48 protein-coding genes, 1 tRNA gene and 1 CRISPR repeat array (2 of these 50 cut by a window edge) are annotated in these 57,671 nt (G+C 54.7%); of the genes, 29 read left to right on the top strand and 20 right to left on the bottom strand.

Annotated elements, in window-relative coordinates:
• Both malX and ACE1BR_RS13055 read left to right on the top strand, forming a co-directional pair.
• Positions 1–282, top strand: partial view of a maltose/glucose-specific PTS transporter subunit IIBC gene (gene malX / locus ACE1BR_RS13060; protein ID WP_374870912.1) — the final stretch only. Its footprint begins 1,290 nt before the window's first position; the window shows 282 of its 1,572 coding nt (coding positions 1,291–1,572); its start codon lies beyond the left edge, outside the window; it ends in the stop codon at positions 280–282.
• Between the two features lie 87 nt (positions 283–369).
• A complete protein-coding gene (locus ACE1BR_RS13055) occupies positions 370–1,581 on the top strand; it encodes a MalY/PatB family protein (protein WP_374870910.1) in 1,212 nt (403 codons plus the stop codon).
• A 136-nt stretch (positions 1,582–1,717) separates the two neighbouring features.
• Here the strand turns inward: ACE1BR_RS13055 and ACE1BR_RS13050 are convergent, their stop codons facing one another.
• A complete protein-coding gene (locus tag ACE1BR_RS13050; RefSeq protein WP_374870908.1) occupies positions 1,718–2,650 on the bottom strand; it encodes a LysR family transcriptional regulator in 933 nt (310 codons plus the stop codon).
• A gap of 519 nt (positions 2,651–3,169) precedes the next feature.
• On the opposite strand from ACE1BR_RS13050, the gene ACE1BR_RS13045 reads away from it, so the two are divergent.
• On the top strand, positions 3,170–6,271 hold the full coding sequence (locus ACE1BR_RS13045) for a hypothetical protein (protein ID WP_374871107.1): 3,102 nt from the start codon (positions 3,170–3,172) through the stop codon (positions 6,269–6,271).
• A 90-nt stretch (positions 6,272–6,361) separates the two neighbouring features.
• Here the strand turns inward: ACE1BR_RS13045 and ruvC are convergent, their stop codons facing one another.
• The 3 genes from ruvC to ACE1BR_RS13030 form a co-directional block, all read right to left on the bottom strand.
• Positions 6,362–6,883 carry a crossover junction endodeoxyribonuclease RuvC gene (gene ruvC, locus ACE1BR_RS13040; protein WP_005334512.1) on the bottom strand — a complete coding sequence of 174 codons (522 nt, stop codon included), beginning with the start codon at positions 6,881–6,883 and terminating at the stop codon, positions 6,362–6,364.
• Positions 6,884–7,029: 146 nt separating this feature from the next.
• Complete coding sequence (locus ACE1BR_RS13035) at positions 7,030–9,354, bottom strand: acyl-CoA dehydrogenase (protein WP_374870906.1); 2,325 nt, start codon at positions 9,352–9,354, stop codon at positions 7,030–7,032.
• 48 nt (positions 9,355–9,402) lie between these two features.
• Positions 9,403–10,056: a TetR/AcrR family transcriptional regulator gene (locus tag ACE1BR_RS13030; protein WP_374870904.1), complete on the bottom strand. Its 654-nt coding sequence runs from the start codon at positions 10,054–10,056 to the stop codon at positions 9,403–9,405.
• Between the two features lie 467 nt (positions 10,057–10,523).
• On the opposite strand from ACE1BR_RS13030, the gene ACE1BR_RS13025 reads away from it, so the two are divergent.
• Both ACE1BR_RS13025 and ACE1BR_RS13020 read left to right on the top strand, forming a co-directional pair.
• Positions 10,524–11,264: a phosphatase gene (locus ACE1BR_RS13025; protein ID WP_374870902.1), complete on the top strand. Its 741-nt coding sequence runs from the start codon at positions 10,524–10,526 to the stop codon at positions 11,262–11,264.
• 89 nt (positions 11,265–11,353) lie between these two features.
• Positions 11,354–11,429: transfer RNA gene (locus ACE1BR_RS13020), tRNA-Thr, on the top strand.
• A gap of 111 nt (positions 11,430–11,540) precedes the next feature.
• Here the strand turns inward: ACE1BR_RS13020 and umuC are convergent.
• Complete coding sequence (umuC, locus tag ACE1BR_RS13015; protein WP_374870900.1) at positions 11,541–12,800, bottom strand: translesion error-prone DNA polymerase V subunit UmuC; 1,260 nt, start codon at positions 12,798–12,800, stop codon at positions 11,541–11,543.
• Positions 12,781–13,224, bottom strand: a complete 444-nt coding sequence (umuD, locus tag ACE1BR_RS13010) for a translesion error-prone DNA polymerase V autoproteolytic subunit (RefSeq protein ID WP_374870898.1) — start codon at positions 13,222–13,224, stop codon at positions 12,781–12,783. Before umuD ends, umuC begins: the two co-directional genes overlap by 20 nt.
• A 116-nt stretch (positions 13,225–13,340) precedes the next feature.
• Here umuD and ACE1BR_RS13005 point away from each other — a divergent pair, with 116 nt between their 5' ends.
• A complete protein-coding gene (locus ACE1BR_RS13005; RefSeq protein WP_374870896.1) occupies positions 13,341–13,529 on the top strand; it encodes a DUF3283 family protein in 189 nt (62 codons plus the stop codon).
• A gap of 44 nt (positions 13,530–13,573) precedes the next feature.
• On the opposite strand, the gene ACE1BR_RS13000 is transcribed toward ACE1BR_RS13005, so the two are convergent.
• Positions 13,574–14,491: a WYL domain-containing protein gene (locus tag ACE1BR_RS13000; RefSeq protein WP_374870894.1), complete on the bottom strand. Its 918-nt coding sequence runs from the start codon at positions 14,489–14,491 to the stop codon at positions 13,574–13,576.
• 142 nt (positions 14,492–14,633) lie between these two features.
• Between ACE1BR_RS13000 and cas3 the strand changes: the two genes are divergently transcribed.
• Genes cas3 through cas2 form a run of 7 tightly spaced genes read left to right on the top strand, consistent with a single transcriptional unit; the run spans position 14,634 to position 22,671 of the window.
• Entirely contained in the window at positions 14,634–17,177 is a 2,544-nt protein-coding gene (gene cas3, locus ACE1BR_RS12995) for a CRISPR-associated helicase Cas3' (RefSeq protein WP_374870892.1), read from the top strand.
• A complete protein-coding gene (gene cas5c, locus ACE1BR_RS12990) occupies positions 17,167–17,895 on the top strand; it encodes a type I-C CRISPR-associated protein Cas5c (RefSeq protein ID WP_042081052.1) in 729 nt (242 codons plus the stop codon). Before cas3 ends, cas5c begins: the two co-directional genes overlap by 11 nt.
• Positions 17,892–19,808: a type I-C CRISPR-associated protein Cas8c/Csd1 gene (gene cas8c, locus ACE1BR_RS12985; RefSeq protein ID WP_374870890.1), complete on the top strand. Its 1,917-nt coding sequence runs from the start codon at positions 17,892–17,894 to the stop codon at positions 19,806–19,808. The genes cas5c and cas8c overlap by 4 nt, the downstream gene beginning before the upstream one ends.
• 10 nt (positions 19,809–19,818) lie before the next feature.
• The gene (gene cas7c / locus ACE1BR_RS12980; RefSeq protein WP_374870888.1) at positions 19,819–20,667 is read left to right on the top strand and encodes a type I-C CRISPR-associated protein Cas7/Csd2; all 849 of its coding nucleotides are present in this window, start codon (positions 19,819–19,821) and stop codon (positions 20,665–20,667) included.
• Positions 20,668–20,704: 37 nt separating this feature from the next.
• Positions 20,705–21,334, top strand: coding sequence for a CRISPR-associated protein Cas4 (gene cas4, locus ACE1BR_RS12975; protein WP_374870887.1), 630 nt, complete (start codon positions 20,705–20,707; stop codon positions 21,332–21,334).
• A complete protein-coding gene (gene cas1c / locus ACE1BR_RS12970) occupies positions 21,331–22,365 on the top strand; it encodes a type I-C CRISPR-associated endonuclease Cas1c (RefSeq protein ID WP_374870885.1) in 1,035 nt (344 codons plus the stop codon). Before cas4 ends, cas1c begins: the two co-directional genes overlap by 4 nt.
• A gap of 12 nt (positions 22,366–22,377) precedes the next feature.
• Positions 22,378–22,671 carry a CRISPR-associated endonuclease Cas2 gene (gene cas2, locus ACE1BR_RS12965; protein WP_101531518.1) on the top strand — a complete coding sequence of 98 codons (294 nt, stop codon included), beginning with the start codon at positions 22,378–22,380 and terminating at the stop codon, positions 22,669–22,671.
• A gap of 183 nt (positions 22,672–22,854) precedes the next feature.
• Positions 22,855–23,680: direct repeats of the CRISPR family, unit length 20 nt; unit sequence GCGGGCGCGTGGATTGAAAC.
• Positions 23,681–23,821: 141 nt separating this feature from the next.
• On the opposite strand, the gene radC is transcribed toward cas2, so the two are convergent.
• The 6 genes from radC to ACE1BR_RS12935 all read right to left on the bottom strand — a co-directional run bounded on the left by radC (position 23,822) and on the right by ACE1BR_RS12935 (position 27,337).
• Positions 23,822–24,322: a DNA repair protein RadC gene (radC, locus tag ACE1BR_RS12960; protein WP_374870883.1), complete on the bottom strand. Its 501-nt coding sequence runs from the start codon at positions 24,320–24,322 to the stop codon at positions 23,822–23,824.
• A gap of 88 nt (positions 24,323–24,410) precedes the next feature.
• Positions 24,411–24,713 carry a hypothetical protein gene (locus ACE1BR_RS12955; protein WP_374870881.1) on the bottom strand — a complete coding sequence of 101 codons (303 nt, stop codon included), beginning with the start codon at positions 24,711–24,713 and terminating at the stop codon, positions 24,411–24,413.
• Positions 24,688–25,116: a hypothetical protein gene (locus ACE1BR_RS12950; RefSeq protein ID WP_374870879.1), complete on the bottom strand. Its 429-nt coding sequence runs from the start codon at positions 25,114–25,116 to the stop codon at positions 24,688–24,690. Before ACE1BR_RS12950 ends, ACE1BR_RS12955 begins: the two co-directional genes overlap by 26 nt.
• A 10-nt stretch (positions 25,117–25,126) precedes the next feature.
• Entirely contained in the window at positions 25,127–25,552 is a 426-nt protein-coding gene (locus ACE1BR_RS12945; protein ID WP_259229570.1) for a DUF2787 domain-containing protein, read from the bottom strand.
• Between the two features lie 84 nt (positions 25,553–25,636).
• A complete protein-coding gene (locus ACE1BR_RS12940; protein WP_374870877.1) occupies positions 25,637–26,083 on the bottom strand; it encodes a hypothetical protein in 447 nt (148 codons plus the stop codon).
• A gap of 51 nt (positions 26,084–26,134) precedes the next feature.
• On the bottom strand, positions 26,135–27,337 hold the full coding sequence (locus tag ACE1BR_RS12935) for a hypothetical protein (RefSeq protein ID WP_374870875.1): 1,203 nt from the start codon (positions 27,335–27,337) through the stop codon (positions 26,135–26,137).
• Between the two features lie 148 nt (positions 27,338–27,485).
• Here ACE1BR_RS12935 and ACE1BR_RS12930 point away from each other — a divergent pair, with 148 nt between their 5' ends.
• Positions 27,486–27,830 carry a helix-turn-helix domain-containing protein gene (locus ACE1BR_RS12930; RefSeq protein ID WP_259241601.1) on the top strand — a complete coding sequence of 115 codons (345 nt, stop codon included), beginning with the start codon at positions 27,486–27,488 and terminating at the stop codon, positions 27,828–27,830.
• Here ACE1BR_RS12930 and ACE1BR_RS12925 read toward each other — a convergent pair.
• Positions 27,819–28,379, bottom strand: a complete 561-nt coding sequence (locus ACE1BR_RS12925) for a lecithin retinol acyltransferase family protein (RefSeq protein WP_374870872.1) — start codon at positions 28,377–28,379, stop codon at positions 27,819–27,821. The two genes, ACE1BR_RS12930 and ACE1BR_RS12925, sit on opposite strands and share 12 nt — an antisense overlap.
• A gap of 11 nt (positions 28,380–28,390) precedes the next feature.
• Positions 28,391–29,341, bottom strand: a complete 951-nt coding sequence (locus tag ACE1BR_RS12920) for a DUF932 domain-containing protein (protein WP_374870870.1) — start codon at positions 29,339–29,341, stop codon at positions 28,391–28,393.
• Between the two features lie 566 nt (positions 29,342–29,907).
• Between ACE1BR_RS12920 and ACE1BR_RS12915 the strand changes: the two genes are divergently transcribed.
• The 4 genes from ACE1BR_RS12915 (at position 29,908) to ACE1BR_RS12900 (ending at position 36,436) form a co-directional block, all read left to right on the top strand.
• Positions 29,908–30,318 (top strand): hypothetical protein, encoded by a 411-nt coding sequence (locus ACE1BR_RS12915; RefSeq protein ID WP_374870869.1) that lies wholly within the window; start codon positions 29,908–29,910, stop codon positions 30,316–30,318.
• A complete protein-coding gene (locus ACE1BR_RS12910; protein ID WP_374870867.1) occupies positions 30,315–33,122 on the top strand; it encodes a DEAD/DEAH box helicase in 2,808 nt (935 codons plus the stop codon). Before ACE1BR_RS12915 ends, ACE1BR_RS12910 begins: the two co-directional genes overlap by 4 nt.
• 294 nt (positions 33,123–33,416) lie before the next feature.
• Positions 33,417–34,400 carry a hypothetical protein gene (locus ACE1BR_RS12905; RefSeq protein ID WP_374870865.1) on the top strand — a complete coding sequence of 328 codons (984 nt, stop codon included), beginning with the start codon at positions 33,417–33,419 and terminating at the stop codon, positions 34,398–34,400.
• A complete protein-coding gene (locus tag ACE1BR_RS12900) occupies positions 34,397–36,436 on the top strand; it encodes an ATP-dependent helicase (protein ID WP_374870863.1) in 2,040 nt (679 codons plus the stop codon). The genes ACE1BR_RS12905 and ACE1BR_RS12900 overlap by 4 nt, the downstream gene beginning before the upstream one ends.
• A gap of 505 nt (positions 36,437–36,941) precedes the next feature.
• Here ACE1BR_RS12900 and ACE1BR_RS12895 read toward each other — a convergent pair.
• Entirely contained in the window at positions 36,942–37,805 is an 864-nt protein-coding gene (locus ACE1BR_RS12895) for an inovirus-type Gp2 protein (protein ID WP_374870861.1), read from the bottom strand.
• A gap of 316 nt (positions 37,806–38,121) precedes the next feature.
• Positions 38,122–38,334 carry an AlpA family phage regulatory protein gene (locus ACE1BR_RS12890; protein WP_374870859.1) on the bottom strand — a complete coding sequence of 71 codons (213 nt, stop codon included), beginning with the start codon at positions 38,332–38,334 and terminating at the stop codon, positions 38,122–38,124.
• Positions 38,335–38,703: 369 nt separating this feature from the next.
• Between ACE1BR_RS12890 and ACE1BR_RS12885 the strand changes: the two genes are divergently transcribed.
• The 7 genes from ACE1BR_RS12885 to ACE1BR_RS12855 all read left to right on the top strand — a co-directional run bounded on the left by ACE1BR_RS12885 (position 38,704) and on the right by ACE1BR_RS12855 (position 46,851).
• Entirely contained in the window at positions 38,704–40,452 is a 1,749-nt protein-coding gene (locus tag ACE1BR_RS12885) for a hypothetical protein (protein WP_374870857.1), read from the top strand.
• A gap of 284 nt (positions 40,453–40,736) precedes the next feature.
• Positions 40,737–41,255, top strand: a complete 519-nt coding sequence (hcp1, locus tag ACE1BR_RS12880) for a type VI secretion system effector Hcp1 (protein WP_100646930.1) — start codon at positions 40,737–40,739, stop codon at positions 41,253–41,255.
• Between the two features lie 199 nt (positions 41,256–41,454).
• On the top strand, positions 41,455–41,742 hold the full coding sequence (locus tag ACE1BR_RS12875; protein ID WP_374870855.1) for a type VI secretion system PAAR protein: 288 nt from the start codon (positions 41,455–41,457) through the stop codon (positions 41,740–41,742).
• Between the two features lie 11 nt (positions 41,743–41,753).
• Entirely contained in the window at positions 41,754–43,847 is a 2,094-nt protein-coding gene (locus ACE1BR_RS12870) for a type VI secretion system tip protein VgrG (protein ID WP_374870853.1), read from the top strand.
• Positions 43,847–44,596, top strand: a complete 750-nt coding sequence (locus tag ACE1BR_RS12865; protein WP_374870851.1) for a DUF4123 domain-containing protein — start codon at positions 43,847–43,849, stop codon at positions 44,594–44,596. The genes ACE1BR_RS12870 and ACE1BR_RS12865 overlap by 1 nt, the downstream gene beginning before the upstream one ends.
• The gene (locus ACE1BR_RS12860; RefSeq protein ID WP_374870849.1) at positions 44,597–45,094 is read left to right on the top strand and encodes a hypothetical protein; all 498 of its coding nucleotides are present in this window, start codon (positions 44,597–44,599) and stop codon (positions 45,092–45,094) included.
• Entirely contained in the window at positions 45,094–46,851 is a 1,758-nt protein-coding gene (locus tag ACE1BR_RS12855) for a hypothetical protein (RefSeq protein ID WP_374870847.1), read from the top strand. Before ACE1BR_RS12860 ends, ACE1BR_RS12855 begins: the two co-directional genes overlap by 1 nt.
• 313 nt (positions 46,852–47,164) lie before the next feature.
• Here ACE1BR_RS12855 and ACE1BR_RS12850 read toward each other — a convergent pair whose 3' ends face one another.
• Entirely contained in the window at positions 47,165–48,517 is a 1,353-nt protein-coding gene (locus ACE1BR_RS12850) for a tyrosine-type recombinase/integrase (protein ID WP_374870845.1), read from the bottom strand.
• 254 nt (positions 48,518–48,771) lie between these two features.
• The gene (locus ACE1BR_RS12845; protein WP_374870843.1) at positions 48,772–49,968 is read right to left on the bottom strand and encodes an ROK family protein; all 1,197 of its coding nucleotides are present in this window, start codon (positions 49,966–49,968) and stop codon (positions 48,772–48,774) included.
• A gap of 119 nt (positions 49,969–50,087) precedes the next feature.
• On the opposite strand from ACE1BR_RS12845, the gene ACE1BR_RS12840 reads away from it, so the two are divergent.
• The 3 genes from ACE1BR_RS12840 (at position 50,088) to ACE1BR_RS12830 (ending at position 55,753) form a co-directional block, all read left to right on the top strand.
• A complete protein-coding gene (locus ACE1BR_RS12840) occupies positions 50,088–53,366 on the top strand; it encodes a DUF5107 domain-containing protein (protein WP_374870841.1) in 3,279 nt (1,092 codons plus the stop codon).
• Between the two features lie 81 nt (positions 53,367–53,447).
• Complete coding sequence (locus ACE1BR_RS12835; protein ID WP_374870839.1) at positions 53,448–54,899, top strand: sugar porter family MFS transporter; 1,452 nt, start codon at positions 53,448–53,450, stop codon at positions 54,897–54,899.
• Complete coding sequence (locus ACE1BR_RS12830; RefSeq protein ID WP_374870837.1) at positions 54,896–55,753, top strand: aldose 1-epimerase; 858 nt, start codon at positions 54,896–54,898, stop codon at positions 55,751–55,753. Before ACE1BR_RS12835 ends, ACE1BR_RS12830 begins: the two co-directional genes overlap by 4 nt.
• A gap of 16 nt (positions 55,754–55,769) precedes the next feature.
• Here the strand turns inward: ACE1BR_RS12830 and ACE1BR_RS12825 are convergent, their stop codons facing one another.
• Positions 55,770–56,576 (bottom strand): DeoR family transcriptional regulator, encoded by an 807-nt coding sequence (locus tag ACE1BR_RS12825; RefSeq protein ID WP_374870835.1) that lies wholly within the window; start codon positions 56,574–56,576, stop codon positions 55,770–55,772.
• A 274-nt stretch (positions 56,577–56,850) separates the two neighbouring features.
• On the opposite strand from ACE1BR_RS12825, the gene kbaZ reads away from it, so the two are divergent.
• A protein-coding gene (kbaZ, locus tag ACE1BR_RS12820) for a tagatose-bisphosphate aldolase subunit KbaZ (RefSeq protein ID WP_374870833.1) crosses the window boundary here: on the top strand, positions 56,851–57,671 show its 5' portion. The gene runs 493 nt beyond the window's last position; 821 of the gene's 1,314 nt are visible here — the first part of the coding sequence; the start codon lies at positions 56,851–56,853; its stop codon lies beyond the right edge, outside the window.

Raw genomic sequence — 57,671 nt, 5'->3', positions numbered from 1 at the left:
AGCGAGGCTGCCCAGCCCGCAGGCAAGAAGGCCGGCAACAGCGGTTACAACGGTGAAATCATCCTTAACGCCCTGGGCGGCGCCGATAACATCCTGGCGCTCGATAACTGCATCACCCGCCTGCGGATGTCGGTGCAGGACATGAGCCGGGTCGATGACAAGGTATTGAAGGCAAACGGCGCCATCGGGGTGATCAAGCTCGATGAGCACAACCTGCAGGTGGTGATCGGCCCGCAGGTGCATCTGGTGAAAAACCAGCTGCAGAGTCTGATGGGGGCCTGAACCGGCCAATAAAATCCGAACGGGGGGCGCAAGCCCCCCTTGTTTGCCTCTCCCAATATGTCTCCTGTTTATGGAGGGAGAAACTTCATGCACGATATTTATGACTTCGACCATGTGGTCGACCGCCACGGCACCTACTGCACCCAGTGGGACTATGTGGCCGACCGTTTTGGCCATGCCGACCTGCTCCCCTTTACCATCTCCGACATGGATTTCGAGACCGCCCCCTGCATTCGCCAGACGTTGGCAACCCGCCTTGAGCACGGGGTCTTTGGCTACAGCCGCTGGAATCATGACGACTTCAAGGGAGCGGTAAGCAACTGGTTTGCCCACCGCTACGGGGCGAGCCTCGGCCCCGAGACGCTGGTCTACGGCCCTTCGGTCATCTACATCATCGCCCAGCTGGTGAGCCTCTGGTCGGCGCCGGGCGAAGGGGTGCTGGTGCATACCCCCGCCTACGACGCCTTCGGCAATATGCTGGCTGCCAACGACCGGGTGCTGCTGCCTTGCCCGCTTAAAAAAGAGCAGGGCAGTTACCAGATCGACTGGGCCGGCTTCGAGCAGCAAGCAGCCCGCCCCGATTGCCGGATTTTGCTGCTCTGCAGCCCCCACAACCCCACCGGCCGGGTCTGGACGCGGGATGAACTCGTCCGGATGGCCGCCATTTGCCAGCGCCACGGGGTCAAGGTCATCTCGGACGACATCCATATGGATGTGAGCTTTGCCCGCTATCTGCCGTGGAGCGAGGTGGCGCCGGACGATGGCTGGGCGCTGGTTAGCTCGGGCTCCAAATCCTTCAATATTCCCGCCCTTGGCGGCGCCTACGCCTTTATCGCCAACGCAGCGGCGCGCGCCGCCTATCTGCAACGGCTCAAGGCGGCCCATGGCCTCTCATCGCCGCCCATCCTCGGGGTGCTGGCCCATATCAGCGCCTATCGGGACGGCGCTGGCTGGCTCGATGCGTTGAAAAGCTATCTGCATGGCAACCTGACCCAGGTGGCGGCGCGGCTCAATGCAGCTTTCCCCGCCATCGACTATCGGGTGCCCGAGGGAACCTATCTCGCCTGGATTGACTTGAACGGTCTTGGCATCGACACCTCCGAACGGATGGATGCGCTGCAAGCCTTGCTGGTGGAGAAATACCGGGTCGCCATCATGCGCGGTGACACCTATGGCCCGGAAGGCACAGGCTATATCCGCCTCAACGTCGGCTGCCCGCGCTCGAAGGTAGATCAAGGGCTCGACGCCCTGATCGGCGCGCTGGGGGAGCTGGTGCAGGAGCAAGGCGCCGCCATTTAATCGGTGCGGGATGAGGCCTGGCCTTATCCCGCCCTATTTGATTTGCGACGTGCAGCGATGCGATGCTCTGTTGCTGTTGGCGATCCCTGAGATGGTCGATTGAGAGCCGGGCTTGGCGGTTTGGCGGGAGGTGGCGTCAGAAGGTGGCGATCAGCGCCTGATTGCAGGTAATTTGGGCCTGGATCTCCTGGCACACGCTTTTTATGTGGGGCTCATCCATCTTTTCTCGTGGCATATAGATGCCGATAATCCCTTTATTGTACTCCTCGCTCATGGCCAGCGGTCTGATGCCAAATTGAGCAAAATAGTGGCTCATGCTTCTGGGATAAGGCAATACGGCATTGCTGGTATTGGCAATATCAATGCTGACCAGCAGTGAATTACAGGTATAAATGATTTTGTCATTTAGCTTCATGGCTGCCCGCTCTTGCTTTTTTCTCGCCAAATCATCGACCAGATGAAGATATTTCTCCTCATCCGGGGTGATCAGCAGGCTGGGGTAATCGACCAGATCCTGTTTGCTGCATATTTTCCCCTGCAGGGGATGCTCCGCTCTGGCAAATACCGCATCGTTGGAGATAAATAGCGGGATGAAGATCAGGCTGTAATTTTTTGCCAGCCCGTGGATCTCGTGTCCGAGCAACAGATCAATATGATTGCCCAATAGCAGGTCGAGCAGGCGCAGATGGTTGCCGACTTCAATATGGAGGGTGCAGGATGGATTGGCTTGCTGATAGCGGACGGTGACGGGTTGCAATACCGGTTGCCACCACGCATGTCCGGTGCCCACTTTCAGCGGCCGGGCGGTGCGCTCGCGCAGGGTGGCCAACTGTCTGAGGGTGTCGTCGTAGATCCGCTGCATTACGCTCGCCTGCTCCAGCAGCAGCTCTCCGGCGGCCGTCAGCGTCACGCCGCTGGCATGTCTGACTAGCAAGGTCGTCCCCAGACTCTCCTCAAGTTTCTTCATATTGTGAGTCAGTGTCGGCTGGCTGAGGCCCATCTGCCGGGCTGCCAGACTGACATTTTTATGGGTGGCCACTGCAATAAATTGTCTTAGATGTTTATCCACAACATGGCGTCCGGTCATGGTCTGGTGGTGCGCCAAGCTAGTGTAATCACCATGGGCTGTCAATTAATCCCCTCGGTAGGCGGGTTGGCTTTATGTGTTTCCCTTCACGTTGTAATCAATTCATTTTTGCCGTGCGATGGCGGGTTTGGTGCGGGCGATCACGTAATTCTATCGAGTTATAGATGTTATCTATGTCGATGGCGCTGCGGTCTATTTTTCTGATGACTGTTGAACCCGTAGACTGGCAAAAATGGTTTTACTCAATGCCGTTTCAATAACAAAACAAAAAAGTAACGAAGGGAAAATATGAAAATTCGTCCATTAGCGTTGTCCGTGGCGTTATGCTGCGGCGGGGTTCTTTTGTCCGGTTGTAATGACAGCGCATCCAGCAGCAACGATGACATCGCCAAGCCTGAGGTGAAGGCGCCCTGGGATTTTGATCTCTATATGGTCGGTGAATTCAGCGGCTGGGGCCGCGAGGATAAATTCAAACTGACTTTCAAGGATGGGGTATACCGTCTGGATAACCTGAAGATGAATTCGGGTATGTCCCCTTTCAAAGTCGCTGGCCCCGAGTGGACCAAATATCCCGATTTTTCCGCGGACTCCCGCAAGGAGACCAGCATCTTCCCCGGCCAGGTCTATCCCATGTACTACCAGAACAACGGACAGAACAACCGTCTGGTGGTGACCGAAAAGGGGCTGATCGATATTCAGGTCAAGGTGACCAATGCCGATCTGGCGGCACCGGCCATCGAGTTCTCCATGGTGCGTGATGACCCCAATTACAGCGAGAGCCTCTATCTGAAAGGGATTGATGGCAATCTGGAGCCGGTCCTGCAGATGGTCTATCAGGGGGACAAGCGGTATGTGATGGTGGCCAAGCTGACGGCGGGTGAGCACAAGATAAAGATCGCCTCCGCACAGGAGGGGATTGGATTCGGGATTAATGGCGCCATTGCCTTGAACCACCCGGTCAAGATGCAGCGCTGTGATGCCCAGTGTCAGCTGGCATCAGTGCGGGTGGATCAGGAGGGGTATTACAAGTTCCTGCTGGATGCCAGCCAGGACGAGAACGCCCCCCTGTTGCAGGTTAGCATCGCCGGAGAGGGAGACCTTGGCATGATCAATCCCCATGAAGGGCATGAGCTGATCGAGAAGCGCGAGTATGAGACCTATAAGTCCGGAGTGACGGAAACGGCCACCTTCTCGGTCAAACAGGCCAGTGACGAGTATCGCAGCTATGCCCAATCGACCACTCAGGAGCTGCGTGACCCGGGTGATAGCTTTACTACCTATCAGGAGCAAGCTGATCTGCCCCGCTTGCGCTCCGGCAGCATGGTGTTTGATGCCCTGTTTGCGCTGGCTACCCACGAGATGCGCCAGAACAGCGTGGCGCAGGTCAAGGATGGCAGTTACAACGGGGGGCAGGCGATCCCTTGCGACTGTTTTGAAACTGGCGCCAAGTGGCATTACGTCTGGACGCGGGATCTCTCCTACGCCACCGATCTGGGGCTGGGGGCGCTTGATCCCATGCGTGCGCGCAACTCCCTGCGCTTCAAGCTCTCTGATTTCCGAGCCGAGCTGACAAGCGATCTGGACAGCTTGATCCCGCAAGGACGCCAGATCATTCAGGATACCGGTACCGGGGGCAGCTGGCCCATCAGTACCGATCGCATGAGCTGGGCCCTGGGGGCCGAGCGGGTGCTGGCAGCCCTGCCTGATGCCGAGCGCAGTGCGTTCTTGCCCGAGGTGTTTGAAGGGCTGAGCAACACCATAGAGAGTGATCGTCTGGCCGCCTTCGATAGTGCAGATGGCCTCTATGTCGGCGAGCAATCCTTCCTCGATTGGCGCGACCAGACCTATGCCAAGTGGATCACCGCCGATATCGCCCACATCGGTATGAGCAAATCCCTTTCCACCAACGTGACCCACTATCAGGGGTTGCTGCTGGCGGCGCGGGTGGCGGGTGAACTGGGGCGCGATGAGCTGGCGAGCCGCTATAGCCAGTGGGCGGGTGAGCTGAAACTGGCGATCAATCGCGCTTTCTGGCTGGCGGACGAGAAGATGTATGCCAGCCTGATCAACACCAGTACCGATCAGAGCCCGGCCTACAAGTTCGATCTGCTGGGGGAATCCCTCGCCATTCTGGCCGGTGTTGCCGATGAGGCGCAGGCCAAAGAGATCATCAGTCGCTATCCCATGGGCCCTTATGGCGCGCCGGTCTACTTCCCGCAGCAACCCGATATGCCGGTTTACCATAACCGCGCCATCTGGCCCTTCGTCTCCGCCTACGGGCTGAAGGCGGCGGCCATGGTGCAGAACGTTGCCGTGGTCGATCACCATATCGACTCCCTGATGCGCGGTGCCGCGCTGAACCTCTCCAACATGGAGAACCTCGAGTGGCTCTCCGGCCAGCCCTCCCTGATGGATCTGACCCATCCCGATTTGACCGGGCCGGTGATCAACTCCCAGCGTCAGCTCTGGTCTGTCGGGGGCTACCTTGGCATGGTGACCGACACCACCTTCGGCTACAAAGTGGAAGAGGGTGGGATCCGGATCAAGCCGTTTGTCACCGCTCACCTGCACAAGCTGATGGGGGCCAAGCCCGAGGCCGCGCTCAAGGGGCTCAACTACCGTGGCAAGCAGATCGATATCGTGCTGCACCTGCCGGAGCAGGGCGGGGAGGGCAGTTACTATCCGGTGCGCGGCATTACTCTCAATGGCGCCCCGGTGGGGGAGCAGATCAGTGAAGGGATGCTGGCCGCCAGCAACCGGATCGAAGTGACGCTCGGTGCCGCCGTGGCTGATGATCAGGGGATCCGCCTGATCAGGGATGTGGCGCCGCTGGATGTCGAGAACCGGCAGGTGTTTGCACCGACCGAGCCGACCCTGCTCGGGGTTAGCGAGCAGAGTGGCAAGCTGGTTGTTGCCCTGCAGGACAATGTCAACAAGGGGGCGCTCAGCTACAACATCTATCGGGATGGCAAACTGGTGGCTTCCGGGCTGGATCGTGCGACCAACTGGGTCGACGACATGGTGTTACAGCCGGACCAGGCCTATTGCTACAGTGCCGAGGCGGTCTATCCGGAGTCCGGCAACCGCTCCCATCATGCCAAGCCGGTTTGCTATCAGCCTGCGCTGCAACATATCGCCATCGATGCGGCCAACGTCTCCCATACCGGCAACGTGAGCGCCGCAGACGGGGCCATTCCCGTCCCTTACCTCAAGGATTGGGGCCGCCCCGACGACAGCTTGCTGGTGCAGGGGGTCAAGCTCGATGGCAAGCACGCTATTCGCCTGCAATACAGCAATGCCCAGCATGCCATCAATCTGGGGGTGACCAACGGGGTGAAACGGATCTCGGTGGTGCGTGGTGGCCAGGTGGTCGCCAGCGGTGTGGTGCAGATGCCCCATGTGATGAAAGAGGGTGACCTCAAACCGCTGCGTGACTCGACGCCGTTCGTGGTTGATCTGCCTGCCGGGGAGTATGAGATCCGGGTGAGCGATTTTTACAACATGAGTTATCTGAAGGCGAACGACACCTACAACGATGCAGGGGGTCAAAAGGGAGCGGTCAATCTGATCGATCTCGCCAGCATCACCGTCTCGGCCCGCTAAGCGGGCAAACAAAACGGCCAAGCAAAACCGCCCCGACGATCCGGGGCGGTTTTTATTTATCGACAGAACGGTGTTTTGGCCAGCAAGGGCTCAGCGATAGCGGCCGCGTACCGAGCTGCTGGCACGGCCTGCCATCTTGATCAGGCTCTGGCGGGTGTGCAGGTGGCAGAGTGCGACGCCGAGGGCATCTGCTGCATCCGCCTGCGGAGTGGCGGAGAGTTTCAGCAGATGGGTCACCATATGCTGCACCTGCTCCTTGGCGGCGCCGCCGGTGCCCACTACCGCTTGCTTGATCTGGGTTGCGGAGTACTCACTCACCGGCAGATAGGCGTTGACCGCGGCGACAATGGCACTGCCCCGGGCCTGCCCCAGCTTCAGCGCCGAGTCGGCGTTGCGGGCCATAAAAACTCGCTCGATGGCAAATTCGGTGGGTTTGAACTGGGTGATGATCTCGCACACCCCGTCATAGACCTGCTTGAGGCGCTCCGGCAGTTCGCCGCAATCGGTGCGGATGCAGCCAGAGCCCAGATATTCGGCCTTGCCGCCGACGACCCGGATAACCCCGTAGCCGGTGATCCGCGATCCCGGATCGATGCCCAAAATAATGCTCATGGGTTGGTGATTGCTCTAAACGCGAGTGATGGTCGCCAAGATAGCAAACTGTGGCCCGTTTGGCTGTACGCGGGATGTGCGAACGGTCAGCGCGTGGCCAATGCCATAAAAAAGGCCCCGAAAGGGGCCTTTTGTCTCAGCGTTTATCAGGCTGCATGATGGATGGGGTTGGCCTGCGCCATCCCTTCCAGCTCGCCAGGGGCGAAGTTGTCCACCTGAATAGCCTCGTAGCGCAAGGCATCGGCGGCCAGCAGCTTGTCCGCCTCGTCCTTGCTCAGGATGGATTTGGCCAGGGCGGCTTCGACCAGCTCCGGCAGGGTCAGCTTGCGGGGCAGTTTGCCCTCTTTCTGGGCCTGTACCAGCTTCTTCTCGTAGGGCTGCACTGAAACCATGGCCTGGAAGGCTCGTTCCATCAGACCGACCGGATCCGCGTCGTCCTTGCCCACATAGCAGAGGGCGGTCAGACGGTCGCGCAGCTCGCCCGGTTTCATCATGGCCAGACAGATGGCGTGGCAGCGATCGTCGGCTGGCATCTTGTAACCGACGCCGAACGGGAACACCACGCGCTTGAGTACGGCACCTACCACCTTGTTCGGGAAGTTCTGGAAGAAGCCCTCGAACGCCTTGCCAATCAGGTAGAGGTTGCGCTCCACCGCGTACTGCACGAACGGCAGATCGGAGACCATGCGGCCCTGATCCTCGTAGTGCTTGAGGGTAGCGGAGGCCAGATAGAGGTGGCTCAACACGTCACCCAGACGGGCGGAGATCATCTCCTTGCGCTTGAGATCGCCACCCAGCATCAGCATGGAGACGTCGGCGCACAGGGCCAGCCCTTTACTCATGCGGGACAGTTGCTTGTAGTAGCGGGCGGTTTCGCCTGCCACCGGAGAGCCGTTGAATTTACCCAACGTCAGCCCCTGGAACAGGGCGCCGAAGAAGTTGCTGGTGCCAAAAGCGATGTGCTTTATCAGTAGGGCGTCAAACTTCTCGAGACCGCGCTCCACGTCGGTGTCGGCGGCCGCTTCCAGCTCGGCAAACACGTAAGGATGGCAGCGGGTGGCACCCTGACCGAAGATCATCAGGTTGCGGGTCAGGATGTTGGCCCCTTCCACCGTGATGGCCACCGGAATGCCCATGTAGGCGTAGCCGGTGTAGTTTTTCGGGCCGAGCTGGATGGCACGACCGGCGTGGATGTCCATGGAGTCATCCATGATCTGGCGCGCCATTTCGGTCATGTGGTACTTGGAGATGGCGGTGACGATGGCCGGTGCCTGACCCAAGTCCAGGGAACCTGCGGTCATGCGACGGGCCCCTTCCAGCTGATAGGTGAGGCCGCCGATGCGGGCCAGTGCTTCCTGCACACCTTCAAACTTGCCGATGGACATGCCGAACTGCTTGCGCACGTAGGAGTAAGCACTCACGGTACGGCTCGCCATGTGACCACAAGCGGTGCCTAGGGCCGGCAGCGAGATGCCGCGACCGGCGGAGAGGCACTCCACCAGCATACGCCAGCCACGACCGGCGTAATCCGGACCACCGATGATCCAGTCGAGCGGAATGAACACATCCTTGCCGAAGGTCGGGCCGTTCAGGAACGCCAGACCCATGGGGTAGTGGCGATCGCCAACGCGCACACCCGGATGGCTGGTAGGGATGAGTGCGCAGGTGATGCCCAGCTCTTCCTTGTCTCCTAGCAGTTTTTCCGGGTCATAGAGTTTGAACGCCAAGCCCAGCACGGTGGCACGCGGCGCCAGGGTGATGTAGCGCTTGTTCCAGTTGAGGCGAATACCCAGCACCTCTTCACCCTTGTGCATCCCCTTGCAGACGATCCCCTTGTCAGGAATGGCACCTGCATCGGAGCCCGCTTCCGGCCCGGTCAGGGCGAAGCAGGGCACCTCTTTGCCATTGGCCAGTCCCGGCAGCCAGAAATCTTTCTGGGCTTGGGTGCCGTAGTGCATCAGCAGCTCGCCCGGGCCGAGGGAGTTGGGCACCATGACGGTGACCGCCACGCTCAGGCTCTTGGTGGCAATGCGGGTGACGATGGTGGAGTTGGCGATCGCCGAGAATTCACGGCCGCCGTAGGATTTCGGGATGATCAGGGAGAAGAAGCCTTCCTTCTTCAGATAGTCCCACACCGGTTCTGGCAGGTCTTTGGTTTCGTTGACGATCTTGAAATCGTCGACCATGGCGAGCAGGGTTTCGACCTGATTGTCGATAAAGGCCTGCTCTTCGGCGCTCAGTTCGGCTTTGCCGTAACCGTGAAGTTTTTTCCAGTCGGGATTGCCGCGGAACAGCTCGCCATCCCACCAGACGGAGCCGGCTTCCATGGCCTCCCGCTCGGTAGCTGACAAGGGCGGCAGTATCTTTTTGAAGATGCCGAACACCGGACGGGTTACCACCTTTTTACGGATGGAGGGCACGCCGAGCACAACGGCTATCGCCAGCACCAGCAGGACAAGCAATGTGATCATACCGAAGTTCCTTCTATTTCACTGTTTCCGTTGATTTATTGTTGGTTGTTACACGGCCAGGGAGAGCCTGGTCGACTCCACGGGCGCCCCGACTCCGGACGCCAGATAAGGAATAACGTTGCGCACCAGCCCTTCCACATCGAGCTGCTGGCCAAAGTCGGCCAGGGCGATGTCGCGTAGCGCATCGGCGGAGGCCATGGTGAATACGACGGTACCCAGGGTGAAGTGCAGGCGCCAGAAGAGATCCGCTGGCGAGAGGGCCGGATTGGCCTTGGAGATAGCCTGGGTGATCCGCATCAGAATGGGACCATAGTGAGCGGTAATGAAGCGGCGCAGGTGGCCCTGGCTGTCGATATAGCCACGCCCCAGCAACTGCATGAAGATGGCCGGGCCGTTGGTCCGTACCGCCGACAGCCTCATCAGTGGCTCGACAAAACTTTCAAAGAGTTGCAGCAGAGTCAGTTGATCCTGCTCCATCAGCACCCGCAGGCGGGCATCCAGATCGGGCATGAACAGACTTAAATAACGGTCGAGCACCGCCTGGATCAGCTCCTTCTTGGAACCGAAGTGATAGTTCACGGAGGCCAGGTTGACATCGGCCTCGCTGGTGATCAGACGCAAAGAGGTATCGGCAAACCCCCGCTCGGCAAACAGCACTTCAGCGGCATCGAGAATACGGTTTTTGGTATCGATTTTACTCACTGGACACCTCACTTAAACGAATGTTTAAAAAGTACGTTTCATAACGTGAAGTGTCAAGAGAATGTGAATGGGTGTTAGCGGAATGTTTTTTGATGAAAAGATCAAAGTGAGCGGAACTTAGTCAAAAAGCGGGACTCTATATCTATGCCACTGCAATTAAACATTAAGTCTCGCCCAACCTGCACCATGCTAGTTGGGCCTTTTTTTGTCCATCGTGTAGCGTTTCGGGAGCGGCAGGCAAAAAAAACCGCCGCAGGGTGCGACGGTGGGGAAAGTGAGTTTGCATCATCCTGATTCAAACTGTCGATGCGAGTTCAGGCAGGTATCGACGGGGGCAGTATGCCATTCATGGCGGCTCAGACTATGTCAGCTTCGCGGTATTTTGTGACAAAGTGTGGCAAGTGCTGGCGTGGCCCAATCTGCCGCTCTTTGTTATGCTGCCCCTTCAATATCTGAGGGGAGAGAAGATGAATTACCCGGTCGATACCCATACGCACACCATCGCCAGCACCCACGCTTACAGTACCATTCACGACTATCTGCCGATTGCCAGGGCCAAGGGGATCAAGCTGTTCGCCACCACGGATCACGGGCCCGAGATGGCTGATGCCCCTCATGTCTGGCATTTTGCCAACTTGCCAGTGTTGCCAAGAGTGGTTGATGGGGTAGGGATCCTGCGGGGTATCGAGGCCAACATCAAAAACCTCGACGGGGAGATCGATTTCCCCGAGCGCTATGAGTCGCGCCTCGACATGATCATGGCGGGTTTTCATGAGCAGGTATTCCCTCCCTGCGATCAGGCAACCCACACCCAGGCGATGATCAACGCCATCAAGAGTGGCCGGGTCGACATGATCAGCCACCCGGGCAATCCGGCATTTCCCATCGATATTCAAGCGGTGGTCAAGGCGGCAGCCGACTATCGGGTTGCGCTCGAGATCAACAACTCCTCCTTCATCCACTCGCGTCCGGGTAGCGAAGGCAACTGTCGCGCTATTGTGGAAGCCGCGCGGGATCTGGGGGCCTATCTCACCTTTGGCTCCGACTCTCACGTCGCCTTCAGCCTCGGCGATTTTGACCATTGTCACCGTCTGGTGACCGAAGCCGGTTTCCCGCAAGAGCGGATCCTGGTGCGTTCCCCCCGCGCCCTGCTCGAATTTCTCGAAAGCCGTGGTCGCGCCCATATTCCCGAGTTCGTCGATCTGTAAATCGTGCTCTAACACCATGAGCCAACTCATAAAATTGAGTTGGCTCGATTGACACACCGGCCATTTTTCGTGAATCTGAATGGCAACAAGCCGGTATAGCTCAGTTGGTAGAGCAGCGCATTCGTAATGCGAAGGTCAGGAGTTCGATTCCCCTTATCGGCACCATGTAAAACAAATGGTTAGCTTCTTGGCGAAGCTAGCCATTTGTACATTTTGGCTTGGGGTACCACGTGGGGTACCACATCTAACAAACGGTAGGCACATTACTGTATCCACTTACCTCGCCACCGGCAGATCCTCCCAACGTGTGGTGTAACAGGGGCTCAGGTGCTCTTGTCGCATCATCCACTCAGGCGACCCCGTGCCTTGGCTGGCAAAGCCTACGCGCCCCAATCCCTTGGCTTTGATCTGGTCCATCACTGCCATCAGCGCATCCGATTGAGCGGAAGACGGGGCAAACAGATCGGCCTGTTGTTGCTCCTTGGGAGTGAAATCACTCAGCATTACGCCCCCCTTCTGATAGCGGTAACCGTCGCGCCAAATCTGCGGTAGCAGCACGTTCACTTGCTGCAGCAACAACCGAGTGTCATCGCTAGGGCAGACCAGCCGGACGCCAGCCTGCTCACTGTAGTAAGGCGCTCGTTCGTCAAAGGGGTTGGTTCGCACGAACAGGTGCACCCGCTGGCAACACATCCCCTCGGCCCGCAGCTTCTCGGCTGCGCGAGCCATAAAGCCTGACAACGCTTGGGCCATTTCCCCACGGTCAGTCACACGCTCCCCGAAGGAACGGCTCGAGAGGATCTGCTGCTTCGCTGCCGGTTCAACGGTTAGCTCTGCGCAAGGCAGGCCACGCAGCTCCTGTACGATCCGCTCGACCACCACGCCGTATTGGGCGCGTAACCCTTTGGCATCGCTAGCCACCAAATCCGCAACGGTGTTCATGCCTTGTGCCACCAACTTGGCCCCCAAGCGCCGCCCTATGCCCCACACCTCATCCACCGGGGTGATAGCCATCAGCCGGGCGCGGCGCAGCTCGTCACGCAAGTCCACGACGCCGCCAGTGGCAGGCCATTTCTTGGCTGCATAGTTGGCCAGCTTAGCAAGGGTCTTGGTGGGGCCGATCCCAACCCCTACCGTTAGGCCGGTCCACTGCCACACTCGCTGCCGGATCTGTTGCCCATAGGCTGTCAGGTCCCCGGCAAACGACTCCGACAGTGACAGGAATGCTTCATCGATGGAGTAGACCTCCAGCTCGGGGGCCATGGTCTCCAACGTGCTCATCACCCTGCCAGACATGTCTCCATAGAGCGCGTAGTTGGAGCTGAATGCCACACCACCATGCGCCTCGAACTGCTCGCGGATCTTGAAGTAGGGCCCGGCCATCTTGATGCCCATCGCCTTGGCTTCGGGGCTGCGCGACACCACGCATCCATCGTTGTTGGAGAGCACCACGATCGGGCGGCCACGCAGCTCAGGGCGAAACAGCCGCTCACAGCTGGCGTAGAAGTTGTTTACATCAACGAGCGCTATAGCCATCACGCTGCCTCAGATTGCCAATCACATGGGTGACCACTCCGAACAACTCCAGGGAGAGGCTCATACAAGGGTCGATAGGCGCGAACGCCGGATTGGCTGGCAACAGCCGCAACCTCGGCTTGAGCTGCAAGGTCTTTACCGTGAAGCCGCCATCGAGTAGTGCAATCACCACATCACCATGGCGCGGGGTCAGGCTCTTATCGACCACCAGCAAGTCACCGGGAAAGATGCCGACCCCGGTCATGCTCTCCCCCTCGGCACGCAGATAGAAGGTTGCTGCAGGGTGCGCCACGCAGTGGGTGTTGAGGTCCAACTTCCCTTCCAGATAGTCGCTGGCTGGGCTGGGAAAGCCGCAAGAGGCGCGGTGCAAGAACAGCGGGATAGCCACCTCGGCGGGTGATGGGTCTGGGGTTAACAACTTCATGGCAACAATACCTGTATTTATATACAGGCATTATAGCGCACCACCTTTGAACCAGCGCAAGTCCCGCATGTCAGCGATGCCGTACCATGGCGCCAATAGATAACAAAAAAGTCACTATGAGTCACAATCTGTGTTCCCTACCGAAAGAGCAACAAGAACGGGTCGAGGTCGAGAAGGCCGCTGCATATGCGGTATGGAAGGAGCGCAACGGTCACTTGGCCAGCGCAAAAAGCGAAGCAAGCCAGCATAAGGGTGAGCTGGGCAGCTACTTTCTTGAGCAAGTAAGTAGGTACAAACGGGGCTAGCCTTCCTGTAGCCATGTTTTTATTCTGGGAACACCCTAAGTACCTTAACTCTCGCGCAAATCCGGGCTTTGGAGCTTGAAGATGCAGCCCTTGGCTACCAACTCGTCCCGGTTTGCCAGCACCAGCGGGTAGAGCAGCGGATGCTGTTCGTGATCGCCGTTATAGCTCACTTGCATGCGCTCCAGCGCGTAATGCATCAAAGGGATGCGCTGGTTGAGCAGCAGCTTGCCATCTGGCATGGCATAGTCACTGGCAATGATGGCCTGTTGTCCTGCGCTGAGGGTTGGGTTGGGTATGACCACCGCAGTGACCTGGGTGTTCCACTCAAGATCCTGATCCCGGCCGTGAGGGGAGGTATCCAGTAGCTCAGGTTCCCTACGAAACCGGCTCATCACAAAATCCAGATACACCCCTTTCTTCTCGCAGTAAGCGCGAACGTGCCAGCGGATCCCGTCATAGACCAAGGTATGGGGCACGATATTGCGGCCGCTCTGCTCCTCTGAGCTGAGGGATACGTAATCGACATCGACCCGCAACTGACCGCGAGCCGCTTGCACCAGACCCCGCACAATCTTGGGGTCGATATGGCGGTTGGGCACATCCAGGATCTCGATATGGCCGTAGCGCAAATCCATCAGCGGCAGGGTCAACAGCCCCGCCTCATGTTGGCGTTGGTGCTGCTTTTCACGGTGCAACAGCATCAGGTATTCGTCCACCTTGCCTTCACTAAAGCGGGGCACAAATTGCGCGGTAGGTTTGTACCCTTTCAGGCGTCGGTCATAGACCAGCCCTTCAGGGGCGTAGTCACTCATATAGCGATTGATGTCTCGCGAGGCTTGCTGGCGGCCGATATTGAAGGCGGTTGTCAGGTGATTGGTGGTCAGCCGTCCTTCCCATTGCAACACGATCTCCAACAGGCGAAAGCGCAGGGTTTGATCCCAGGTGAGTTCGTTGGCGGGCATATGTGCTCCAAAATGCGACATGTGCATTTATACACCCGTTTAGGATGTAATGAATACTCTGTATGATGGCCTCACTAGAAACTTGTTCTTTTTAATCAACAGCTTCAGCAACGAGTAGTTATTTGTAGATCATGAGGATCCCATGCATAGCGAGCAATCCCTTTTTAACAAGAGGCAGTCAATGGCTCCTCTGACTGTTAAACCAGCGATGGCTCATTACCGAAAGCGTGACAATACAACGCATTTGGTCGGTGAACATCTGCGGAGCGTGGGGTTACTAGCTGCCGGATTTGCCGGGAAGTTGAATATTGCTCTGGCAGGTGAGTTGATTGGGTTATTGCATGACATTGGCAAGTACAGCCAAGAGTTTCAGGATTATATCCAATCCGCACTTGGTCTAGTGAATTGTGACGAAGATGACTATGTGGATGCTGATGCCCAGCGTGGCAAAGTAGATCACTCTAGCGCAGGAGCGCAGTACATTTGGCGAGCTTTGTCCGAAAGGGGGGGGCTGGAGTCCCTCTTTGCTCAAGTACTTGCTCTTTGCGTGGCATCGCATCACTCCGGCCTGATTGATTGCTTGGATGTGGAAGGTGAAGACAACTTCTCCCGTCGAATGAACAAGGCTAAGGACAAGACACACCTGGATGAAGTGTGTCGCGCCGCTGATACCGAGATCATGGCGCGGATCGATGAACTGCTGGGTATGCCCGAACTGTTTACAGAACTGCGCAACAGCATCGGCAACATCTTTGCCAAAAACCGTGAGCCCCACAAAGGGAAGCTCCGAAACGCCCACCAACAAATCGGGCTGGCAGTGCGCTACCTGTTCAGTTGCCTGATCGACGCAGACCGGATAGACACCGCCGATTTCGAACACCAGCGAGTCAAAATGTTCCGTCCGAACGGCGACTACGCCAAATGGCCAGCGTTGATTACTCGGTTGGAACGCAAGCTCTCGGCCATGTTACCCACACGGCCAATCGACCATTTGCGCAGGGACATTTCGCAGCACTGCCTTGATGCCGCAACACGGCCCGGCGGTACCTATACGCTGACCGTTCCAACGGGTGGTGGCAAAACGCTAGCCAGCCTGCGTTTTGCGCTCCATCACGCACAACAGCGCAAGCTTGATCGGATCATCTATGTTATCCCCTTCACATCGATCATCGAGCAGAATGCGCAAGTCGTTCGTGACATCCTTGAACCTGCAGATGCACCGGAAGATCATGGGAAAATAGTGCTGGAACATCACAGCAGCGTCACGCCTGAGCAGCAGACTTGGCGCGAGAAGATCCTGTGTGAGAACTGGGACGCCCCCGTGGTTTACACCACCATGGTGCAACTTCTGGAGGCCTTGTTCGGGGCTGGAACCCGTGGCGCCCGGCGCATGCACCAGCTCGCCAATACGGTGCTGATCTTCGATGAAGTGCAGACCCTGCCCATCAAATGCACCCACCTATTCAATAACGCCATCAACTTTCTTACCGAACAGTGCAATAGCACCGTTGTACTTTGCACCGCCACGCAACCATTGCTTCACAAGGTGGCTGCGGAAAAAGGCGCGATCCGGCTGGCGGCACAGCACGAAATCATGCCGGATGTGCACAAGCTCTTTGCCGATCTGAAGCGCGTCGATGTGCGCGACCAACGTAAACCGGGTGGCTGGAGCGTGGTTGAGGTAGCACAGCTCGCGCTGGATGAGCTGAGGCGTGCAGGCAGCAGCCTTGTCATCGTTAATACCAAGCGTGCCGCGCAAGCAGTCTTCGAGCTCTGCCACACGCAGCTAGAGCAGGGACAGGCTTTCCATCTCAGCACCGATATGTGCCCGGCCCATCGTAAGGATGAGCTTGCCAACGTTCGGGCTCGTCTGGCGGAAGGCTTACCGACCCTGTGCGTCAGCACGCAACTGATCGAGGCGGGCGTGGATGTCGATTTTGGTGTGGTCATCCGCTATCTCGCAGGTCTGGATTCCATTGCGCAAGCGGCTGGCCGCTGCAATCGAAATGGTCGGCCAGAGCCAGGCATTGTCCATATCGTCAACCCTCGACCCGAAGACGAAAAACTGACCTGGTTGCCGGACATTGCCAAGGGGCGCGACGTCGCATTGCGGCTGCTGGATGACTATGCCGTTGTCCCCGCACGTTACGCCGACAACCTGTTCGGGCCTGTGGCACTGAGCGACTTCTATCAGTACTACTTTTTCGAGCGTCAGAAAGAAATGGACTACAGTGTCTCGGCCTCTGCACTGGGGCGTGATGACACCATCGCTAACCTGTTGGCTGAAAACTCGGGAGCCGATGCCGACTGCCGACGCAAATACGGAAAAACGCCTGAGCGTATGCTGAATCAGTCTTTCATGGCGGCAGCCAAAGCCTTTAAGGCCATCGACGCTCCAACGCAAGGAGTCGTTGTGCCCTATGGCCCGGAAGGCACAGATATCATCGCGAAGTTGCATGCCTCTTTTGACGTGGAATTGGATGTGCCGCTGCTACGCCGCGCTCAGCAATTTACGGTCAACGTCTTCCCCAACGTGTTTGAGCAACTCGTGAAGGTTGGGGCCGTTCATTCGGCCGACCCCAACAAACAGGCTCGTATCCTGACCCTCGATCCTCGTTATTACAGCCCACAGTTCGGGATCTCAACCGAACCCGTATCCACGATGGAGGCGCTCTATGTCGACTGAGCATCGCAACAGCATTGAATTCAGGGTGTGGGGGCGTTATGCCCTGTTCACCGATCCACTCACCAAGGTAGGTGGCGAGAAGTTTTCGTACCAGGTGCCGACGTATGAAGCACTGAAAGGCATCTGTAAATCCATCTACTGGAAGCCGACGCTGGTCTGGGTCATCGACGAAGTGCGCGTGATGAAGCGCATCCGCACCCAGACCAAGGGCACTAAGCCGCAGGAGTACAGTGGCGGGAATACGCTGGCGATCTACACCTTTTTGGCCGATGTGGAGTATCAAGTTCGCGCCCATTTCGAATGGAATACAGCGCGCCCTGAGCTCGAAGCCGACCGCAACGAGCACAAGCACCACAACATCGCCCGACGCATGCTGGAGCGCGGCGGTCGGCAGGATATTTTCCTCGGCACTCGTGACTGCCAGGGCTATGTCGAACCCTGTGAATTTGGATCGGGAGCCAGTGAACTAGATAGTGCTGGCGAGTTGGCACTGGGCCTGATGTTTCATGGTTTCGACTACCCCGACGAAGTCGGTGGTGATGCGCTCCATGCGCGCTTCGCCCGTATCGTGATGCGTGACGGCGTGATCCGCTTCGACCGGCCTGAGCAATGTTCCGTTAGAAAGCGCGTGCGGGCGATGAGCGTGAAGACTTTTGGGTTGAGTGAAACAGTGCGTGCGGCAGATGAGGAATGGGTTGAACTGGAGAAGCAGGCATGAGCTGGATTCAGAAGCTGTATGAAACTTACGATGCTTGCGTAGGTAGGGAGCCGGAGGGTGCTGAACCTTTGATGCCGATTTGTCATACCACACAACAGGTGCAAATCGAAGTTGTCCTGGATCAAGACGGCGTTTTCAGAAGGGCATCTGTTATAGACAAGGGATCTGCGACCACGATGATTCCTTGTACTGAGTCGTCTGGTGGGCGTGCTGGATCCAAGCCAGTCAATCACCCTTTCGCGGACAAACTGCAATATGTCGCCGGGGATTTTCTACGATTCGGCGGGAAGGTCACTTCCGGATTCGCGGCCAAACCGGATGAGCCACACGTATCGCTCTTAAAGGATTTGCGGGCATGGGCAGAATCGCCATATTCCCATCCCAAGCTAAAAGCAGTTCTTAAGTATTTGGAACGCGGAACCTTGGTTTCTGATCTGGTTTCAGCAGGAGTTCTTCCGATCCATTCTGATGGCATGCTGATGAAATCTTGGCAGGGTGACAAAGATGCTGCCCCTGCCATTTTTAAAGTGATCCAGGCGACGCAAACGCCTGAAGATGCTTTTGTTCGCTGGCGCGTCGAAGAAATCGGCAATCCTGTGTCGGCCACATGGGAAGATGCAGAACTGATCTCTGCTTGGGTCAAGCATTACCAAAGTACGCAGAGCATGCGGGGATACTGCATGGCAGCCGGTACTGAAATGGCACTGGCCGTTCAGCACCCCGCAAAACTCAGGCATGGCGGTGACAAGGCCAAGCTGATTTCATCAAACGACACGGCTGGCTACACATTTAGGGGCAGATTTCTCGGCGCTGATGAGGCCGTTTCGGTGGGATTTGAAGTCACACAAAAAGCACACAACGCGTTGCGCTGGCTGATCCCACGACAAGGTTCGCGCAATAGCGAGCAAGTGATTGTGAGCTGGGCCGTGACGGGGCAGCCTGTACCTGATCCTTTTGCCAGCACTCTGGATCTTTTCTGTATTGAGCCTGTCGAAACCTCAATGGCCACTGGCCATGCCGACACAGCCCAGTTGTTTGCTCTGCGGCTTAAACGCGCAATAGCAGGCTACGGCACCAAGCTTGATCCCAGTACCGATATCGTTGTCATGGGCATTGACTCAGCGACACCTGGACGCATGGGTATCACCTTCTACCGCGAGTTGAAAGGCTCTGAATTCCTGAATCGTATCGAGGCTTGGCATGCAAATAGCGCATGGCCACAGTATTTCGGTAAGGACAGGAAGTTCATAGGCGCGCCCGCGCCACGAGATATTGCCGAAGCGGCTTATGGTCGCAGGCTGGATGACAAGCTGAGCAAAGCCACTGTCGAGAGACTGTTACCTTGCATTATTGATGGTTCGCAACTGCCGCGGGATCTCGTTGAGACGACAACACGACGTGCCAGCAATCGGGTTGGTTTCAAAGAGCATTGGGAATGGGAAAAGTGCTTGGGTATCGCCTGTGCGCTTTTCAGGGGGCATAACAAACAAAGGAATTACCAAATGGCACTAGAGCAAGACCGAATAACCCGCGATTATCTCTATGGTCGCTTGTTGGCTGTGGCCGAAAATATTGAAAGCCGGGCGCTGTTCGTAGCTGGTGAAAAGCGTGACACCATGGCTGCGCGGTTGATGCAGCGCTTTGCTGACCGGCCCTATTCCACATGGAAAACGATAGAGCTGTCACTTTCATCCTACAAGACCCGTTTGCGCACCCAAAGGGCGGGTTTCTTGTATGCCATGGAAAAATTGCTGGATGAAGTAATGGGGCTTTTCCAGAGTGAGGACTTCACCAAAGACTCGCAACTTACTGGCGAATTTCTCCTGGGGTATCACTGCCAGCGGCAAGCGCTGCGCTCTGGTGATGCAGCCAGTGCCGAAGAACAATCCACCGAAGAAACCGTAGCCGGCTAAGGAGCCACCTATGAGCACATTACAAAACAAGATCGACTACGCCCTGGTTCTGCGCGTGAAGAATGCCAATCCCAATGGTGATCCGCTCAATGGCAATCGCCCGCGCACCGATTACGGTGGCTTTGGTGAGATCACCGATGTTTGTATCAAACGCAAGTTGCGTGATCGGCTGCAAGAGGCAGGTCAACCCATCTTTGTGCAATCGGATGATCGCAAAACGGATGACGAAACCAGTCTGCGTAATCGTGCCGAGTCCAATCTGAATGGCTTGGGTAAAGACAACTGGAACCCGAAGAAAACCAAGAAGGACGATGCAGCCAAGAAGGCTTGTGCCAAGTGGTTCGATGTCCGCGCCTTCGGTCAGGTTTTTGCCTTTGGCAAAGACGCTGACGCCAGCGGTGTTTCTATACCAGTCCGGGGCCCGGTGACGGTGCAGTCGGCTTTCAGCAAGGAGCCGGTCAGTATCACCAGCACCCAGATCACCAAGAGCGTGAATGGTGAAGGTGATGGCAGTAAGCGTGGTTCTGACACAATGGGGATGAAGCATCGCGTTGATGGCATGAGCATTTATGAGTGCTATGGCAGTATCAACCCTCAATTGGCCGAAAAAACCGGCTTCAGTGATGCGGATGCTGACATCTTCAAGTCTGTGCTGCCCCGGCTTTTCGAGAACGATGCATCATCTGCACGGCCAGAGGGCAGCATGGAAGTCGTCAAGGTGATTTGGTGGAAACACAATTGTAAAGCCGGTCAATACTCATCGGCTAAAGTACATCGATCTCTGGTTGTGAATGCAGATGGGACCATATCAGTCGAATCCCTTGACGGTTTGGTACCGGAAATTATCGAAGGCTTTTGATTGTCATTGCCTCAGATGATGCCATTTGGTGAAAACAATGGACGATCCCCGCCTGATCCCACTTTCTGCTTTGCAGCACTATGCGTTTTGCCCAAGGCAATGTGCCCTGATTCATAACGGTCAAGTCTGGGCCGAAAACTGGCTGACAGCGCAGGGGCTATTGCTGCATCAGCGTGTGGATCAGGGTGAGCCGGAGACGCGCAAGGGCGTGCGTTATGAGCGTGGGGTACTGGTCAGTGCCCCCCGTCTTGGTCTGACCGGCAAGCTTGATCTGCTGGAAAAGGATCTGGTCAGCGGGGAGCTGCTGCCTGTGGAATACAAGCGTGGCAAACCCAAGAGCCATGATGCCGATGCTATCCAGTTGTGTGCCCAGGCGCTGTGTCTGGAGGAGATGACCGGCCAGTTTATACAGCGGGGTGCGCTCTGGTACTGGCAGATACGGCATCGGACAGAAGTGGTGCTGGATGCGGCACTGCGGGAGCGGACGCATCAGGTCATCGCGCAGGTCGCCTTATTGCTGAAATCGGGTGAGATCCCACATGTGAAGCCGGGCAAGTATTGCCAGGCCTGTTCATTGTGGGAGTGGTGTCAGCCGGAATATCAGGCAAGGGATCGCTCAGTGGCTTACGTAGCGGATCTATTCTCAATGCAGGAGGGCGACGAGTGAAAAAATTGCAAAACAGCCTCTATATCACTCGCGATGGCGCCTATCTGCACAAGGAGCGGGAAACGCTGCTGGTGGAGCAGACGGTCGAGGGGCAACGCAAAAAATTGTTGCAGATACCCATTCATTCGGTGGGGAACATCTTTTGCTTTGGCAATGTGCTGGTGTCGCCGCAGTTGATGGGCTTTTGTGGTGAAAACGGCACACAGCTGGCGTTTTACGATGCCTTCGGCCGTTTTCAGGCACGGGTGGTGGGCAAACAAACCGGGAATGTCTTGCTGCGGCGCGCCCAGTTTCGCCGCGCGGATCGCGTGGATAGTCGTGAAAACCATATTGCCCGCAACATTGTCGTGGCAAAGGTGCACTCCTCGCGGGTAGTGCTGCAACGGCATCTTCGAACATATGGTTCAAATCCGGATGTCTCTGCAGCGGCGCATCGGTTACGGCAGATCGTGGCCGAGTTGAAAAGCCAGAGCGATACGGAGCGGATCCTTGGTTTTGAAGGGGAAGCGGCTCGTCATTATTTCGGGGTATTCAGTCAGCTGATCAACTCGCAAACGGGGTTCGTTTTTGATGGCCGGACTCGGCGTCCCCCCAAGGATCCCGTCAATGCCATGTTGTCATTTATGTATTCCGTGCTTTCGAAAGAGATCAGTGGCGCGCTGCAGGGCGTGGGTCTGGATCCACAAGTGGGGTTCTTGCACGAAGAACGGCCGGGAAGGGATAGCCTGGCGTTGGACTTGCTGGAGGAGTTTCGGGCGCCGATAGTGGATCGATTGGTGTTGACCCTGATCAATCGTCAGCAGGTCAAGATGGGTGATTTTACAACCGATATGCTGGGCGGAGTCGCCATGAAGGAAGATACCCGGCGGTTGTTGTTACAGAGCTGGCAAGCCAGAAAGCAGGAAGAAGTTACCCATCCGTTCTTGGGTGAAAAAGTAGCCGTCGGCCTGCTGCCGCATGTGCAGGCCATGTTGCTTGCGCAACATCTGCGCGGTGATTTGGCGGAATATCCGCCCTATGTACATCGGTGAGGTAGTACAGCCATGATGATATTGGTGACCTACGATGTTTCTCTGGAAGATCCTGACGGGCCTCGGCGTCTGCGCCATCTGGCAAAAATCTGTCTGGACTATGGTGTGCGCGTACAGTACTCGGTGTTTGAATGCGAAGTGGAGCCAGATCAGTGGGTGCGGTTTCGGGATCAACTGTTAAAGACCTATGATCCGGATGTCGATAGCCTGCGTTTTTATCGTCTCGGAAAGGAGTGGCGCAGCAAGGTGGAGCATCATGGCGCCAAACGCGCCCTAGATATCTTCAAGAGTGACCTGATTATCTGAACGCCAACCGCTAGTGCTCATTAAAAAACCGGAAGATTGGCATTTTTTTAACTAATTGATAAATAGCTATATATTGAAAGACCGCCTTTCGGGATCGTCTATCTGTGATCCAACTGACATGAGTTGGCGCAGAATACCGTTTTCCGATAGGCGGTTTCTGTCTTTGCAAGAAGACGGTCGCGCCCCCTGCGGGCGCGTGGATTGAAACTACGACTGGATAGCCGCCACGCAAGAGGCTTACGTCGCGCCCCCTGCGGGCGCGTGGATTGAAACCCCAAAATAAATCGCCTCGTGTAGCGTTGCTCCCCGTCGCGCCCCCTGCGGGCGCGTGGATTGAAACAAGCTGATCCCCATCAAGGGTGCCAACGTCTACGGCAGTCGCGCCCCCTGCGGGCGCGTGGATTGAAACAATCGTCTCCTGCCATATGAGAATGTTGAGGATGGTCGCGTCCCCTGCGGGCGCGTGGATTGAAACCATCTCGATCTTGCTGGCCAAATCGGTTCTGACGTCGCGTCCTCCGTGGGCGCGTGGATTGAAACCGCCTAAAAAATTGGCGGCAAGGTTGCCAAGTGGTCGCGCGCCCTGTGGGCTCGTGGATTGAAACTTTTCATCCGTGATCGGGGTCGTCGCCTCGATCGAGTCGCGTCCCCCGCGGGCGCGTGGATTGAAACTCTAGATTCCGAGCCGCACTTTAGGTTTTTAGCGTCGCGCCCCCTGTGGGCGCGTGGATTGAAACAAAGTGGTCTTCATCGACCCGCGCAAGGGTTCCGGTCGAACCCACCGCTGGCGCGTGGATTGAAACACTCAGGGAACGGAAAGGGGGTCTCTGTATGGATTCAGGAGTCGCGCTCCCCGTGGGCGCGTGGATTGAAACCAAATGATGGCTGTCGTCAACGCCCCTCACTCGGGTCGCGCCCCCTGCGGGCGCGTGGATTGAAACTCAATACCGGCGTCTCCGTAGTGGTACCGGCAACCCGTCGCGCCCCCTGTGGGCGCGTGGATTAATAATGGATGTGAGGCGGTGATGTGGTTAGATAGGATCTGGATATTCAAGGGGTCAATCTAGGATCATTGGTGCGCCTCACCTGAAAAAATAAAAAGAAAAGGGTTCAGCAAGGCCGAATGATAGCTTGGCTGAGCCCTTATTCGTTAGGCAAGTACTCCTCTCTCTGCCAGCGACACGATGCCTTCGCCGCCCACAACTAGATGATCCAGGGTGCGGATATCCACCAGTGCCAAGGCGCTTTGCAATCGTTGGGTGATCTCGATATCCGCTCTACTGGGTTCCGGGGGGCCGGAGGGGTGGTTATGCACCAGCATCAGAGCTGCTGCATTGAGCGCCAACGCACGTTTAACAACTTCCCGTGGGTAGACGGAGGCACTGCTGAGTGTGCCGCGAAATAGCTCCTCATATGCCAGGATCCGATGCTGGTTGTCCAAGAACAGTATGGCAAATACTTCATGCTCTCTGCTCTGCAACAGGGTTTGTAGTGCATGCTGTGCCAAGTGTTTGTCGGTAATAGCTTCTCCCTTGGCCAGTTTCTGACGGGCGATCTGGTTGGCGATACGCAGCAGGTCTTGCTCGGTCACCGGTTCGGTAACGACATAAGTGCCGGGGCATTCCCCGGCTTTGAGTTTGTGGTAATGCATGTGGGGTTCTCCAAATAAACAAAACCCCGGCATGCAGGAAGCATGTCGGGGTCAAAGGTAGAGAGGTTGTTGGCTCTCTTTGAGAGTATCAGCTGGCCGTCGTGATGGCTCCTGCCGTAGCTGTGGAGCCACTCTGTACCGGTATCAACGGTTCGGGGACCAACACGGTAAGCGGGATCGCCAGTGCGAGACTCAGCCGTTCCGCCAGTTGGTAAGCCGGACCAATGGTGTCGTAGTCAGCTACCCAGGTAGCTAGGGCAAGGCCACTGCTCTCTACCGCCCGCAGGTAGACGCTGTAGCCCTGCACGGTCAGGCCACTGTCCCGCACTACTTGCGTCTCTCCCTCTCGATTAATCGCCTCCAGCTCAACGGCTATCGGATGTTTGGGCATCGCGAACCTCCTCTTGGGGTAAGGGGTCACTCTCCACGGAAAAGCCGTAGTGGTTGCACGTTCTCAGCAGATTACTCATAAAACTGGCCAATATTCCTGCCCGTGCAGTGGGTGGGACAGGCCCTGCCTGACAGCGCCAAAAACAATGACGCTTGGGGTCCATGCAGATTTCATCCACGGGTTGGCTCATGGTGAGCCAGTCCTCGGCATTGGTGAGGGAAAGCAGTTGCCACTGCACCCCAGACCAGCGCAGGTGCAGCGTAACGGTACGGGCATGGGGGCTATCAGGGGTGAGGTGTAGCAACCAGCGCTGGCCACGGTGGCGCGGTTGTATCTTAGCCTTGGCGGCGACAAGCCCCAGCCACTGACGTGAATAGTGGGAAAGCGGCAGTTCGTTAGTCATCACACACCTCCTAATCCCCACTGACCGTGACGGTGAAGTACGCCATCCGGCAGTAGGCAACAAAGTTGGTCTGCCACAGACTGAATAACTCATGGGCCTCTGAGCGCTGGATAGGCCCCCATCCTTGCAGATAGTGTTCGTCATCCAGGAAGTTGAAATCGAGCTCCTTGCAGAGCTCGGCATCCTGACCGAGTCCCTGATAGCTGAAGTCGGTGACGTAATCGAACAGCCAGCCATCAAGGCCGCGTATCAGGCGTATCTCGACGGGGTGAGCTCCTCCTTGCTCGGGGCTGTAGGTGGGACTGCGAAAGTTGAAGGTGAGCTGGGTCAGGTGTTCGAGGTTGAGGCCGATATGGGTGACCTCCTGATTGAGTAATGCGAGCAGCGCTTGGGTAACGGGCAGGGCAAAGCCATCTCGGAAAAAGGGAATAGTCATAAGCGTTCCTTGTCGTATCCAATAAAACGAGGGAGGCATTAGCCTCCCTCTGGGTGTGGTTGTAATGGTGGGTGTAAGCCATCGTCACGGTGTGCCAAAGTCCTGTGATGACCCAGGCGCAATACAGGTGTTATCCGGGGTGCCGATGGCGGGCAGTACCTCTGCAAGGTGGCTGGTGGGCAAATCGATGGGCGGGTTTGACGGCAGCAATAGCGCCACCGAGGTTGCGCTACGAAGTGCCTCCCAGAACGTGGTGAAGTCTCCTTGCCGGTAAGGGGCATCGTAGCGTTGCCCATCCACCAGCAAGGCAAACTGACGTTTGCTGTCGCTGCCATAATCACGACCGTTCATCGTCGCCAACATGGTGAGCGGCGCATCATCCCGGCAGATGATGGTGAGCAGGGTGGTGCCTGCTAGGGTGACGGTGTAGTTCGCCTGCGTACCCGGCCCCCAACTGCGAGACCAACCATTTTCCTCTGCCCCGACACCACTGGTGGCAAGCGCCACCAGCAGCGCGATAAGTCGGTTCATTGTGGTTACCTTTTAAAAATAACAGGGAGGCTGTTGCCTCCCTGGGTTGGGTTATTGGTCAAACGACAGCGTCTGCTCGCCACCGAGTGTGGTCACAGTGATCTCAAGGGGGTTACAGTCTTCCGGCAGCAGAGAGAGCGTTACTTTGCCGCCAAAGCCCATCCGAAATGGCAGCTTGGCTTTCGGATCAATGGTGCAACTGCCCCGGTTGATCTTGAGGTCGGTGATCACCATCCGGTTACTGCGGCTGGTGATGTCGAGCAGGTACTTGTTCCAGGTCGTTTTGCGATAGTAGGGATTGATGCGCTTATGCAGGTGCACATCCCCATCCCCATCCTTCAACGGTTCGATGTTGGCGAGATCATCATCAAGCACCGCCGCGTTATGTTGCGCTGTGGTTAAACATGGGAAACCTGGCGTACCCAGTGCAGGTAAGGTTTTCGCTATCTCATTGGTTGGGAAAGAAAATTTTCGGCTATTTCTATCCCCCTGATAGACTCCCAGCTCTTTTGCATTTCTCAATGCTGTCCAAAGCTTTTCAAAACTTTGCTTGTCTTGAAGGGCACGGTGGCCAACGAAGATCTTGCCATCGACGTCAAAAACGAAGTCATTTTGATAGTCCTGAGAGCCATATTTTCCGACACTCATGATGTTCACATCAATGGTGGCTGGTTTGTTGGGGTGACATCGAATGGTGAATGAGTCAGCTCGGTTATAGACGGAATAGGTATATCCTTTGCTCGCATCGCCAAAACTGCCCCAGCTCCCTTTGGCTGGTTGCGGCTTCTCTGACTCGGGTTTCTCTTTGGCTCGGCAGAAATAGCCCGATGAACCGACGGCTGGCAACGCAGCAGCGAGCCCCGTGGTGGGCACAGGGACGATGCCTTGCTCTTCCTCGTCTTCAGTAAAAATCGCTAGTTGCTTGGCAGCGCGAAGCGCTTCCCAAAAGGCCGGGAAGTCCTCACCGAGACGACGAATACCATCGTATCGCTTTCCATCAATAATCAACCCGAATGCCTTGTCACCATAGTGGCCATACTGGATATAACCCACTTTCGCAATGAGTTCGGCGGTTGCGCTAGGGTCACAGGTGAGGGTCAGACTAACCTCCTCCTTCCCTGAGTTGTCCTCCACCCAGTAGTTGTATCCCGGAAAGGGTTTGCCCTTGCTGACTTGCCACACACCCTCTTGGGCTGGCTCGGCTTGCGCCTGAATGGCTGCCAGCATGGCAAGCAGTAACAGTGACTTTTTCATATTTGTTTCCTTGTTATTTGTTCCGTCTCGTTCGACTTAAAACGTCTACATTCGATCAATGTCAACCTAAAAAGATGATCATCATCTTTTTGGGTCCTTCATGTCAATGGGTCTAGCTATCAACCTTTAAAGTTGATTTGGAGGACTTATGACAAAGATCGATCAAGATGAGTTAGCCCGGCTGGTGGGTAAGGCGATTGCTCACCAACGCCAACAGCGTGGATTGACCCAGGAGGCGGTAGCTGAACGGCTAGAGGTAGGGATGGAGGCGGTATCGCGGATGGAGCGCGGGGTGGTGGTCCCCACCATTGTGCGATTGGCTGAACTGGCTCACATATTTGACTGTGAGTTGGTGGACTTGCTGCGTGAAACCAGCCCCCGCCCCCAGGAGCAGGCCATCATCCTCAGCCAGCAGTTGGCAACGCTGAGTAATGATGACCGGCAACTGGTGATGGAGATGATGACGACGCTGATTGGCCGGTTAGTCCGTTAACCAATCCCACAGTTTGTGAACACCGTAAGCCGCGACCACACCCACCGCTACTGGTGCCCAGGCAGGCGCGCTCCCAAGCGCAACCAGGGAGGCTGCAGTGGACGTCGCAGCGGTACTACTGACATAGGCTCCGGTCAGTCCGGCACCTGTTGTGGAGGCCAGCTTGCCGACCGAGGTTTTCACCACCTGGGAGGCGATCACCGTTTGGGCGGCACGGGTGACCTGAGGTGAGTGATGCCGGTCTTCAATACACCACAGCACAAAGTGCTCGCAGTTGTTGAACAGCAGATTGTAGCTGCGCTCTCCCAGATGACGGCGGGCACGATTAACCGCCTCTTCCCTGCTGAAGTGACGATAGGGGTGCGGCTTGACCCAAACGTCATTTCCCTGGGAAAACTGGCTGAGCCTGGAGCGGACAATCTGGCAAGCGTCGTGTCCCGAGAAGGGGCCCTGGTAGTGGATCACCATGTTGTTACCAACGTAGATCCCGTGGTGCTCATACCCGATACGCGGAGAGATAAGGTGGTCACCATAGTTCAATGCGGACATGTTGCGCTCTCCTACTGCAGCAAGATGATGGCTTGTGCCAGGGCACGGGATTTGAGCTGGGCGCCTTGACCAAACCAGGCCGAATCCAGCCGATGATCCTGGCTGCGGGTACGACGATGGTGGTCGACATACTCGGTCACCGCATTGACCAACCCCCACGCGGTGTTGTGCGAACTGGCCAACTCTGCTCCCATGCCCGCCCCTTGGTAGAGCTCATGCAAACGCTGCACAGGTCGAGTGAGTACAATGCTCTCTTCGTCCAGAGGCTGTGCCAACAGGTCACTGAAAAAGCGCAGTGCCTCTTGAGGGGCCACAGGCCGTTGGCTGAGCGCTTTGGCATGCAGGCCGAAATGATCCCACTGGCTTACCCCCAGCCCCAGCGCCTGTTTCACTGCTACAGCGTCAAACTGGGTTGAGTGGGGAACCTTGATGGCGGCGGATTGGTTACCTACTGCTACCTGAAGGGTGTTGTTGCAGACTACCCGCACCGAGGTGAATTGCGCCGTGGTGCAGAGTGTGCCATCACAGCTGGTTGCCAGCAGTAGATAGGACTTCACCAGATCACCGCCTTTGAGCATCAGGTCTTGGCCTGTCTTGGCCAGGGCCCAGAGTTTGCGGCCGCCTTTGAGTGAGCCTGCGGTCTCCAGCTCGAAACCACCGGCCTCCACCAAATCTTGATAGAAGTGCAGCACCTCATGGGGCTGTACCACGTTGTAGCGCTGTGAGACCACCGACAGCGGTGCCAGGGTATCGGAGCGGTAGAGCACTCTGCTGTCGGGGTAGGTGTGCAGGATGGGATTGTCAGGCGAGCCCTGATACAGCACATCGCTTTGCTCGATGGTCCAGTCCATCCCGGCAGCTTGCAGCCAGACATCCAGGGACTGTTGTGGGGGTAAGACATTGCCAAGGCCATGCCAAGGGGTTTGGCCGGTGTAGGCCATGGAATCAATCAAATGAGCCATAGAGATCTCCAATGAAAAAGGGACTGCCGAAGCAGTCCCTGAGGTAGGTTCATGGAGATAACATATGTCTGAGATTTGGTTCATCGAGACTCAATTTGTGGCCTAAACGGCGGATTAGGGACTGACCAAGTGATACAGTCGGCACTCATGACGGTGGGATGTCTTACTAATAAAAAATAACGACTACGCGTTAGAACGAGGAATAGATGCCAACAGCCTTCACTAAGTTACCCTCTCAGTCATCCAACGGGTGGATCGTCCAGCTAATACGGGGTAATCCCGATTGTGCGGCATTTTACGAATGGATACACACTGAACTCAAAAGAACGATCAAGAACTGGCCACCGAAGATTACGAAACTGACTACTGGCCGAAAGGGTAATCTTGGCGAGTTCCTGTCGTATCGAGTCGCCCGAGCAAGTGGACTACATGGGAGAGATTCTGGCTACACGGTAGCTCTTATGGGGGCTCTGACTCCGCTGCAAGATGGTGCACCAACAGGGTTGGATACCACGATTGTACATTTGGATCCTGGGGGGGACGTCAGTAAGGATTGCCTATATATCATGGAGGTTAAAACTACCGGCACTATAACGTTGACGTACGCGACAGCATTAGTTGCCGACTATGAAAAACTGTTAGGCAAAGCTGCGATTGCTGGCTCACTAGGTCAAAGATGTAATTGGCTTCAAGCATACTTGAGAGAAGTGCATGAGTTCTCTGATGATAAAATTGAACGAGTCGGCAATCTCTTTATGCCAGAAGCTAAGGACTGTAAAAATATCAAACTTTTACCTACGTTGGTGCACGACCGAAATGCAGGAGATACAAAAGCAGTTGAGGCATTAGACGATGTCGCAACGAAAATAGAAGAGCAGGGGTGGAATAAGCAAACAATTGAGCCTTGGAGCATTGCGATTAAGAAGCTTACCGAATGCCTTGTACATCTCTCGAATAACGGAAGTTCGATGCCATGATGAGAGACCTCCCAACGTCAGTTAGATTCCTTGATAGTGCCGCCTCATCCGCAGCAAAAGCTAGAGGAGTTGAACCCGTATGGCCCACTGCAGCTCCGCTCGATGTAGCCACTGCGCTTAAATGTGTCAATGCGTTCCAAGTCCACGTGAATGTCGAGGCGCTTGAGGCGCTTGATGATGAGAACAAAGCCAGCCCTCTTGTCGCTGCGGCCAGGATCTTACAGTCCACGGCACAACATCTGCGCCGCGCAGGAAATGCGCCAAACAACGCTGACCTTGATGATTTATCCTTTTATGCCGCCCTTGCTTTTGCCATGCATGGCAACTTTCCCAGCGCACGAGCTGTGCTTTCTGATGTGTCCCCAGATTATATTGAGAAAAGCTTGGTGCTCCGTATGGTCGCAGCTATATGTGTGCCTTGTGATAAGTCGGTTCGATTTCGTTCGGACGACAGTGAATTTGAGGCGTTTCGTCGATTATGGTATCGCGCCTTACGTCGGGGAAGTGCCGCAGCATTCGAAGCTGCGCTCAGGATTTTCACTGACGCAGCAATGGCTGGAACGATGGCGGAAGGGGCGCTCTTGCTGGGTGGGCGGATGGCGGCTTATCAAGCCAGAAGATTAGCAACTGCTAATCTTCTGGAAAATGCTCCCGAAATTCCAGAATGGTTCATCCGAAATTCCATCAAGTCGGGCATGGTAACTTTGCTACCGCCCCAGCACATACTGCTGAGCAAGAGACGAATTGCCCAACACGGACGCAATACCCTCCTAACACTGCCAACAAGCACAGGTAAGACATTTATCGCTGAAGCTTGCATAGCGTCAAGTTTGGTGGATGGCGGTCTGTGTGTTTACGTAGCTCCGTATGTCGCCGTTGGGGAACAGGTGAAGGACTCTCTTCGGAAACACCTCGGTGATGAGGGACGTGTTGTTTCGATGTTTGGTGGTTTCCAATCGGAGGCTTTAAACAGCTTTGCCGAGCATGAGGTTGTCGTTGCTACTCCTGAACGATTTGATGGTTGGCTTCGTATTGGTGAAGACCTTGACCGACTACGCACAGTCGTTTTTGACGAGATTCATATTCTCGAGAATGGGGTTCGGGGGGCCCGTCTTGAAGGCTTGGTTTCACGACTTCGGCTCCTTCAACGAAACAATCCAAAGCTACGTATCATCGGGCTATCAGCTGTGTTGACAGAGCCACAGCGTATTTGTACATGGCTGGACGTACAAGATATCGACCTTCATCAAATTGGCTGGCGACCTACCGCTCGTCGATTGGCTATGTGTCTTGCAAACGGAGTTATGTACTGGATTCACGGAAACGACGTGCTCCGTCCTACGGGCGAGAAACCCACTTCGGCCATGTCGGACCCTATCATCGTCAATCTTCCTGGAAAGATTAAAAAAGCAAAGTATCCGAATGCTAACGAGAAAAGTGCGGCTACTAATGTTGCTGCAATTGCGCGAGATCTTCTGACTAGATTAGGGTCACCTGGCCTGATCGTGTGTCCGCGAAAGCTAGATACCCGACTACTTGCTCGTGAATTATTGGAAGGCCGAGAGAACGTTGAGGACGAAGATGTTTTACAGACCGCAGCCAACATACTTGAACGCTATCCCTACTTGAACTTCTTAGCCGAGTGCCTTCGGTATGGAGTGTCATACCACAACGCATCTCTTCCCTTTGATGTGCGCCGCGACATAGAGCGACTTACCCGCGCACGTGCACTAGCTGTGGTCTGTGCGACCACCACACTCGCAGAGGGAGCAGATTTTCCGTTCCGGTGGACTATTGTTGCTCACTGGCTCAGCAGTATGCGTAACGATGGTAAGGCAATGAAGTCGATGACTTTTCGTAACATTGCGGGCCGCTGTGGTAGAGCTGGAGCCTTCTCCGAGGGTGATACGGTTCTCTTCGAGAACTTGATGGGCCCCCCGTCCATGGAGCGACAGCGAAACACTCGTCGCTTGGAGGAGGTAATGTTCTCGTCCTCGCCTCTCATGTCAACACTCGGCAGAGAGTGGGCCGAAACCCCAATGCATGAGCAGAAATTGCTGGAGGCCACTTTCAGTGCACAACTGCTCGCGTGTATCGGAGAACACCCTGATGCTGAAGACATTGTTTCAGAACTGACGGAGGCCTCTTACGCTGGGCAAACCGATGGTAAACGAAACGTACATCGAATCATGTCTGAGACTGTCAGCAGCATTTTGGACAATCATCTAGTAGGTGGCGCAATGGCTGTGATGAACAGTCCAATCAGGCTAACGGAATTTGGCCAGGCAGCAAATCGGAGCGGTTTTTCACCCGGAACGTGCCGACTGATGGTGGAGTTCTTATCTGAAGAGAGCTTCGAGACTGATGCTGCGCTCTACCGTGAGCTCCTAGAGCGGTTCAATAGTATCCCTGAGCAGCCTAACGAAACTCTTATAAAAATATTCTCTGGAGCTACGCACAAGAATGTGGTTAAGGCCGATAACTTGGAGGAAATGCTGGAAAATTTGCTTCTGCGAATGGACTTACGCCAGGTCTTTGAACTGCTACGTAGTAAGAAGTCCAAGGCTCAGCCAGATACCGTTGAAACGATGTTTGAGAACTTTGTATCATTCGTCAATGATGTCGTTGGGAATTTTTTGCCATGGAGCCTTAGAGGTCTAGGAAAACTCAGTCAGTTCGGGAGCGAAGAGGCTGCGGCCATTAACTGGTCAGACATAGCTAAGGAGCTCGAAGCTGTGCTGAGTGCTAAAGGTTGTGAAGCAGGGAGTGACAACCTGCAGGATTCAATTGATGAGCCATTCTAAATAAATCAACAAAACTGTGATGTGTTGGGCCCCTGATCAGGGGCCCACGTTATACCAATTAGTCGAAGTGGGACTTCTCGATAAAGCACGGTAGCTTTCTCGTACAATTTGATGGCGTATTATCGGCCGCTGAATACGGGTTTATGTGACAACTACTTTGAAAAACGTCGAGCGAGCGAATCTCTATTTACCAGACCGCTGCCTAATGTAGCGGCTGCAAGCAACTCTCATCGCTCGCTACATGCTTTAAAGGTCTGTTCTTGGCCGTGTTTTTCTGGGGGACGCAACGCAGTCATGACAAGTCAATCCAGCTCAGTACAGTACGCTTACGCCCTAGATAGCCAAGGCGCGCTCACGCACATTAGCGATGCTCTGCGCTCGCGTACCTACACCTGTCCAGGTTGTAAAAGCCTCCTCACGCCAGTATTAGGCGAGCACTATGCTAAGCACTTCCGTCATTCGGAAGAATGCTGCGCCCTTGAAACCTATCTTCACAAGTGCGGCAAAGAAGCATTCTTCTATCGCTACCAACAAGCTCTCTGCCATGATGTGCCTATTAGCCTTGAGCTAGAGCGCCGGGTTTCCTGCAATGGTTCTCGTTTAGCCTTAGTTAGAGACGAAACACGTCACTGCCTAAAATTCGTACCAGCACGCTATAACTTGACTCAATTCTTCGATCAGGCAGAGCTGGAAAAGTACGATAAGGTTACAGGACTGCGCCCAGACATAATGTTGTGTGATGCGGTTGGTAGGCGTTGTTATGTCGAGATTTGTGTTACGCACCCCTGCTCTCAAGAGAAGATCGAAACCGGCATCCCGATTCTTGAGTTTAAAGTTCAATCTGCCGCCGATATTCAGATGTTGCTTACCGGGTCATACTCAATCAAGGAGCAGTACCTGAGAGTATTTAACTGGGCTCCTCCCTCACAAACCGTTGATACGTGCACTGGCGTCTGCTCCGTAGGTAACGTGGTTATGTCTGTCTGGAGCTTAAGCGATTCCGGCCGACTCAACGAAAAAACGATGCAGCTCGCTGAAGTGGATCTAACAATCAACTCTGACGTGAACACATGGCCGAGATCGTTAGGAAGTGCCGAGCTGGCCGATAACTTGAGAGCCTTTATCTGTCACGCCGATCCTCATTCGCTATTTTCTAACTGCATTATGTGCGAGCAAGCAGAGCTGTGGGAGGATGGCTATCTGCAATGTCGAAGTAAGGCAAAAATAGTTCCTTACACCGAGGCCCGTCAGTGCGCCAGTTACAAGGTTAAGGCATGACAAAAAGACTGACTTGGGAGCAAAAAAGCATTGTTGGCCATGATACCGGACATGCGTTGGTAAAAGCCGTACCGGGTAGTGGAAAAACAACGACTCTCGTCAAGCGCATTGAAAGGTTAGTAAAAATGGGGACGGACCCTCGTTCCATCCTAATTTTGATGTACAACAAATCTGCCCAGATGAGCTTCACTGATAAATTGAAAACGGCACTGAAGTCTGGCGTGATGCCAGAAATCCGCACGTTCCACAGTTTAGCCTTGAAGATTGTTGGTTATGGGGAGAGCCGACAGCTAATCAAGAAGAAAGACCTCATCACGCCCGACGACTACCGCTATGAGCAACTGGTTAAGCAAGCCTACCGTCATGGATTTGACTGTGAGGCGAATTACCTCGACCCCAATGAAATTGAAGACTTCGAACTGTTTATCGCTCGTTGTCGGGCGGCGGCAGTAACTCCTGTTGATGCTGCTAATGATCCAACATTCAGAAGCATAAAGCGGGAATTTATTCGCGCTTATGGTCGCTATTGTGAGCTGTTGGAGAAAAACAGTCTGCGAACCTTTGATGACTGTTTGGTTGAGGCTGTCGAACTGTTGCGTAAAGACAGTAGCCTTGGCGCCCACTTCAAACACATCATTGTTGATGAATATCAGGATGTTAACCTGATACAGCATGACATGACTCGCTTGCTATCTAAGTCGGATACGTCCGTTATGGCTGTTGGTGATGTTAACCAGTGTATCTACGAGTGGCGTGGTGCTCGACCAGATTTTATCGGTGGCCTGTTTGAACAACATTACCGGAATACGAAGGTGTTTCAACTTTCATGTACGTTCAGGTTTGGCCATGAGCTTTCCTTGATGGCCAACTCGGTAATTCGGCGTAACTCCACAAAGCTGACCAGGCTTTGTGTCAGTCATCCTAGTACCCCGAAAACAGAGGTCAGATTGCACTTTGATAACTGCTTATCCAAGGTGCTATCAAACCTTTCGGTGAGCAGCGGAACACAAGCCATATTGTCCCGCACTAAGGCGAACCTTGCCGAGGCGGAAATTGCATTACGCCTGTGTGGGCTACCCTATCGCTACCTCAATGGTTCAAGCGCATTACATACCCGTACTGAAATCGGGATACTGGTAGTCGGCGTATTGCTGTCTGTGTACGGCGATCTGCGGCTACTTGAAAACCACCCCAATAAAAAAGCGATTGTCTACGGCTTTCTGAAGGAAGCTGGTTTTAATTGGCAGACAGGGCAATTAAAAGCAGCGCTCAGTGGATTGATGGCTCCCCACGCCGACCTATGGGCTGTTCTAGGTCAGTTATTCGACGGCGCACAATACCAAAAGGACCGGCTTGGAAGGCTTGCTACTATATGCCAAAAGGACGGAGAGGAAACGCCAGCTATTGATGTGTTACGCCGCCTTGGCATGGAGGGTTTTATTGATAGTGTTGGCTCAGACGGCGTGACACGCACTGGCTCAAACGATCGGCAACGAGGAGTCGTGAGGATCGTGGAACTACTTGACTCTAGTAAGATCGATTCCCGCACGTTTTTAAAACTTATCCTAAACCCGGAAGAGGCTGCGACTGACTGCGAGCCCTTCATCCTTTCCACACTGCATGGTTCCAAGGGGCTAGAGTGGGATAAAGTGATACTGATAGGCTTGAATGAGCAGGAATTTCCTGGCGGCAAAACCGATGATCTTTACAGCGTGCGCACATCGATGAGCACCCCTTCGACCAACGAGGACATCGAGGAAGAACGTCGGTTGTTTTATGTCGGTATCACTCGCACAAAACAACAGCTTAATCTGGTTGCCCCTCTTGATGAAGGGCTCACACTGTGGCTGAGAAACCACTGGGACAGCACCCCGAAGAAGTCACCGATAGCTACTCGTTTTGTCTATGAGGCTGGCCTGTCTGCTTGCGCTGTTACCAGTGATGCGATCTATAACAACACGGTAGAGAAACTGAAAACTGACCTCAGCAAATTTCACCAATGGTATCTAAGAGATCTTCAGCGACTAAAAGTCTAGGGAGCTTGGACAAGATATTTGTCGATTTCCACTAGGTGCTCATTATCAAGAACAATGGTGGCTCGTTGCTCAGAAGCAAGCTTCTGCGCTATCACTCGCATAGCAGTTCCTCTTCACTAGGGTACATCTGTACTGCTACATGAAAGATGCTGCGTACAGTTGGGACGACATTGCTGAAGGGTATCCTTGGGCTAAGCATGATCTCTGGACCACTCAGGATCAGGCTTATTCCGGAGTAGCCTGTTTGTTAAACGCTTCAGTCTGGAGACTGTCATTGCAACCCCCGGTGATATCCACGACTGGATCTCCAGTCAGTTGGCCCATCTCCCCAGTAAGATATAGCTTCAGACACCACAGAGTCTCCCTGACAGCAGTTCAGGGGGAAACTGGTGAAGAAGGGCAGACCAGTTAGGGTCTCGTAGTGCTGCTCAAAGACGCTGCGTGTGGATCTGGCAAGTTGCTCGATAGTCATTCGTGGATCCGGAATAGGGGAGCCAATAAGATACTACTTCAGATAGGCCCTGAGAACCCTCGGTCGTCCACCTTTCCTTCTCCTGCTCGGCACCTCCATCTTGCCCACGCTACGGGAACGTTCAAACATCGTAGCCAGTAACCTCTCATCCATTTTCAACAAATAGTTCAGGGCGTTATCTAATAGCTTTCCTCGCTTGCTAGAATCATCCCAATGCACCTCGCCAATACCGCATGTACCCCATTCCTCATACTTTTTCTTGTCAGCATTACAATTGTGATAACTACCAGCCTTCCAAGCTCTTCCTAATAAACGGCCTAACCGGATATCGTTCTGCACAATATTGCCATTGAAGAAGAAGGCGATGTGATAATGATATTCTCGGTGCTTGCCGAATTCTAATTTCCACACATAACCGACCAGTGATTTGTGCTCTCGCCTAACCGAGCGTAAATACCACTCGCGTTCCTCTTGAGCTTCTTCGATAGTCACTGAGTCTCTAAAGTGAAAATCTACTCGTACAACTAGTAGTTTGGCATACTGGGCAAATAGCTCATCTACATACGATTTTATACTTGCGCTATTACGCTTCTCAGAACGTCTCAGATTGCGCAGCCGCTTCTGGTGATGCGGTGACATCAGTTCACTCATGAAATCCTCTAGAACGTATTCTAGCTCAGTCAAAAGTTCACTGCGTGCTTCAGCAGATAAACACTCGTCAAATACATTCAGGTCTCGGTACTGATAGAAGAATTGCAGAAACAGCTCTACGGAGGGATGAGCTGCTTTAGCCTCTTGGTATTGATAGTAGTGTTTGGTTACTGCATCCATGGCTTTTTGGAAAGCATGGATGCTAAATGATGGATAGTTAATGAAGTCTAGGATATCTGTAGGCATGGGTAGTCCCTCAATGAAGAGTGGCAATAGGATTGGTGGATGCCAATCCTATTGGTATAGTTAACGCTGATTTAATTGAATGACCGATAGTGGGTTAGGTTAATTGAATGATATTGATTAAACTAAGTGGGAATGAATAATTGAATGTGAATGGTGTTAATTGGATTTGAATAACATAAACCCCTTAAATAGCATTCAGCTTGATTTCTCGAATGCTCGATAATTATTGGTAGTGGCATATATAGAAGAGAAAGCATTTTTACATGGATAACCACAAGGCTACGCCGATTAACTTATGGAGCGTTCCAGGCTTGAATTAAGCATCTCTCATCGATGCCTTTGCATATAACCAAGCGTCAATTTCATGCTCAAGCCAGCCGACAGCTGCCAAGCCTATCTTAAATTGCTTAGGGAAAGACGAATCATAGCGAGGGGATTTCTTGCTGATGCGGTCATAGATAGTCGAACGAGCGAGGCCGGTCTTTTGGGCAACATCATCGATACGAAGTACTTTGATTGCGGTGTTCATGGTGAGCTCCTGGTAGTTGAGGGTTTCGTTCACCAGAAGGAAAGCGAGGTTAGAAAAAACTGGCTTTAGAGGCTCTGCGTAGGAAGAAAGGAAGAGTAGAAGGGCGTGTGACGAGAAGGCCATTAGGGAATGACAACGGGGGATTGATGAGGCAGGTGGTCAAGTCGAGGCACCTTTAGGCTGTGAAGGCATCTGCAAAAACCAGGTTTTGATGAGACTATGATGCTTCACTTACTCAGGTTTTATAGCAAAAAGTGGATATAAATCACACCTAGGTAAACCATCACCTAGGTTGTGATTTTATTGTATTGTCTTTTATGGGAAAGTGTGGGCAGCATATTTTGTTGTATTTATATCTGGAGGTTTGCCATGAAATATGAACGAGCATTTAATTTTATATATAATGGATTCATTGGTGATCGAGAGGTGAAGTTACGGCCTGTGTCTCCGCTTAGTGAATTAAAATCGATTTTGAAATTGCTCGGTATAAAAGTAGATGGAAGGGAAGCGACAAGAACAAATCAATATAGGGCGTTGATGTCAATTGATTTGCTGCATCGATTCTCAGTTTATAGCGAAACTGATTATCCACAGTCAAAACCCTGGCCAATGCAGTACAACTATTTGTACTATATGGGGTGCAATAAAAAAACTGCATCACAAGAACTTTTGAAGCGTATGAGCTTTGATGTTGAGCAAATAAATGAAATATATTCTTACTACGCGCAACTCTACTCGTTGAATAGTGATGCTGTAGAGTCGGCAAGGTTTACAGATTATACTGATGAAATGTATAGTTCATGTGAAAATCCAGCACAAAAAAATAAATTATTCACAAAGTGCTTTGTCGATTTAATCCATGAGCAGATCCTCAACAAAAGTTTTGAACTTCCTAAAGCATTCAAATCACAGGAGCTTATTTATTTCAATCATGCAATTGCAATAAAATTAATGTCGTCAATTAATAATCAATCTTTCACTAAAGACTTTGGTGTTAACATAAACAAAAGACATGTTCTTTCTTATTATTTAAAATTAATTAAGAATGATTTGATGTCAAAAAATGTTAGCACCACATATGATAGATTGCAGGCATTCATTGATCTTTTTATATTCGGCGCATATAAGTACGATGATGAATTAAATGCGAGAAAGTCCTTTATTGAGGCTGTAGTTAAAAAAACCGTTGAGGAGTGCGCATGGGCGAAAGTAGAGGGGAAGCATAAAAAGATATGCAGCATTTCAAGTTATGGGGTTGAAGGTTTAGAGTATATGACGAAAATTCCATTCCGAAAGTATAATGGCACACAATGGTATAAAGATATGTATGAGGTCGCGGTGATGGAGCAACAGTACTCCTGTTTCATTGCGGCAATACTCTCTAGCATGCCAAAAAATACAGATTTAGATGTAATTTTAGAGAGAGCCATAAGTGCATTAAAAGAGAGGGTTAATAAAAGGGAGTACTCAGGAGATCGCCGAGTCCTTAATGTAAAGATTGATTCTGAAATGTTTGAAATGCTTGATGATATCGAGTCTGAATTTGGCTTAAACAGATTGGATGCAGTAATGAAAGCGATCCGAGAAACTCACTCATATTATTTCGGAAAGTCACGCCCGCAAGGTACAGGTGCTGGCGTATTGATAGAAAGTGGTTCAGAGATAACTAGCCATCGACGTAAGAGCTCATCAACTAGCAAGATGAATCATGTAAAACCTACAAGGAATTATACTGGTTATTCAAAGAATAATGCCCAAGTTGTTCAAAGTAATAACGACCTTGGAGTAGTTGAGCCTGTTCATACAACAAGTGAAAAACAGTTAAAAATCGATCTAGATCATGATGAAGAAAATGAATTGCCCCCTCCCCAAGCTATGCAACCTGATGCTCATCTTGATACTCCCTCTCTTGAACTCGTTGACAACCATGTTCAACTCGAAGGTTCAATTTTAGATGATGTTCCGGTTTCCAAATCCCATGGCCAACAGCAAACATCTCTCCGTCAAAAGACTCTGAATGAATCGCGAGCATTGGATCGTATTGATGATGGTAACTTAATGGAGTTAGATACTTCCGAGAGTATTATTGAGATCTTAAGTCGAAATACGGGGCAGTGAGGCGCGTACTGTTCGAAGTAGCGCAGTTTCGAAATATTGATGGTGAAGGTGGTTGATGCTGAGTTAGGCAAGAAATTGCCTTGATTTAGGGTGAATGGACTGCATATGCAACGTTTGTTAGTTGATTTCACCTGTTTGAGCAAAAAGTTACTCAGAATGAGATGATTGGTATTGAGTTTCGACTCTAAGTGGTTGATAAATAAAAGATAGGAAAGGTGGCATGGTCACTGCTACAGGCTGGTTGAGTGCTAACTCGTTTAACCAACCTATTTAGGAGCATACACATGCCAACTCCATGTTATATCAGCATTGAAGGTAAAACCCAGGGCAACATCACCGCCGGTGCCTTCACCTCCGATTCCGTCGGCAACATCTTCGTACAAGGTCACGAAGACGAGATGCTGGTACAAGAGTTCCAGCACGTTGTGACTGTCCCGACCGACCCGCAATCCGGTCAACCGGCTGGTCAGCGTGTCCACAAGCCGTTCAAGTTCACCGTTGCCCTGAACAAAGCCGTGCCGCTGATGTACAACGCGCTGGCTTCCGGTGAAATGCTGCCGAAAGTGACCCTGAAGTGGTACCGCACCTCCGTTGAAGGCAAGCAGGAGCACTTCTTCTCCACCGTGCTGACCGATGCCACCATCGTTGACATCGACTGCCAGATGCCGCACTGCCAGGACCCGGCGAAGTCTGACTTCACCCAGCTTATCCAGGTATCTCTGGCGTACCGCAAGATTGACTGGGAACACACTGTTGCCGGTACCTCTGGTGCTGACGACTGGCGTGCGCCTATCGAGGCCTAAGCCTCCCTTTCTTATTTTGGAATTCCTTGTAGTAAATCTTGTACTGTCTGGCCGGTGTGCAACCGGCCTATCAGCCCGTGCTTTCTCCGGCCAGCCGTTGGCTGCCGGAGCTTTTATGTTTTGCCATCCCCCTGTCCTGGCGCCTGTGTCTTGTATAGCGAGTGCGGAGTGATGGCAAAGCACACAAGAGGTTTGAATTATGTGTCCCTCCATTGCACTGCTCGGTGACACCGGCACCGACCACGATGGCTTTCCACCGACCCCGGTGACAGCGGCCAGCCCTGATGTTTTCCTCGATGGTAAACCTGTTGCCCGTCAAGGTGACCCGTTAGCGCCGCATGACAAGCCGAACAACCCGGAGCACCCACGCTGCATTGCCGGAGGTGTTGGCTCGGTATTGGTGAACGGCAAACCTATCGCCGTCACCGGCATAGCGGTGGATTGTGGTGGCGTGGTGATTGGTTCGGGCAGTGGGCAAGCAGGATAAGGAGCAAAGTCATGGCGCAAAGCACAGGATTACAATTTACCGTCAAGGTTGGTGCTCTGGCTGACAGCACCTTTGTTGTTGCCAGCTTCAAGCTTGATGAGGGTTTAAACCGTCCCTTTAACCTCCACCTGGAAGTAGCCAGTCAGCAATCGGATATCGATTTTGGTGCCGTGCTGGACCAGCCCTGTGAACTGTTGGTGTGGTACAACGGCGAGCTGCAGCGCAGAGTGTGCGGGGTGGTGAGCGAGTTTGCCCAAGGGGACAGCGGCTTTCGCCGCACCCGTTACAGCCTTGAGGTGAAACCCGCTCTGTGGCGATTGGGTCTTCGCCAGAACTCTCGCATCTTTCAGGCGCAAAAGCCCGATGAAATCCTCAGCATCCTGCTGCAAGAGCACGGCATCACCGACTATGCGTTTGCCCTGAAAAACGAGCATGCCCAGCGCGAATACTGCGTCCAGTACCGCGAAACCGACCTCGATTTTGTGAATCGCCTGGCCGCCGAAGAGGGCTTGTTCTACTTCCACGAGTTTGAAGCAGGCAAGCACCGCATTGTGTTTGCCGACGATGCCGCAGCGTTAACTGCAGGCCCTGAGCTCTTCTTCAATCTCGGTAACCGTTCGTTGGAACAAGGCCCCTATGTCCGTCAGTTCCACTACCGCGAATCAGTGCGCCCCGCAGAGGTAGAGCTCAAGGACTACAGCTTCAAGACCCCGGCTTATGGCCTCTCCCAGAAGAAAATGGGGGCTGAGCTTTCTCATCAACGCGACACCTACCAGCACTTCGACTATCCGGGCCGCTTCAAGCAGGACCCGAGCGGCAAAGCCTTTGCCCAGCACCGCCTTGATGCATTGCGAAATGACGCAGTGGCAGGCAGTGGCAAGTCCAATAGCGCCGCCTTGCTGCCGGGTCAGCATTTTTCATTGACCGAACATCCGAACGGCAGCCTCAACACCGACTGGCAAATCGTCAATATCCGCCACACCGGCGAACAGCCGCAGGCGCTGGAAGAGGAAGGGGGCAGCGGCCCGACCGTCTACCACAACGAATTTGGTGTAGTGAAGGCGAGCACCACCTGGCGGGCCCGCATCGGTAGCCCGGAAGCGCCCCACAAGCCGATGGTGGATGGCCCGCAAATCGCTATCGTGGTGGGTCCCGATGGGGAAGAGATTTACTGCGACGAACATGGCCGGGTGAAGCTGCAGTTCCCGTGGGACCGCTACGGTTCAAGCAACGACCAGAGCTCCTGCTGGGTGCGAGTGAGCCAAGGCTGGGCCGGTGGCCAATATGGCATGATGGCCATCCCGCGTATCGGCCACGAGGTCATCGTCGAGTTTTTGGAAGGTGACCCCGACCAGCCCATCGTGACGGGGCGCACTTATCACGCCACCAACCGGCCGCCTTACGAGCTGCCCGCCAACAAGACCCGCACCGTGCTGCGAACCGAAACCCACCAGGGTGAGGGCTTCAACGAGCTGCGTTTCGAAGACCAGGCAGGTCAGGAAGAGATTTATATCCACGGTCAGAAAGACCTGAACGTGCTGATTGAGAACGATGCCGCTTGGCATATCAAGCACGACGAGCATCGGGATATCGACAACGAGCGGGTGACCCGCATCAAGGCCAACGACCACCTGACGGTGGAAGGCGAGAAGCGCGACCACATCAAGGCGGACTACTCGCTCACGGTCGATGCGTCCCTCCACCAGAAGCTGGCTCAGTCGCTGCTGGTTGAGGCTGGCCAAGAGGTTCACATCAAGGCCGGTAACAAGATTGTGCTGGAAGCAGGCTCTGAGCTGACCCTAAAAGTCGGCGGTAGTTTTGTGAAGGTTGACCCAAGCGGCGTAACCCTGGTCGGTCCCACCATCAAGATGAACTCTGGCGGTAGTCCCGGCTCGGGCTCTGGGTGGGCGGGTCAGGTCCCCTCATTACCGAAATCTGTCGCATCTGAGCCGTCTCCAGAACATGTCACTATCGTGCCACAAATCGCCACCCAGACGAGTGCTGAAGCCTTGTTGAAAACACTTCCTCCCATGGAAAAGCCTGTCTGCATCCCTTGCATGCTTCGAGCAATGAGACAGGGTGATGCTGTCGTACAGGGGGAATAATGATGCTGCCTGATAAATTGTGGTCTGATGATGCTTGTTATGTTTTGTTCGAAGGCGCAGAGCTGAAAGGTGAATTACGAGACCGTTTGCTGACTAGCGAGAGTGAGTTATTGCGTCCGCTATTTATTCATCCAGACCTTTTTGAACTGATCAACCTGGGGCCATGGCTTTGGCGCTGCCAACAAGCCTCAACGTCTTTACTCGAGTCAATGGCGGAACAGGGGCTGGTACTGGGATTGATCCATAGCCAGCGTTCGCTGGATGAGCTCCAGCAGCAACTGGCAATGGGCTGCATGGTGGTTGAGCCCAAGGGGCTGCATAGCCAACTACTGCGTTTTTATACCCCTGCAGCATTGCCAGTCATGCTGGCACAGCAGAAATTGCCTTGGCATGCCTCCCTCTTTGGTGGGCTGAGTGATTGGTGGTGTTACGATTGCGATGGTCAATGGATTCACCACTCGATTAACACCGAGTCAGCCGAGTTGCGAGTGATCACCTTCACTAACGAGCTGCAAGCCGCTTTATTGGGTGATCCTGAGGTGCCAAGATTGCTCGCTATGTGGCAAGGTAGCGTGCGTTTCCAACAATTTCCCGCCTGTATTCGCACTGATATGGCCTTGAAAGCACTCAAGAAAGCGGATGATTTCGGCGCCCCTTCAACAGCTCGCTTGAGATGGGGGCTTGCTTGGCTTGAAGGTGGTAACCCCGCATTAACCGCGTTAAAAAACTCTTTCCAAGAGAGGATGTGAATGAGCCGTTCCTTTTCAATCCGGATGTTTAATGCCGCCTGGGATCTGCTGCCCCGTTGGGGGCGCTGGTTGGCTGGTGTGCTGTTTGTTGTTTATCTGGTATGGGCCTTCTTCATTAAAGAGAGCTTTGGCGGCGCCTTTCTGGTGCTCAACAATCTCATGGAGCGACCCATCAGCTATCACTACGTCAACGGCAATATGGGTGGGAATGCCTTTGCCTTTGATGGTTTAAATGCCGGAGGTGCAATCGCAGGACCCTATGATATATCGGGTAAGACCGTCACTATTGAGTGGGAGTTAGACATGACTAAAGCTCAAAAAGAGGCGGGCTACCGTTTTGAAAAACATAAAGTGACGCTGCCAATGCCGGAGCGTAAACCGGGTGACGAATATTTCTACACCTTGATCATGCCCAATAATGAAGTCAAGGTACGTTGGTCACCCAACCCCGGAGCCTTTGATGATGTGATCGCGACCTACCAGACGAGGAAGTATTGATGCTCGATATGGATGATATTCAATGCCGCGAGGCACGAGAAAAGAGCCTTCATCAAGCCGGTATCGGCACCTGTTCTTTGGCATGGCAAGTCGGATTTTTCTTTGATGGTATTCACCGCAATATCAATCAGGACAGCGACACGCACCGCCTTTCTAATGTCTCTCGTCTGTTTCGGGCATATCCGATACAAGAGTCAATGGATTTGGATTCCAGCTACCTTTTTTCCAAGCTGTATATTCCAGGCTTGGGAACTCCTTATGAAGATCAAGTCGCCGACCGGCTTCACAGTGTGATGGATAGCCAGTTGAACGCACTGTCCGATAACTCCTTGGACAGTACCAGCAGTAAAGCCAAAGAGGCGGCGGTCGATGCGCTCTATGAAGCCAATAAGAAGGATTGGTTTGATACCCTGTCACACAACCTGAATGACCTCTTTAGCATCAAGACTGCCAAGGCGGTTATCACTGACACCGCAAAAAGCATTGGCAAGCAGGTGACGCTGGAGGCGCTGCCCTCACTGCGTGACAACCCTGTGGTGATGGAGCAGTTTATGACCGGCGTGGATGCCCGAATAGATGGCGCCAAAAAGGTTTTTAAAAAGCAATTTTCCTCTGTTAAAGCAAAGAACCAACTTCCTATCAAGTTGATCCAGATCTCGGTGTTTGGTGCCGATCTCGGGGGGATTCTGGCTCGGCGCTTTATCGATGAGCTGCTGGAAGAGGTCTGCTGCAAAGAGGGGGATGCGTACTCCTATGAGGGAGTCAAAATCGAGGTCACCTTTGCCGGGCTGTTTGATTGTAGCCGCCGCAGCTCCTTTGACTCTGGCGATACCATGGCGGATGCGTTCAGCTTGGCTGGCTTGTTAGCGCGTCCGATTGCCGGGCCACTTGAGTGGATTGGCGGGCCTAAGGTCATCGATTTTAGCAAGCAGCTTCACCCGGCGGTCAAAAAGGCACTCCATCTGGTCGCCGCCCATGAACGGCGGGTCTATCGGCCTGTGGTGCCGCTGGGTACATTAAAATCCGAGTGGCGGGAACTGCTGCTGCCGGGGATCAGTGAGGACATTACCGGCGGTTTGCTGCCCAATGAACAGCGCCCCAGCGCCGAGCTATGTCGAGTGGCCCTCCATGAGATGTATCGTGTCGCTCGTAAGGGAGAGGTCCCCTTCCCCAATTTTAATGACTTGCAAGAAATCTCAGAAAAGGTGGCGTCCTATTTTGTAATGAATGACAACCTTGCCGGGAAATCAGTCCGCTATTACACCCGCAGATATATGCAGATGGCTGGAAATACTACGCCATCCGGCAAGGCTTTTGCTCATCACTTGGCGATCTATGTTGAATGGCTTGGCAGACAATATGCTGACTACAAGGCCAGACTGGAAAACGCCAATGCAGAGGAGCGTTCATGGCTGAAAGAGCGCTGGGGATGGCTTGAGTTTGTGCGTGATGAAGCGAGATATGTTGAACGCGCAGTGAAAAACACAAATGGTTATATCGCTTATGTGCAGGGTAGTAATGCACTCAAGATGGCAAAGACCTTCCTTTATCCTCCAGCCCGCCCATTCCCGGAAGAGGTAGCCACCTTTTTTACTTACTTTATGCATGATTTTGTCAGTTCAACCGCTTTTACTACATCACCAAGCGTGCAAACAAAAATAAAAGATCAATCTGAAACCATGATCAGCTCGCATCACTTTTTCCTATCAAGAGGCATAGAAGAAACTGAGACGAGTAATAAAGGGAAGAGTGCATGAAGTAGTACCAAAACTTGCTGGCCCAGTATCTGATTTGTCGTCGTGATGGAGATCACGCCATGGCGGTAGAATTCGCTGAGAGCATCTGTGCTTTCTGGCAGGTCAAAGGCGATAAGGTTGAGTATACCAAGTGGCAGAAGGTCTATCAGGAGCACCAGCAAAAGACCACCTGACAGGCAAGGCTAATGGCCAGGGAAGGCGCCGCATCAGCTATATGCCAATCAGGTGGCTGTGTAGCATATCAGGCTAAACAGGCTCATAGAAGGAAGCGGCCATCGGCCGCTTCCTTCTTAGGTCTGATTGAGCTGAAAACTCAGCGTTTACCGAATGTCCCTTGGATTACGTTCCCCATACCATCAGGTGATTTTTCTACTTCATGTTGGGCTATTTGATGTTTCACAATATCCCCCCACCGAAGAAATAAACTCCTCAGTTTTTCAGGGTTACGTAAAGCACCCGCCTGATAAGTTCGCAGGAGTTTGTCACTGATCTGGTGGTTCAGCATATGCTCTATCTCTAGAGGTCCTGCACCAAGTTCAATTCCACAGCAGTTTGCAACACTGCGCCGCAGGTCGTGTACGCTAAAAGGCTCAAGTTCAGCCAGCTTACGCTTCTGTAGCCGGTCAAGAGCGCGCATAAGTGCGTCACCTGTGATGGCATGACCCAGCTTCGTCGTCGATTCGAACACATATGGACTGGTAGAGGAGGTTATCATTCGCTGCTCTGAAATGATTTCCTGAGCCAAAGGCGACAAGGTCACCACATGCGGGCGCCCATTTTTGGTTTCCGGGATCGTCCAGCGATCACCATCCAAGTGTGCCCACTGCATTGATATCACTTCACCTCGACGAACCGCGCTCAATATGACGATTTTAATTGCATTGGCGACACTTCCAGAAAGAACAGAAGTCGTAGCAATGCCACGGCCACCAGCTGTTAACGCTCCGCCACCTTCAACGCCCTCTTCTAATGCATGCCACAAGGCTCGTAATTCAGAGATTGGTAGCCAACGCTCTCGAGGTGGATTGGGGGTCGCATTGTACACTTTGGGTTTGAGTGCCAACGTGGGGCTCATCTCGATAAGCTGTCGTCGCATAGCCTCCTCCATCACCTGGTTCATTATCCCCATTGCTTTGCGAAGCCCTTCCAGAGAGACCTTCTGTAGCTTCTGATAGTGTTGGTGGAGGACGGCCATGGTGATATCGCAAACTCGATATTTACCAAGGACCTTTTGCAAGTGTGTTTGGTAGATTCGACGATAATCAGTGACGGTTCGAAGGCTAATCTCTGATCGAACGCCATCACGGCGTTTTACGCTGGCTTTGTGGCTAAGCCATTGCTCAAACAGTTCATCAAGCACGAGCATCTGTTCGTTCTTTTGTTTAGCTTCTGCAACAACCTGACGGGGATCGATGCCCTGTTTGACTTGCCCCACCGCAACACAATGTCGCTCACGAGCTTGAGCTAGTCCCATCGCAGGGTATAGCCCAAGGACCATCGTTTGTTGTTTGCCAAGTAGCCTAAATCGATACACGAAGCGCTTTTGCTTACCGGCACGAACCTCGAGTGATAACCCGTTACCATGTTTAGAGCTGATAGCAAATCGGGTTGCGGTTGCACCTTCTTTAAGCTCTGCTGCCGCGACTTGTCGATCTTGAGAAATCATCCTAAAACCTCGTATTGGGGTACCACACGGGGTACCACATTTGGCATCGTATAGGGTTGTATGTCGTTGGACAAGAGTGAATTTGATGTGTATTTAACTAATTGAATTTAATGTAAATGAATTTTTTTGTTGGATTTATCAAGACAGGATTAAACGTGAGTTTATTGACTTCGTAATGCGAAGGTCAGGAGTTCGATTCCCCTTATCGGCACCAGGTAGCAAGGGCAGGTTTCATTCGTGAAACCTGCCCTTTTTTACATGGCCTTTGCCAAGGCTCGCTCCACATAGAGATAGCCAATCCCCATCACCTGCTGGGCGCGGCTGAGCTGGCCGAAACGGATATGGGTGGCGTTGACCGCATCGCTGCAGTCGAACGGGTTGGCGCCGGTCTGACTGACGATGGTTTGCAGCCAGGTTTCACCAAAGTGGCAGCTGCGGCCATAGAGCCAGATGCGGTTGATGTTGAGGATATTGAGGAAGTTGTAGAGGCTCAGGCCAATGGCGCGGGCCCCTTCGTCCACCAGGGCGCGGATCATGGCATCCCCCTGATGGTAGAGCGTGAGCAGTTGGGCGGTATCCAGCTCTACACCCGTCTGCGCTGGGTTGTCGGCACTGGCTTGTTGTTTGAGAAAGACCCGGGCCCGTTTCTTGATGGCAAACAACGAGGCGACTGTCTCCAGGCAGCCATAGCGGCCGCATGCACAGGCGCTGCCGTCCGGATTGATGATGGTGTGCCCTATCTGGCCGCTGCCAAACAGGGCGCCCCGGTAGATCTGGTCGTTGATGATAAAGGCCGAGCCGATACCGTAATCGACGTTGATGACGCAAAAATCCCCGTTCCCTTCCCGGTCCTGCCACTTCTGGGCCAGCGCCAGCATGATGCAGTCGTTATCCACCATCACCTCGCAACCTAGCCGCTCCTCCAGCAGGTACTTGAGCTCGACCGGCGCATGCCAGGGTGCTTGCGGCATGGTTTGCGATACCCCGGTCGCCGGGTTGACCTGACCGTGTACCGCCAAGGCCAGCCGGATCGCCAGTCCCTTGTGGCGGCGCTTGTGTTGGTAGTAGTGCGCTTCAATCAGATGCAGCAGTTCATCGGGGGTTTGCGGGGCAACCTTCTGGTCGCTGAACTCATCCAGCGGGGTGATCAGGTTATCCACCAGGATGCTCTCCAGATGGGTGGGACTGATATTGAGGCAAAGAATGGCCCCCTGGCCGCTGGCAATGCGGTAGCTGCCGCCATTGATGCCGCGCTGGGAGAGGTTCTGATCGCTGTGGCTGATGGCGCCATCGGCCACCAACTCGTCAAGGATCTTGCTGACCGCAGGAATGGAGAGTTCGCAGTGGCGCGCCAGGGTGGACTTGCTCGCCTCTTTTAACTGATAGAGCAGGGCAAGCAGCACCTGCTTGTTGTGGTGGCGGACCTTCTGGTTGTTCAACCCTATGCTCATCGCTTCACTAAACTCCGCTTACTGTATTGCGTGATCTTTCAGCAATTAATGTAGGTTTAACCATTCTAATCTGGTCTAACTGAAAACTTTACTAACAAATGTTGAGTGAGGCGAGATTAATGAGAGCTGATGTCAAGGTCTGGGTAGAGACCATCTCACTGCCGACCTACGAGGTAGGCGCCGAAGATCCCAACCCCATGTTTCTCGAGAAGCGGGTCTATCAGGGCTCCTCGGGGGCTGTCTATCCCTATGGGGTGATCGACACCCTCACCGGCCAGAAGCAGATGAAGTCCTATCAGGCGGTTTGGCTGGAGAACGACTTTATCAAGGTGATGCTGCTGCCGGAGTTGGGTGGGCGTCTCCACCGTGCCTACGACAAGGTGATGAATCGCGACTTCGTCTATTACAACGAGGTGATCAAACCGGCGCTGGTGGGGCTGGTGGGACCCTGGATCTCCGGCGGCATCGAGTTCAACTGGCCCCAGCACCACAGGCCCACCACCTTTATGCCGGTGGATTTCACCATTGCGGAGCTGGAGGGCGGCGCCAAAACCGTCTGGCTCGGCGAGGTGGAGCCGATGCGTGGTCTGCAGGTGATGGCGGGCTTTACCCTCTATCCCGACAAGGCGCTCATCGAGATCACTGGCAAGGTGTTCAACGGCAACGACACGCCGCGCCACTTCCTCTGGTGGTCCAACCCGGCGGTGAAAGGGGGCGATGCCCACCAGAGCGTCTTCCCGCCCGATGTGACCGCCGTCTATGACCACGGCAAGCGCGACGTCAGTGCCTTCCCCATCGCCCGCGGCACCTACTACAAGGTGGACTACTCCGCCGGGGTCGATATCTCCCGTTACCGCAATATTCCGGTACCCACCTCCTATATGGCGGACAAGTCTGACTACGACTTTGTCGGTGCCTACTGCCATGATGAGCAGGGCGGCCTGTTGCACGTGGCGGATCACCACGTTTCGCCGGGCAAGAAGCAGTGGAGCTGGGGCAACTGCGACTTCGGTCTGGCCTGGGATCGCAACCTGACCGACGACAACGGCCCCTACATCGAGCTGATGACCGGGGTTTACACCGACAACCAGCCCGACTTTACCTGGCTGGATGCGGGGGAGGAGAAGGTGTTTGTGCAGAACTTCCTGCCCTACAACACCCTGGGCACCCTGCAAAATGCCAATACCCGCGCCGCCATCAAGCTGGAGCGCAGCGACGACGGCCTGCTGTGCGGTGCCTACGCGATCGCGCCGCTGAGCCACGCCCGTTTCGAAGTGAGTGACGAGAGTGGCGTGCTGTTCACCCAGACGCTGGATCTGCAACCGGGTCAGGCCTGGCTTGAGCCGCAGGCCATCACCAGCGAGGGGCGTTTGCAGGTACGCCTGCTGGATGAGCAGGGCCAGTCGATCCTGAGCTATCTCGAACATCAGCCTGCGGGCGAAGCCCTGCCGGATCCGGCCACGGCACCGGAGCCGGCCGTCAATCTCGACTCAATCGACGAGCTCTACTTCATCGGCCAGCATCTTGAGCAGTATCTGCACGCCAGCCGCTCGCCCTTTGATTACTACCTGCGGGCTCTGGAGCTGGATGGTGGCGACTATCGCTGCAACCTGGCGCTGGCGACTCTGGAGTACAACCGCGCCAACTATGAGCAGGCGCTGGTCTACGTCAATCAGGCGCTGACCCGCGCCCATCGCCTCAACAAGAACCCCCAGTGTGGCAAGGCGAGTTTGCTGCGCGGCAACATCGAAGAGCGTCTGGGGCAGTTCGATGCCGCTTTCGATGACTTCTACAAGGCGACCTGGAGCGGTAACTGCCGCGACAGTGGCTTCCTCGGGTTGGCCCGCATCGCCATGGTACGGCGCGATGCCTCGCAGGCGCTGCAATTTGTCGAGCGCAGCCTCGCGGTCAACGGTACCCACTACGGCGCCATCGCCCTCAAAGGGTTGGCGCTGCTGGAGTCTGGTGAGCAGGAGGCGGCCATCGCCTATATCGACGAGCAGCGTGTCCGTTATCCGCTTCACTATCAGCTGGCCTTTTTGCGCTGGTTGGCAAGCGAGCAGCCGACCGATCTCGAGGTGCTGCGTACCCTGTGCAACGGGCGCGGGGTGAATCTCTGCTTCTTGGCGAGCAATCTGCTGGCGCTGGGACGCCCCGAGCTGGCGCAGCAACTGCTCTCAACACTGCAGGTGGAGGAGACCCTGCCGCTGCTGTTCCAGGCTGCATTGTTGCCGGAAGGTGAGGCGCAGGATGCCCTGCAGCAACGGGCCGAGCAGGCCTTTAGCTGCAAGGTGCGCTTCCCCAATACCCTTGGCGAGGTGGCCATGCTGGCGCAACTGCCACACAGCTGGTTTGCCAGCTATCTGCTGGGCTGCTTCCACTACAGCAAGCGCAGCTACTCGCAAGCTATCGCACTGTGGCAGCAGGTGTGCGAGCAGGCGCCCGGGTTTGCCCCGGCATGGCGCAACCTTGGCATCTATCACTTCAACAAGAGCGGCGATCCGGTGGCGGCCGAGCAGTGTCTAAGCCGAGCCTTTTCCCTCAAGCCGGATGATGCCCGTTTGCTGTTTGAACTGGATCAACTGCACAAACGTTGTGCCATGGCACTCGCCGAGCGGTTGGCCCTGCTGGAGGCGCACCGTGCGGTCGCCCTCAAGCGCGACGACCTGACCGCCGAACTGCTCAGCCTCTATCACATCACCGGCCAGCTGGATGCGGCGGCCGAGATCTTGCGGCTGCGCGAATTCCACCCCTGGGAGGGGGGCGAGGGCAAGGTGACCGGTCAGTACCTCATCAATCAGCAGCGCCGGGCGTTGGCGTTGATGATTCAGGGACGCCACGAGCAGGCTATTCCGTTGCTGCAACAGGCGTTTCACTACCCCCTCAATCTGGGGGAGGGGCGTCTGGTAGGACAGACCGACAACGATATCCATTACCTGTTGGCGCTCTGCCATCTGGCCTGTGACAACCAGAGTCTGGCGGCCCAGTGCCTGCAACAGGCCTGTCTGGGTCAGGGTTCGCTGGGGGCCAGCCGCTACTACAACGATCAGCCGGTGGATTATCTCTTCTACCAGGGTATGGCGCTGGCACGTCTTGGTCGGGTTGCGGAGGCGCAGCGTCTCTTTGAAGGGATGGTCGGCTGGGCCGAGCAGGCGATGGGCGAGTCGGTCGAGGCGGACTTCTTCGCCGTCTCACTGCCGGATCTCATCGTGCTGGATGACGACCCGCAACACAAACATCGCCAGCACTGTCTGCTGGTCCGGGCGCTCGGCCTGTTGGGGCTGGGTCAGCGGGATGGTTGTGAACAGACCTTGCAAGAGCTACTCACCCTTAACCCGGCTCACGACAAGGGGCACCTCTTTGCCCTGATCTGCCGCGAGCTGTCACTCCACTCATAACTCTCATAACAAAAACCGGCGCCCCGCCACGGTGAGGGGCGCCACTGCACCCTACAATCGACAAGATGATAAGGATGAGCCATGGAACGCACGAAAAATCAATTGGATACGAATGGGCTCAATATGAGCTACATCTGGATGATCTGTTTGGTGGCTGCCTGCGGTGGCCTGCTGTTTGGTTATGATTGGGTCGTGATTGGCGGGGCCAAGCCCTTCTATGAGGCCTATTTCGCCATCACGGATCCGGCCCAGTCCGGCTGGGCAATGAGCTCGGCGCTGGTGGGCTGCGTGCTGGGGGCCGCCATCTCCGGCTGGTCAGCCGACCGCTTCGGTCGCAAGAAGCCGCTGATCCTGGCCGCCATCCTCTTCACCATCTCGGCGTGGGGCACGGCCGCGGCCAGCAACTTCGATCTGTTTGTGGTCTATCGCATCATCGGCGGTATCGGCATCGGTCTGGCCTCTGCGCTCTCGCCCATGTACATCGCCGAGATCAGCCCGGCCAACAAGCGGGGCAAGTTCGTGGCCATCAACCAGCTCACCATCGTGATCGGGGTGCTGGCGGCTCAGCTGGTCAACCTGATGATCGCCGATCCGGTGGCGAGCAATGCGACTCAGGCCGATATTCTGGCCACCTGGAATGGACAGTCCGGCTGGCGCTGGATGTTCGGTGCCGAACTGGTACCTGCGCTGGCGTTTCTGGTGTTGATGTTCTTCGTGCCGGAGTCGCCGCGCTGGTTGGCCAAAGATGGTCAGTATGAGAAAGCCTCCCGCATGCTCGGCAAGATTGGTGGCGATGCCTATGCCAAGCAGACCCTGGCCGATATCCGTCAGACCTTGGTGGGTGAGACCCACAAGGTCTCGCTGGCGGAGCTGGGCAAACCCTCGGTGCAGCCGATCCTCATCATCGGGATTGTACTGGCAGTCTTCCAGCAGTGGTGCGGTATCAACGTCATCTTCAATTATGCGCAGGAGATCTTTGCCTCCGCCGGGTTTGACATCAACAGCACCCTCAAATCCATCGTCGCCACCGGTCTTATCAACTTGCTGTTTACCCTGATCGCACTGCCCATGGTGGACAAGATTGGCCGTCGTAAGCTGATGCTGATTGGCTCGGCGGGGCTGACCATCATCTACGGCATGATGGCGGCGGCCTATGCCACAGGCGTACTGGGGCTGCCGGTATTGCTGCTGGTGTTGGCGGCTATCGCCATCTATGCCCTGACCCTGGCGCCGGTAACCTGGGTGCTGCTCTCCGAGATCTTCCCGAACCGGGTACGCGGGCTGGCCATGTCGGCCGGTACGCTGGCGCTCTGGATCGCCTGCTTCGTGCTGACCTACACCTTCCCGCTGCTCAACGCCGGGCTAGGGGCCGCAGGCAGCTTCCTGCTCTATGGCCTTATCTGTTTTGCCGGGCTCATCTTCATCTACCGCAAGGTGCCCGAGACCAAGGGAGTAACGCTGGAGGCGCTGGAAGCCCAGTTGGCTCAAGGCAAGGTGGAGCTGACGCCGACCAAGGCGAGAGCCTCGGCATGACGGTCTACACATTGAGCAACCCGCATCTTCGGATGCGGGTTTCAACACAAGGGGCTTGTTTGCTGGGGCTGGAGGATGAGCAGGGGCGCCCGCTGCTACGCGACACGGACTTGGCGCAGCCCTGGCATCCCGGCCAGAGCGCGCTGTTTCCCATGTTGCCGCTGGCCAATCGGGTCGCTGGGAACCTGTTCGAGCTGTGGGAAGAGGCGTGTGCGTTGCCCGCGAGCGAGCTCGATCCCGATTTCTTTTTGCATGGGGATGGCTGGCTACAGCGATGGCAACCGGTGGCGTTGACCGACAGCTCGGTGACTTTGCAGCTCAACAGCCAATGCGGCCCGTTTCACTATCTGGCCGAGATTGACTATCGACTGCAGGGTGTGAGCCTGCTGGCACGTATCAGTCTGACCCATCTGGGGGAGGTGCCCTGTCTCTACGGCGCCGGTTTTCACCCCTTCTTCTGGCGCGACGAGCAGACAAAGATTCGCTTTCTGGCGAGCGGCGTCTGGCAAGAGGGAGCGGATCATCTGCCGACCGACTGGTCGAGCAGACTGGCGCCCCACCTCGATTTTCGTCAGTGGGCTCGCCCGCAAGGGTGGCTCAACCACTGTTACGGCGGCTGGCGCGGTCAGGCCGAGCTTGACCATCCTGCCCGCCAGCAGCGCCTGCTGGTAGCAAGCGAGTGTGCCTTCCTGATGCTTTACCAGCCCAATGAGGGGAGCGGTTTTGTTTGTCTTGAGCCCCAGAGCCACGCCGCCAATGCCCACCATTTGGCCGGTCACCCCGGTTTGCGGCTACTCGCCAGAGGTGACCGTATGAGTATTGGTATGACCCTGACAGTGATTGCCGGGAGCTGACCTCATCCTGATCCAATCAGTGGGGATCCGCCGGTACCAGCAGTACCTCGATCCCGGCGTGACGCAAGCCAGTCAGCACTTCTGCTGGCAGCGCATCATCGGTGATCAGGGTATGAATACGCGGGGTATCGATAATTTTGTGCAAGCTGCGTCGGCCAAATTTGCTGGAGTCGGTGACCACGATGATCCGCTCGGCCACTTGGCACATACAGCGGTTAAGACGCGCTTCATCTTCGTGATGGGTACTGACGCCACGCTCGAGGTCGATGCCATCCACCCCGAGAAACAGCAGGTCAAAATGGTAGTTCTGCAGTGATTGTTCAGCTTGCGCGCCATAGAACGAGAGTGATTTGCGGCGCAGGTGGCCGCCGGTCATTAGCAGTTCGACCCCCTCAGCTTCAAGCAGCGCATTGGCTACGTTCATACCGTTGGTCATCACCAGTGTCTCTTGATGCTCCCGCAGATGACGAGCCACCTCCAGCGTCGTGGTGCCCGAATCGAGGATAAGACGACACCCGGGTTGCACCAGTGTGGCCGCCAGGGCGCCAATCCGCTGTTTGGCCGGCGTATTGAGCACACTTTTGTCGGCAATGGTTCGCTCGGGCACGGCCTGATTGGGTTCACACAGCAGGGCGCCACCATAGGCGCGTACAGCGACCCCTTGTTTTTCCAGGAATGCCAGATCGTTGCGAATGGTGACGGTCGACACATGATAGTGGGTGGCCAGTTCATTGACCTGAACGCTGCCATTGCTGCGCAGTTGCTGAATGATCCGTTCCCGCCGCTCGCTTGTCCCGAGCGTGCTTCTTTCTGTTGTTTGCATAGTCTCTTCTGCCGGAGTGCTGTGGTGAAAATAATCTTTCACTTCGTTACGTTTTCATATTAACGCTCAGCGGTAGAGTCAAATCAAGCCATTGCTACGCTTTTTCACAGCAAGATTTTCATTTTTCATCGTCCCGATTCTTTCATTGCCTTTCTTTTTGTGATCCCTCTCAAGAAGATAGAACTCTTTTGTTTCGTTTTCTTTGTGTCGCCACTAGGGTAAAGAAAATGAAGCGAAAGGTCACTTTCATCTAGAGCAACGAAGGAAGATCAAAATGAAATCCATGCTGGCACTGGTCGAAAGACATAAACAGGGAGAACAGGTCGGGATCTATGCCGTCTGCTCCGCTCACCCGCTGGTGCTGGAGGCTGCTTTGCGCTTGGCCGCCGAAGGGGATCAACTATTGCTGGTCGAGGCTACTTCCAATCAGGTGGATCAGTTCGGTGGTTACACCGGCATGACGCCAGCCGATTTTCGTGAGCGTCTGTATCAACTGGCTGCCGAGTGCCACTTTCCGGCACACAGACTCATTCTCGGAGGTGATCACCTTGGTCCCAACCGCTGGCAAGGTGAGCCAGCCGAGCAGGCCATGGCCCATGCCGAAAAGCTGATTGCCTGCTATGTTGCCGCCGGTTTCAAGAAAATCCATCTCGACTGCAGCATGTCTTGTCAGGGTGACCCGGTGCCGCTGACCGATGAGCTGGTCGCAGAGCGGGCCGCTCGGCTGGCGCAGATCGCCGAGCAAACTTGTCTGGCCACCTTTGGCCGGAGCGATCTGGTCTATGTCATTGGCACAGAGGTGCCGGTGCCGGGCGGTGCTCATGAAGAGCTGGCCGAGCTGGCCGTCACCACACCGGAAGCGGCACGGCATACCCTGGAAGCTCACCAGCAAGCCTTCGCTCAGCTCGGTCTGGCCCATATATGGCCACGGGTGATCGGGTTGGTAGTGCAGCCAGGGGTTGAGTTTGACCACACCCACATCATCGACTACCAACCCGCGAAAGCGGCACCACTGAGCCGGATGATCGAAGCCTACCCTCATCTGGTGTTCGAGGCTCACTCCACCGATTACCAGACCCCCGAGGCTTATCGTCA

The sequence above is a fragment of the Aeromonas sp. MdU4 genome, from assembly GCF_041929505.1.
Classification (GTDB): domain Bacteria; phylum Pseudomonadota; class Gammaproteobacteria; order Enterobacterales; family Aeromonadaceae; genus Aeromonas.
This window is presented reverse-complemented; position numbering and strand designations above follow the sequence as displayed.

What these genes read in the sequence shown, in the direction of transcription:
- cas3 (WP_374870892.1), top strand. Translation starts at nt 14,634, where the DNA reads ATGCATAGCGAGCAATCCCTTTTTAACAAGAGGCAGTCAATGGCTCCT.
- ACE1BR_RS12835 (WP_374870839.1), top strand. Translation starts at nt 53,448, where the DNA reads ATGGAACGCACGAAAAATCAATTGGATACGAATGGGCTCAATATGAGC.
- ACE1BR_RS12945 (WP_259229570.1), bottom strand. Translation starts at nt 25,552, where the DNA reads ATGACTATTCCCTTTTTCCGAGATGGCTTTGCCCTGCCCGTTACCCAA.
- ACE1BR_RS12905 (WP_374870865.1), top strand. Translation starts at nt 33,417, where the DNA reads ATGACAAGTCAATCCAGCTCAGTACAGTACGCTTACGCCCTAGATAGC.
- cas4 (WP_374870887.1), top strand. Translation starts at nt 20,705, where the DNA reads ATGGACGATCCCCGCCTGATCCCACTTTCTGCTTTGCAGCACTATGCG.
- ACE1BR_RS12875 (WP_374870855.1), top strand. Translation starts at nt 41,455, where the DNA reads ATGTGTCCCTCCATTGCACTGCTCGGTGACACCGGCACCGACCACGAT.
- ACE1BR_RS12915 (WP_374870869.1), top strand. Translation starts at nt 29,908, where the DNA reads ATGGAGGTTAAAACTACCGGCACTATAACGTTGACGTACGCGACAGCA.
- cas5c (WP_042081052.1), top strand. Translation starts at nt 17,167, where the DNA reads ATGTCGACTGAGCATCGCAACAGCATTGAATTCAGGGTGTGGGGGCGT.
- cas7c (WP_374870888.1), top strand. Translation starts at nt 19,819, where the DNA reads ATGAGCACATTACAAAACAAGATCGACTACGCCCTGGTTCTGCGCGTG.
- ACE1BR_RS13055 (WP_374870910.1), top strand. Translation starts at nt 370, where the DNA reads ATGCACGATATTTATGACTTCGACCATGTGGTCGACCGCCACGGCACC.
- ACE1BR_RS12850 (WP_374870845.1), bottom strand. Translation starts at nt 48,517, where the DNA reads ATGATTTCTCAAGATCGACAAGTCGCGGCAGCAGAGCTTAAAGAAGGT.
- ACE1BR_RS12930 (WP_259241601.1), top strand. Translation starts at nt 27,486, where the DNA reads ATGACAAAGATCGATCAAGATGAGTTAGCCCGGCTGGTGGGTAAGGCG.
- ACE1BR_RS12955 (WP_374870881.1), bottom strand. Translation starts at nt 24,713, where the DNA reads ATGCCCAAACATCCGATAGCCGTTGAGCTGGAGGCGATTAATCGAGAG.
- ACE1BR_RS12825 (WP_374870835.1), bottom strand. Translation starts at nt 56,576, where the DNA reads ATGCAAACAACAGAAAGAAGCACGCTCGGGACAAGCGAGCGGCGGGAA.
- ACE1BR_RS12925 (WP_374870872.1), bottom strand. Translation starts at nt 28,379, where the DNA reads ATGTCCGCATTGAACTATGGTGACCACCTTATCTCTCCGCGTATCGGG.
- ACE1BR_RS12840 (WP_374870841.1), top strand. Translation starts at nt 50,088, where the DNA reads ATGAGAGCTGATGTCAAGGTCTGGGTAGAGACCATCTCACTGCCGACC.
- ACE1BR_RS12940 (WP_374870877.1), bottom strand. Translation starts at nt 26,083, where the DNA reads ATGAACCGACTTATCGCGCTGCTGGTGGCGCTTGCCACCAGTGGTGTC.
- ACE1BR_RS12870 (WP_374870853.1), top strand. Translation starts at nt 41,754, where the DNA reads ATGGCGCAAAGCACAGGATTACAATTTACCGTCAAGGTTGGTGCTCTG.
- radC (WP_374870883.1), bottom strand. Translation starts at nt 24,322, where the DNA reads ATGCATTACCACAAACTCAAAGCCGGGGAATGCCCCGGCACTTATGTC.
- cas8c (WP_374870890.1), top strand. Translation starts at nt 17,892, where the DNA reads ATGAGCTGGATTCAGAAGCTGTATGAAACTTACGATGCTTGCGTAGGT.
- ACE1BR_RS12860 (WP_374870849.1), top strand. Translation starts at nt 44,597, where the DNA reads ATGAGCCGTTCCTTTTCAATCCGGATGTTTAATGCCGCCTGGGATCTG.
- ACE1BR_RS12910 (WP_374870867.1), top strand. Translation starts at nt 30,315, where the DNA reads ATGATGAGAGACCTCCCAACGTCAGTTAGATTCCTTGATAGTGCCGCC.
- ACE1BR_RS12920 (WP_374870870.1), bottom strand. Translation starts at nt 29,341, where the DNA reads ATGGCTCATTTGATTGATTCCATGGCCTACACCGGCCAAACCCCTTGG.
- ACE1BR_RS12935 (WP_374870875.1), bottom strand. Translation starts at nt 27,337, where the DNA reads ATGAAAAAGTCACTGTTACTGCTTGCCATGCTGGCAGCCATTCAGGCG.
- ACE1BR_RS13035 (WP_374870906.1), bottom strand. Translation starts at nt 9,354, where the DNA reads ATGATCACATTGCTTGTCCTGCTGGTGCTGGCGATAGCCGTTGTGCTC.
- ACE1BR_RS12855 (WP_374870847.1), top strand. Translation starts at nt 45,094, where the DNA reads ATGCTCGATATGGATGATATTCAATGCCGCGAGGCACGAGAAAAGAGC.
- ACE1BR_RS12865 (WP_374870851.1), top strand. Translation starts at nt 43,847, where the DNA reads ATGATGCTGCCTGATAAATTGTGGTCTGATGATGCTTGTTATGTTTTG.
- ruvC (WP_005334512.1), bottom strand. Translation starts at nt 6,883, where the DNA reads ATGAGCATTATTTTGGGCATCGATCCGGGATCGCGGATCACCGGCTAC.
- ACE1BR_RS12890 (WP_374870859.1), bottom strand. Translation starts at nt 38,334, where the DNA reads ATGAACACCGCAATCAAAGTACTTCGTATCGATGATGTTGCCCAAAAG.
- cas2 (WP_101531518.1), top strand. Translation starts at nt 22,378, where the DNA reads ATGATGATATTGGTGACCTACGATGTTTCTCTGGAAGATCCTGACGGG.
- ACE1BR_RS12845 (WP_374870843.1), bottom strand. Translation starts at nt 49,968, where the DNA reads ATGAGCATAGGGTTGAACAACCAGAAGGTCCGCCACCACAACAAGCAG.
- ACE1BR_RS13000 (WP_374870894.1), bottom strand. Translation starts at nt 14,491, where the DNA reads ATGCCCGCCAACGAACTCACCTGGGATCAAACCCTGCGCTTTCGCCTG.
- umuD (WP_374870898.1), bottom strand. Translation starts at nt 13,224, where the DNA reads ATGAAGTTGTTAACCCCAGACCCATCACCCGCCGAGGTGGCTATCCCG.
- ACE1BR_RS12950 (WP_374870879.1), bottom strand. Translation starts at nt 25,116, where the DNA reads ATGACTAACGAACTGCCGCTTTCCCACTATTCACGTCAGTGGCTGGGG.
- ACE1BR_RS13005 (WP_374870896.1), top strand. Translation starts at nt 13,341, where the DNA reads ATGAGTCACAATCTGTGTTCCCTACCGAAAGAGCAACAAGAACGGGTC.
- umuC (WP_374870900.1), bottom strand. Translation starts at nt 12,800, where the DNA reads ATGGCTATAGCGCTCGTTGATGTAAACAACTTCTACGCCAGCTGTGAG.
- hcp1 (WP_100646930.1), top strand. Translation starts at nt 40,737, where the DNA reads ATGCCAACTCCATGTTATATCAGCATTGAAGGTAAAACCCAGGGCAAC.
- ACE1BR_RS12830 (WP_374870837.1), top strand. Translation starts at nt 54,896, where the DNA reads ATGACGGTCTACACATTGAGCAACCCGCATCTTCGGATGCGGGTTTCA.
- ACE1BR_RS12900 (WP_374870863.1), top strand. Translation starts at nt 34,397, where the DNA reads ATGACAAAAAGACTGACTTGGGAGCAAAAAAGCATTGTTGGCCATGAT.
- ACE1BR_RS12895 (WP_374870861.1), bottom strand. Translation starts at nt 37,805, where the DNA reads ATGCCTACAGATATCCTAGACTTCATTAACTATCCATCATTTAGCATC.
- ACE1BR_RS13025 (WP_374870902.1), top strand. Translation starts at nt 10,524, where the DNA reads ATGAATTACCCGGTCGATACCCATACGCACACCATCGCCAGCACCCAC.
- ACE1BR_RS12885 (WP_374870857.1), top strand. Translation starts at nt 38,704, where the DNA reads ATGAAATATGAACGAGCATTTAATTTTATATATAATGGATTCATTGGT.